We start from the raw sequence: 42,707 nt of genomic DNA, 5'->3' as shown, positions 1-42,707 counted from the left end.
CCTACATAAATCGAACTTATCTCTTCATATAGGTGCTTGTTGCCCTCAAGACGATCTACCTTTTTAATCTTGTGTTTTAATGAACTGTTTCCAGTTAATCCTTTGCCTATTGCTGTCAGCGATAGGTTTTGCTTCTTTTGTAGTGAACATGCTACATCCATTAATGCTTGTAAACGTTTGCCATGGATAAAAGGACATTCCTCCATGAGATGGTCATGTAGTAAATCGATAGGTTCCATCATTTTCCCCAAACAAATTTGTTGGGGAAAATTAGATCACGACTTCAACTTTACTGCAATTATTTTTAGCAAATTTGAGGGGATATATCAGTTCGCGGAGGGTGACAAGGATTAAGTGTTAAACATATTATAGCGACATAATTTCCTAAGCCCTGAGAGCACTACCCTCATGGTCCACTAAGTCACCCTCCGTGCGCTTGTTACGCTCCGTGCTCTTGTTACGCTCCGTGCTCTTGTTACGCTCCGTGCTCTTGTTACGCTCCGTGCTCTTGTTACGCTCCGCGCGCTTGTCACGCTCCGTGCGCTGGTTACGCTCCGTGCGCTGGTTACGCTCCGTGCGCTGGTTACGCTCCGTGCGCTGGTCACGCTCCGTGCGCTCGTCACCCTCCGCGAAGGCGGAGGGTCCATTGATTTTCAGGTATGAACTGAACGGTCTCTATCCTGTAAACACTGCAGAACCTCATAAAAACTCAATTCGCAGGATTTTAACAGAACAAGTAAATGAAAGATCAGATCTGCGGTTTCATTAATCAGTTCTTCTCTGTTGCGGTTTACCGCTGCGATTACCGTTTCAACTGCTTCTTCTCCGACTTTTTGGGCGCATTTGTTCAGACCTTCATTAAGAAGCTGAGCAGTATAACTGTGACTGCTGTTCTGTCTGGCTCGTTCATTGATTAATTTGATTAACCCATCGAGAAAACTCAGAGTGGTATTTAAAGGAGGTTGAAAACAACTGGTATAGCCAAGGTGGCATGCCGGTCCCTTCGGTCTCACATGGATTAAAAGGCTGTCCTTATCACAATCAGTGCTAATGTGGTCTATGAGCATGCTGTTTCCGGAAGTTTCGCCTTTACGCCATAATTTTTGTTTGCTACGACTGTATAAAGTCAATTCGCCACTGGAGAGCGTAGCACTTAAAGCCTCCTGATTCATATAACCCAACATTAATACGGTACCGTTTTCCGCATTTTGAATGATGGAGGGTATTAAACCGTTCATTTTTTTCCAATCCAGACTGTTTAGTTCCAGTTCATTCATAGTCGTACCTCTATAGTGTTTGCCTTAAGGCCTTGTTTGACTTCGGCAATTGTTACTTTGTTGTCATGAAAAATGCTCGCTGCTAAAGCGCCATTAATTGGAGTTTGAAGAAATAATTCGATAAAATCCTGTACTGATCCGGCTCCGCCCGAAGCAATTAAGGGAACATGACAGAGAGTCTGCATTTCCTGTAGCTGAACCAGGTCATAACCCGATCGAACACCATCTGATTGCATGCAATTAAAAACAATTTCACCTGCACCTCTGTCCTGGACTTCCTTAATCCATTCCCTGGTCTTGCGTCTGGAATTGATGCTTGTGTGTTCATTACCAGTGTACTGATACACGTAATAATCGTCGACAATCCATTGGCTATCAATCCCGATAACAACGCATTGAGTACCAAATTGCGCACTTAACTCGTTAATCAATGATGGATTTTCCAAGGCAGGGCTATTCACCGAGATCTTGTCGGCTCCAGCATGAAGCAATGATTTGGCTTGATGCACGGTTCGGATTCCTCCGGCAACGGTAAACGGTATATTAATCGCTGCTGCAACCTGATTGACCCAGTCAGGCGATACTGAACGTGCATCACTGCTGGCTGTAATATCATAAAATACCAGTTCGTCAGCACCTGAATCTGAGTAGTGGGCAGCCAAGGGAATAATATCGCCAATAATTCGGTGATTACGGAATTGTACTCCTTTGACCACTTTATTATCACGTACATCAAGGCACGGTATGATGCGTTTGGTTAGCATAATAGATACCTCATTTTCATTAAGCATACTCTTGCAAGCATTCAGTTAAATCAAAACTCCCTTGATATAGCGTTAATCCCAGAATTGCAGCGGCAACGCCAAGAGATTCAAGAGTAGCGATATCCTCTCTGTTTCGAATTCCTCCGGAAGCTTGCCAGGATATATTGGGAAAACGTTCTACCGCCTGTTGGTACAGGTTGAAATTGGGGCCAGACATCATTCCATCACAGGAGATGTCGGTACAAAGTATGTCATTGATGCCCAGCTGATGATAATAACCAACCACTTCCCACAGATTACTTTGGCTGCTCATTTGCCAACCATTTATCGCCGGAACCGGGATCTCGTGATCAATTCGTACATCAAGCGCGAGAATAATATGTTCTGGCTTGATTTCCTGAATGATGTTCGTAGTCACTTCTGGATTGGAAATGGCGATGCTGCCAATGACCAGATGAGAAATACCTGAATCAATGCAGCGTTTTGCCTGATCAAGGGTTCTAATTCCTCCTCCGGCTTGAACCGTGATCCCACAGTCCAGCATGGCGCAAATTAAAGGTAATTGTTGCATGGCTCCCATACGAGCCCCATCCAAATCCACAATATGCAAACGTTGCGCCCCTGATTGTTTGAAATATAAAGATCTCTCAACAGGCGCAACATCAAATTGGGTTACCTGATCAAATTGACCTTGTTTTAATCGGACACAACGACCTGCTTGTAAATCAATTGCTGGAACAACTAACATACCGCCTCCAGAGACAAGAAATTTTTGAGTAATGTCAGACCGACACCGGCTGATTTTTCGGGGTGGAACTGCATCCCATAGACGTTATTTTTGTTAACAATAGCCGTGAATGGTTCGCTGTAATTGCATCGAGCCACCGCATGATTATGATCTTTTAAGGCGTAACTATGGACAAAGTAGACGTAATCACTCTGATTTAATCCCTGTTGCAGAGGTGAATCAGTACACCATTGCAATTGATTCCATCCCATGTGCGGAACAGGACAGTCATTAGTTCTCGTCAATAATTCAGCCTGTCCTGGAATTAAACCCAAGCAGTCAATCATTCCTTCTTCACTGCATTCAACTAATAACTGCATACCCAGACAAATCCCCAATAGGGGTTGTTTCAGGTGAGTAATGACCTCGACAAGATTAGAGTCACGTAAGGCGTTCATCCCATAAGTTGCTGTGCCTACGCCGGGTAAAATCACATGAGAAGCCTGTTGTATTTCCTTGCTATCATGGGTTAATTGATAATTGACTCCCAAACGTTTTAACGCATTTACCAGAGACGTCAGGTTATTACCACAGACATCGATTACCGCAATCATAACAACCCCTTGGTTGAGGGGAGTGATTCACTGGTTCTGGCACAAGCCTGCCTCAATGCTCTTCCCAAAGATTTAAAACATGCCTCAATCATGTGGTGGTGGTTGGATCCGGTTACATTAAGGTGAATGGTTGCACCTAGAGCGCTGGATAAGGATTGAAAGAAATGAGGGATCATCTCCGTTGCCATACCTCCAACAAACTCGCGGCTGAATTGACCATTGAATTGACAAAAGCTTCTGCCGCTAATATCGATAGCAATAGAGGCAAGGGATTCATCCATAGGCAGAGTAAAGCCGTAGCGATTTATACCCCATTTGTCTCCAAGCGCTGCTTTAATCGCCTCACCCAAAGCAATTGCAGTGTCCTCAATCAAATGATGATCATCGACCTCCAAATCTCCTGTAGCCTTGAGATCCAGAGCGAACTCACCGTGTTTTGCGACCTGCTCCAGCATGTGATTAAAAAATGGAATGGACGTATTAATGGAGCTGGGTTGGTCACTATCCAAGGTTAATTTCAGCTTAATTTCTGTTTCATTTGTTGTTCTGTTGATAATGGCACTACGGCGATTATTCATTAAAGCGACAACTACATCATCCCAGGAGTGCTCTTTTGATATGGGAAGAAATTTAACTCCTAAATTATCTGCTAATTCTCTATCCGTATCCCTATCCCCAATGACCCATGAGCTGGATACATCAATAGAGGTTTCTCGCATAAACCGATCCAGTAAACCGGTTTTGGGTTTTCGGCAGCAGCACAGATCTTCAGGCATGTGAGGACAAATGTAAATTTCATCAAAAAAGATACCTTGGGAAGAAAAAAGATCCAGGGTAAAGTCATGGCAAATGGCAAAATCTTCTTCAGGAAAACTTGAGGTCCCCACACCGTTTTGATTGGACACCATGATGAGCTTGAATCCTGCCTTTTTGAGTCGGAGCAGGGCAGGGATTACTCCCTGCGTTAACTTGATTTTTTCTAATGAATCGACCTGGTTGTCAAAGGGCTCTTCAATTAAGGTACCATCACGGTCAATAAATAAGATCTTTTGCATAATTTAATCCTGAAACATTATTGATAAAACTGGATAAGGAGTCGATAAGTAATCGATTTTGCTCCGGGTCTCCCACTGTGATGCGTATATGATCGTGTAATAAGGAAGATGGGGGAAAATCTCTTACTGCGATGTTGTGTTCTGCAAACCAGGCAGTTAGCTCCTTGGCGAAGAGGGATTTTACGAGCACAAAATTGGTTTCAGAGGGGTATACTTTTTCAATTACCGGAGTGTTTTTTAATACGTCAATAAGTTTTTGCTTCGAACTGCGGATACGCTCAATAACTGTTGGAAACCAGTTCGTGTTCTCAAATGCCTGGGTGGCTAATTCAATAGTGCTGCCTGGAATAATATAAGGCGCAATAATTTTATTGAATGCTTCTATAACATGCGCTTGAGCGATAATGCTGCCTAGACGTAGTCCAGCCAAGCCACTTGCCTTGGATAACGTTCTTAATATCACCAGATTTTCATAGCGATTTAGCAAAGAAACGGCACTTTTTGTTCTCGCAAACTCTATATACGCTTCGTCTACGACAATGACCGATCGATTTGCAAAATACTCACAAGCGGCGGCAATCAAATCCAGGTCGATTAAATTTCCTGTCGGGTTGTTGGGGCTACACAACATGATGATTTTGCAGTTGGATTGCCAATTGTTTTTAATCTGCTCTAAAGCGAGACTAAACTCATCCTGATGATTGAGGGGGCATTGAATGAGTTCCGCCTGTTGTAAACGAACGTAAAAGGCATACATTGGAAAGGTCGGAGGAAATTGCATGAATGCATCCTGACCTGCTGTTAAAAATAAACGTGTAACCAAATCGATGCCATCATCACTGCCCCTGGTTAATACAATCTGATCGGGATCTACTTGATAGCGAGCAGCTAACCTGGCCTGTAATTGATTTTGCAAACGTGTATCAGGGTAATAGTTAAGCGATTTAGCGATACTTGAATTAACTGGACACCAGGGCAATTCATTAGCATGTAATCTTAATGTGCACTGCTCTCCACCAGGTACGTAATTCTGGCTGTTTAACAACTCGGGTCGTATTAAGTTAAGTATAGACATCTAATCCTCCAAGATATTGAGTCTGATTTGTATGGCATTTGCATGGGCATCCAAACCTTCGATTTGAGCCAAAGAAACAGCAGCCGGACCTAAGTTTTTGATACCTTCCTGGTTAATTGATTGCACATTAAAACGGGTTAAGAAATCAAGAGTACTCAAACCGTTGTGATTTTTTGCATAACCGTTCGTAGGCAGAACGTGGTTGCTGCCGCTGACATAGTCTCCCATTGTCTCTGCAGCCCATGAACCAAGGAACACGGTACCAGCAGAATTAATGTGACTCACCCATGAGTCTGCATCTTCCCTGTTGATGATTAAATGTTCGGGAGCATAGTCGTTGATTATGGCCAGTTGCTCCTTTCTGTCGGAACAGAGAATGATTCTGCTTTTTGCCAGTGATTGCTTCATAATAGAAGTACGCGATAAATGAGTTAATTGCCGTTTTATTTCTTCATTAACTGCGTTGGCAAAAGCCAAATCCTCGCAAATTAAAAAGACCTGAGAGTCCGCACCATGTTCTGCCTGGGCCAATAAATCTGCTGCAACGAAGGATGCATTGGCTTGGTTGTCGGCAATGATCATGACTTCAGAAGGCCCCGCCGGCATGTCTATTGCTGCACCGCAGGGATCAATGGAAACCAGATTTTTAGCCTCTGTAACGAAACGATTACCCGGTCCAAATAATTTGTCCACCTTGGTAATGCTTTCAGTACCATAGGCCATGGCTGCAATTGCCTGGGCGCCACCCAGAGTGTAGATGGTTTCTATTCCACACAATCGGGCAGCTACCAGTAAATGAGGGTTGATTTCACCGTTTGCGTCTGGTGGAGTGCACAGTACTTTGATTGGACATCCTGCGATTCGGGCTGGTATGGCTTGCATCAAAAGTGACGATACTAACGGAGTGTTATTCCCGCCAGGTACATATAAACCTATCTTTTGTATCGGTCTGTAGGTGGTCAGTACACGAACCCCCAAGGCGGTATAGATGTTCTGATCTTCGGGTACTAAAGATTGGTGGTAGTTGGTTATGGTCTGTATGGCCTGGTTCATGGCAGAAAGCAGGTGCGGATCGGTTGTTGCATCCTGGATTTGTTGCTGAGGAACTTTGAATTGTTTCAGACACGCTCCATCAAATTTTTGGGTTAATTCGAACAAAGCCTGGTCCCCCTTTGCTCGTACCTGTTGAATAATTTCCCGTACTTGATTGGAGACTGAATTTGTCTCTACAGGACGCAATAAGCACAGCGCTCGTTCGGAAGGTGATAATAATCGCCAGTTTTTAATGGATAACATCGCACTTACTCCAACATTTTTTCAATGGGTAACACTAAAATTGAACTTGCTCCTAAATCCTGGATCGTTTCCAGAGTTTTCCAGAAGACGCGCTCACTGGAAACAACATGCACTGCCACTTTATCCATATTATCGGGTAAGGGGAGAATGGTTGGTGCCTCTGCTCCGGGCAATTGTTCCGAAATACGCTCCAGTGCTGATTTTGGGGCATGAAAAACTATGTATTTTCGTTCCTGCGCCTGCTGAACTGCCTGAATACGTCGCGCAAGCATGCCAAACAGCTCTTGAGCTTCGGGGGAAAATTGCTTTTGAGTCTGGATGAATACTGCCTGGCTTTGCAGTACGGTATCTACTTCATATAGTTTATTTTCTTCCAATGTCTGTCCGCTGGATACCAGATCACAAATGGCATCTGCCATCCCCATTCGGGGCGCTACCTCTACGGAGCCTGATAAGATCAGACGTTCAGCACAAATGGAGCGTTCTTCCAGATATTGGTTAAGTAAATAGGGGTAACTGGTTGCAATGCGTTTACCATCCAGACTTCCAGGACCCTGGTAATCAAAGGATTCAGGAACTGCAATCGAGAGACGACAGGTGCAGCTGCCTAAAGCTAATAATTGTTTATATAATTTACCTGGTTTTGCCAGAGAGGCTTCCAATAAAACATTTTCACCAACAATTCCGCCATCGCATAAATTGTCAAACACTAAAGTGGGAATGTCATCATCGCGAACAAAAAGCAAATCGATAGGGAAGTTATCTACATGAGTGAGAAGGGCGTTGGGTTTAATGCGAAATTTTAAACCGCAGCGTTGTAATAGACTGATCGATTCATCAGATAATCGCCCCTTTTTTTGTATGGCCAGTCGTAAACGATTTTTCATAAATTCTCCATTCGTTCCGCAATCAGCTTATAACCACCCGTTCCAAAGCTTAAACAACGGGCTACACGTGTGATAGTAGTTACACTAACGGCAGTTTGGTCATGAATCGTGCGATAGGGGATGCCTTGACGGAGCAGAGGAACTACTTGCCAACGGTCAGCCATCGATTCCAATTCAGCCGGGGTGCATAAATCCGTAAAAAATTGAAGCGCTTCTTCTTTATTATTTAATAAACTGATTGCATGCATTAATTCAGGAAGCGCAGAATTTTTGGTATAAGTATGTATTTTCATATTAATGTATTAGCACGTTAAAACATGAATTAATGATAATGATTATCTTTAGCATTGTCAAGAACTTAGTGAAAATTAATTTTACTTAAGATATAGTATTAACGTTCCAAATCTGGATAACTGCTATGAAACCATTTACACGAGATATAACTTTAACGATCACGGTTAAAATGATATTGCTTTTTCTATTATGGTATGTCTGTGTCAGAGGAATGCATCCTGTCGTGCCAAGCGGCGAGGAGTGGATGTTAGGAAAAACAACACAACCCGCATCGTCCCAAATTAATAAGAGGTGATTTAATGATTCCTGTTAGTGAGGTAGTAGATCTTTCCCGGCTACAGTTCGCTTTGACCGCACTGTACCACTTTTTATTTGTTCCGCTGACCTTGGGTTTTTCGGTGATGCTTGCCATTATGGAAACGGTTTATGTTATGACCGGGCGGGAAATCTGGCGGCAAATGGTCAAATACTGGGGTGTCTTGTTTGGTATTAACTTCGTTTTGGGAGTCGCAACCGGTCTAACCATGGAGTTTCAGTTTGGAACTAACTGGGCCTATTATTCTCATTATGTTGGTGATGTGTTTGGAGCGCCACTGGCTATTGAAGGGATGATGGCATTCTTTTTAGAAGCTACTTTTGTTGGGTTATTCTTTTTTGGTTGGGATAAACTGTCGAAATTCCAGCACATGATTTGTACCTGGTTGTTAGCTTTAGGTACTAACCTGTCGGCATTATGGATTTTGATTGCTAATGGCTGGATGCAAAATCCCGTGGGCTCCTATTTTGATTATCAAACCATGCGTATGGAAGTCAGCAGCTTCTACGATATGTTATTTAATCCAGTTGCTCAAGCCAAGTTTGTGCATACCATAAGTGCTGGCTATGTTACTGGCGCCATGTTTGTTTTATCGATTAGCGCCTATTTTTTGTTGCGTGATCGAAATAAGGCCTTTGCCAAACGCTCCATGACGGTAGCTGTGTCTTTTGGACTGGCTTCAGCATTATCGGTAGTGGTATTGGGTGATGAGAGCGGATACGTTGCCAATTCAAACCAAAAAATGAAACTGGCTGCAATGGAAGCTATGTGGCATACCGAGAAAGCACCAGCCTCTTTAACTGTTTTTGGTATACCTGATGAAAAAACGCTGAGTACCAAGTACGCTATTGATATCCCCTTTGCATTAGGCATTATTGCCACTCGCTCATTAAATACCCCATTACAGGGAATTATTGAGTTGATCGATGAAGGAAAGTTAAAAATAAAAGACGGGATGATTGCTTATAACGCCTTGAAAACGTTACAAAAAGATCCTAATAATGAAGAGGCTAAAAAAGTATTTAGTGAACACAGCAATAGCCTTGGCTATGCATTACTGTTAAAAAAATACACTGAGAATGTGACTGATGCTACTGATGAACAGATTAATATGGCGGCTCAAGACTTAAAACCCAAGGTTATGCCCATGTTTTTCTCGTTCCGAATAATGGTTGCCTGTGGTCTTTATTTTATTCTCCTCTTTGCGATCGGTTTCTATTTATCAGTGCGCCATCGATTGGAAAAAACCCGATGGTATCATCGAATGGCATTTTATTCTTTACCTCTACCCTGGGTTGCTGCTGAATTAGGCTGGGTGGTTGCTGAATACGGTCGTCAACCCTGGGTTGTTCAGGGAATATTGCCTACGTTTATGGGCGCTTCCGCATTAACTCCAGGCCAAGTGATGACATCAATAGCCGGTTTCGTATTATTTTATACCGTTCTAGCCGTTGTAGAGCTTTATTTGATGGTGAAATACATTCGCCTTGGTCCAGATGGCATGCAGCACTAATTTTAGGAGATACCAATGCCTTTAGATTATGAAACATTACGAGTAATATGGTGGTTATTAATAGGTATTTTATTAATCGGCTTTGCTATTATGGATGGATTCGATCTGGGTGTGGCCATGTGGCTTCCCTGGCTTGGAAAAACCGATATTGAGCGACGTGTGCTCATTAACAGCATTGGGCCGACTTGGGAGGGTAATCAGGTCTGGTTTATTCTGGGGGGCGGCGCTATCTTTGCTGCCTGGCCTGCATTATACGCACTGTCATTTTCCGGATTTTACCTGGCCATGCTGGTTGTTCTTTTAGCATTAATTCTTCGGCCGGTTGGATTTAAATACCGTTCTAAATTGAAAAATCCTGCCTGGCGAACTACATGGGACTGGGCTTTATTTATTGGCGGATTCGTACCCTCGCTCATTTTTGGAGTCGCGTTGGGAAATGTGCTGCAAGGTGTTCCATTTTATTTTGATGACAGTTTAAGAGTTTTTTATACGGGTTCTTTCATTGAGTTGCTTAATCCTTATGCCCTGGCATGTGGTATTTTATCGGTATTAATGCTCGCAATGCATGGTGCTTTTTTTATTCAGGTAAAAACTGAAGGTGTTCTGCAGGAAAGAGCGCGTATCTGCGCCAAGTGGTGCGCTTTAAGTGTGATTTTACTGTTTAGTGTACTGGGCATTTGGACTTTTTATGCTATTGATGGCTATGTTATTAATGGCGTTATGCCTCATGATGGGCCATCAAATCCATTATATAAAGAAGCTTCAAGCCAAGCTGGAGCCTGGTTTAATAATTATCGTGCCCATCCTGCTACAATGCTGGTGCCTATAGTTAGTCTGGTTTTAGCATTGCTCGCGATGATATTGGCAAAACGAGCCGTATTAGCGTTTGTATTAAGCGGATTGAGTGTTGGTACTTTGATTGGAACTGTTGGCGTGAGTATGTTTCCTTTTATTCTTCCTTCGTCCACCTACCCACAACAAAGTTTATTGGTTTGGGATAGTTCTTCCAGTCAGTTGACGTTGTTTATCATGCTGGTTGTGACGGTAGTATTTTTACCCATCATTCTGGCTTACACAGCATGGGTTTATCGAGTATTGCGAGGCAAAGTAACTGAGAAGACTGTTCTGGATAATCAGGATTCAGCTTATTGAGGAGAGAAGTATGTGGTATTTTTCCTGGGTTTTAGGTACTGGTTTGGCTTGTTTTTTTGCAGTATTGAATGCAATGTGGCTCGAACTAAGAGAAGAAGACGCAAAAGATTAGCGCCAGTTTAGCCGGGTTATCGTGTTGTTGTAACCCGGCTCATCTTAATTTGTCAGGAGAAGCTGATTTTGAGTCTCTAATGTGTTCTCAACGTTCACAGCCATACAGTTCTTGATATGCTTCCAATTTTTTTACCTGAGCTAGTTCATTTTCATTGTGCAGATACTCAATTAAATCAAATAAGTCGATAATTGAATAAACAGCAATACCTTGAGCTTTGATTTCAGACAAAGTTGATTTTTCTGTCAGTCCCTTTTCACATCGATCCAATGCAATAATAACCCCGCTTAGAATTCCTCCATGATCTTTAATTAGTGATTGAGCCTCACGAAAAGCAGTTCCGGCAGTAATCACATCATCAACTATAATGGTTTTTCCAGTTAGTGGAGCGCCAATTAATTGCCCTCCTTCACCATGATCTTTTACTTCTTTTCGGTTAAAGGTGACAGTACAGTCTTTTCCTAATTCATCTAGCGCTACTGCTGTCGTAGTTGCAAGAGGAAGTCCTTTGTAGGCGGGTCCAAATAGATGTTCGAATTCAACCTGGTGTTCTATTAGAGTTTGGGCATAAAACTGGCCAAGCTTACGCAATGCGCTCCCTTGATAAAATAATCCAGCATTAAAAAAGTAGGGGCTGAGTCGTCCGGATTTTAAAGTAAACTCACCAAATTTTAAAACCTGGCAATCTAGAGCTAATTTTATAAAAGATGATTTGGTATGATTCATTATTCATTCCTAAAACAAAAAATTATTGAAAACAAATGTAATTTTTGAAAAAAATCCTTAACAATCAATAAAAAACTGTTATGCTAATCAGAGTGTGCGTGATTATTCGTGCATGAGAAACTGTTTATTATAGCGTAGATAACAACTTTATGAGTGACTTAAATTTAGACATTTATAAAAGACTATCTGAAATAAACATTAATATAATTAAATAACGAACACGATGTAAAAAGTTTAAGACAAAGGGGATAGCTAATGTCGCAAAGAGAGACAGGCCATGTTAAATGGTTTAATGAAAAAAAGGGATTTGGATTTATTATTAATCAGCAGGGCGATGATATTTTTGTACATTACAAAGACATTCAAGGTGTAGGTTTTAAAACCCTCCATGAAAACGATCCTGTAACTTTTGTGCTTGATAAAGGACCAAAAGGCCTTAAAGCTCAAGAGGTTGTTTTAGCTACCGAAGCAAGCGAATAAAGATAAGACATCCAAGCCAGATAATTTAGTCTGGCTTGATCCTCAAAAATTAATCCATCAGTACTTCATAAACTTCTTTTCAATATAAAATACTACGACATTGTTTGAACAACAGGGGCTATAGAGCAATTGAATAATCTAATTGCCAATACATTCCAGGCATATGCTGTTGATGCGTTATTGCTTCAACTTAATTAAAACCCGGTAGTATAACTCGGTAATGTATCTGTAGAAGACTCTGTAGCTGTCTCAGAATCAATTTGCTCCCGATGCAGATCCTCTCTTGGAGGCATTAACCTATGAACCGACAACATCCTGGATGGTTTTACTGCGCCTTGTATTTGTTGTTCTGTGTGAGGTAATCGGGATTCTGAATCAGAAATTTCATGGCTCTGTTCTTCAGATGAATATAATTGAAGAGGGGGCAATGATAAATCAAAATCAGCGCAGCTTTGCGGTACATAAGCAGGATCAGGAGCATCGTTATAAGGTGTATTTGAAGTTGAACTCGAGGCATAACTAAAGCCAGGCCTTGGATCTGAACTGCTACTCGTCATAGAAGCTGATCGTGGGGAGGAGGAACTGGTACCATAAGTGTCGGCTAATAAATTTCTACTGGAAAAGAATGATGATCCAAATCGAGCTAATCGACTTTTTTTAGGAGTAAAATATTCTGGCGGCTTATCGGGCAGCATACCAGGCTCATAGTAAGCAGCAACTTTAATTGTCGATGTATTAAAATGGTAGCGTTTTGCTTCTTCGTAGCTTGAGATAGACTTTCGAGAAAGGGTTGCGGTCAGAAAATAATCTTTAGCATTCATCTGTTCTATAGTTACTGCGGCCATTATTTTGACCGTATGCTTGTAGTCTGCATCAGCTTCGGCTCGGGTTCCTCTTAGAGGAGCATAGTCTTCCATGATGGGATCAATTGGATTATTGTCCTTATCGTAAGGCCCAGTATATTTTTTTAAATGCAAAGTGACATTATGGGGAATGAGTTCCGGATATTTTAGGAAATAGTTATGTAAGTTATCTAAAATATCCTCTCGATCATCAATGAAATTGAATTGAAGATCGTCAAGTGGATGGTCTTTTGCTATTTTGTGAATCTGGGCATAAAGCACTGTTAATTTGCTCTCATCATGCATCCAGTTTGGATGGTGCTCAGCCTTCTTTAATTTTCCTGGAATATAATCTTTTTTGTTTTTGTCTATGCATCTAAGTGCCATTTTAAACGAAGTACCATCAGCCAGGTCGTTATAGACATCACTCAGTAGCAACTCATCGAGAGTGGCAGGGGCTTCGTGAGTGTTCAATTCCCTGGTAATCAATTTTACTGCAGGAAAACAGGAGCCTCGTTTGTCAGGTAGGGCGTTGTTATAGTCATCCATTAACCCCTGTCGGTTTGAACCTACCAGAATAATTTTGGGATTTGGTGATGATTTGAGTGCATCAAGCAAGCCTTTATTGGCCAGAATAATGTTTTTATCCTCGCTGGATAAATAAAAAAGATTCGCCAGGCATCCATCAAAATCGAAGGAATATATCTCATAAATCAAAATTGCAACTCCAAAACGGTACAAAAAGGTATGTATGAATACATACTCATGGTTTTGTTGTACATTCAACCACATTGTTTAATGTTTTTAAAGCATGTTTTAATTTATATTTTGTGATGCTATGCGACTACTAATGCATCAAATTGCTGTTTTGAGTTAAAATCAAACATATTGCAGCATATATCTTATATTTGATCCTGATTCTTTCACAGGATGAGATCAAGGTCTATTCAAAGTAGTCTGTACTAGACGAAGTCGTAATACAGGGAGATTTCTCTATCTTACGGTAATGGAATAACCTCATGCCGGGTTGATTATAACGGAGATGTAATTATGTAGTTCACTGGTGAAATTAGACGGTGCTAATTCGCTAATTGACTAAAGAATAATTTTACAGCCAGAACAATCAAAATGGCTCCGGTTACTCGTTCAATCCAGTGGCTAATGCTCTGAAATTTGGCTCTTGTCTTCTTTCCTGAAAGGCTGAATGCTACGAATGAAAACCAGACTAATGTCTCTAAAAAGAGTACGATGGCTAGAACTATTTTATTGGGGTCTGAAATGTCTCTGGGCATGAGTACGGAAAATAGACTGATAAAAAATAACATCGCTTTGGGATTAAAAATATTGGTTATAAAACCTACTGAAAAAGCCTGCCAAGGGTTCAGATCCTCTATGTTGTCATATCCATCGATTCGATCTCCGGTTGCTTTGGCTCTCAAATTTCTATAACCAATATAAAAGAGATATGACGCACCAATGTATTGGATAATTTGCATCAAAACAGGAATTTCTGTAATTAACAGACCTAGGCCAAGCAAGGTATAACTAATATGGATTAAACTTCCTAAGGCAATACCCAGGGCTGTGAGCAAACCACTGCGTCTTGAATAGACCAGGCTGGTTTTTACGGTAATTGCAAAGTCCGGTCCGGGGCTTATTAAGGAGATAAAAACCAGTGCGATAAGGGGCATAAGGGGTGTTAATTGATTTAGATGCTCCATAGAGACTCCATACAGATTATTAAATAGTTTAATCGGAATGTATTGACCACTGTTCAAATGACCCGCTCTGTTTTTCAAGAGCTATTAATTTATAAAATTAATAAAAATTTGAAACTATAATATTGAAAATGAATTTGTATTGCAATATATATATATCTGTACATGACAAAAAAACTGTCTTAGCCTGCGCAGGCGCATTAGGGGCCGGGCAAAATAAGCGCGCTTTTGCGCGCAAGTATTTTACCCCCCTCACCCTAAACCCACTCCCCCACGCTACGCGCGGTGGAGAGGGGATTTGATCGAAAGAAGCTCATTTTCCCCGGACCCTAATGCGCTCGGGCAGGCAAAGCAAGATTTTTTGTCATGTACAGAGAATATATAATCATTTAATGTGTTTTATGCTGTCGGATTTATATTTTTTAAGTAAAATAAATATGAATTGAAACCATTTTTATAATGTAACGAGGATTCTGATGATGAATGATTCAATTGATACATTAAGACATCACTCCCGAAAATTGATTCGCGAGTTAGGGATGCTGCAATTAAACAAAATCGATGCCAAAGAACAACCTTCATATTGGCATGCTTTGATAGAGATTAATAAAGAACCCAATGTTACCAGTGCCAAATTGAGTCAATTACTGTTAATTTCGATGCCTACATTATCTCGAATAGTTACATCCTTGATTAAAGAGGGTTTGGTTTCTGCGACGGAAGGGATAGATAAGCGAGAACGTTTTCTCAGAATCACCGATAAGGGCAAAGAAAAAATTCATTATATTGACGAGTATTCTAACAGCAAAATCAAGCGGGCATTTCATTTTTTGACACAGGAAGATAAAGAGCAGGTGATTAGTGCCATTGGCAAATACGCTTTAGCTCTTGAACAAAGCCGTATTGCGCGAGATCAGGTCAAACTCTTAAGACTTTCAACTTCAAGAACCTTACGAAAACAAATAATGACCATGATTGAGCGAATTCAGGTTGAAGAATTTAATATCCCTGTAACCGCTGATATCAACATATCAATTCTTAAGGCGGAAGATAACTACTATTTTAATAATTCCTGTAATTTTTGGTATGCTGTTGATGCTCAAGGCACAATTATTGGGAGCATCGGGTTAAAGAAAATAAATAATGAACAGGGAGAACTGAAAAAATTTTTTCTAACTCCTGAATATCGAGGGTTGGGTATTGCATCTTTATTACTAAGAACGTTGATTAAGAATTCATTAAAGCATGGTTTTAAAGAATTGTTTCTTGGCACAGTAGAGCAATTGCAAGCGGCACAAAAGTTTTATGAGCGTCACGGATTTCAAGCAATCAAAAAAGAAAGCTTACCCGGTCAATTTGTTGTATGCCCCGTAGACACTCTGTTTTACCGGGGTGAAACCAAAAAAATAGAGCAATTGCTTGATGAGTTGGTCTAAGCGATTCACTAGAGCAATAGGTGGTGCTTGAACCCTATTTGTTTGTCAATTTTTTTCAATGCAAGGCAGTATATCAATAATTCGTTTTTTTATTTATAGCAATCAGATGAAGGTACGCTTTCAAAAGCGGCATGTGTTTTTGTTACGTTAAATTTGAGAGTGAATTTAATCAGTTAATTGAGATTTTTCATTTACTTTCTACCGGGACCCCAATATCCTTGCTGATATTCATTTATTACAGTATTGATGGGGATATTGTGAGTTCAGGGTATATTAATCTTCTAAAGCAGAGAAAATTTCTACCGATCTTTCTTACTCAGTTTTTCGGTGCCTTTAATGATAATGCTTATAAATTGGCAATGTTAACGATGATTAGCTACCATCTAAGCCATGTTCAATCTCAATCTGAATATTATCAAGCATTGGCTGGTGCATTGTATATCTCTCCATTCTTTATTTTTTCAGCCCTATCCGGGCAATTAGCTGATAAATTTGATAAAGCACTGTTAGCACGTTTGGTAAAAGTATTCGAAGTTATTTTGATGCTACTAGGCAGTTTCGCCTTGTACAGAGGAAATATCTTTTTGATGATGTTTACCCTGACTGGCTTGGGAATTCACTCGTCATTTTTTGGACCGATAAAGTACGCGATCTTGCCAGATCTCCTGCCAAAACAGGATTTACTGCGTGCCACGGGTTTAATAGAGGCCAGTACTTTTGTAGCCATCTTGTTAGGAACAACCCTGGGAACACTAGCAATTGGTTCAGATCGGGCAACACCTTCCTTTGCGATGCTCATGACGCTTGGCGCGGCATGTTCCGGACTAATTTCCAGTCTGTTTATTCCAAGTGCACCATCATCTCTCCAGACCTTGCATGTGGATTTCCATATCTGGCGTTCCACCTTAATGATGTTAAAACAAGCCAAAAAGGATAAAAAGATTTTATTATCCACATTAACGATTTCCTGGTTCTGGTTAATTGGCGCAGTATTGTTGACCAAGTTACCGGATTATTCTCATTATGTGTTAGGAGCAAATACTAACGTGTTTGCTGTGTTTTTAGCGATTTTTTCTATTGGCATCGCTTTAGGTTCATTAATGATTAATCGAATACTGCATGGGACTATTTCCCTGTCCATAGTTCCAATTGCCATGTTGGCACTAACCTGTTTTACTTTTGATCTTTATTGGGCTTCACCTTCAGAAAATCAAATGACGGAACAGTTGACACCATTGCTGGTCTTTTTTACTTATCTGAACCATTGGCGAATCGCTTTTGATTTATTGATGCTGGCATTCTGTGCCGGTTTATTTGTTGTGCCCTTATATACTTATTTACAGGTTGCCAGTCACCCTGAGGCACGCGCACGAACAATTGCAGCCAATAATATTTATAATGCACTATTCATGGTGTTTGGTACTATTTTAGTGATGGTCCTATTGCATTTTAATGTAGCAATACCTCAAGTATTTCTCTTACTTGCTGTGATGAATAGTATTGCAGCATTAGGGCTATGGGTCTGTTTGAGACAGCAGAACAAAAGCGATGTTGGGTTTGGTTGATTTAACTATGCGGGCTAATTGAATAACTGGTTAGCAGGTCGTATTTTATTCATTAAGATTCAACCGGTTGACCACAAATGCTCTAAGGATCAGCATTAATCCAATCTTTTGCCGGGAGGAAGTCGGTATACAAGATACTTTCCTTGCTGCCTTCTTCTGGATGCCAATTGTAATTCCAATGTACTTCTGGTGGAAGTGACATCAATATGGATTCCGTTCTGCCGCCAGATTGTAAACCAAATAGCGTACCTCGATCATAGACTAAATTAAACTCGACATATCGTCCACGTCTGTAATTTTGAAATGCTTTTTCTTCAGATCCATAAGGATGATCTTTTCGACGCGAAACTATTGGGCCGTACGCTGGAATAAAATGGTTTCCTATGCTTTGCATTAAAGCAAAACTGTGATCAAAACTGATTCTGTTGTAATCATCGAAAAATAATCCGCCGATCCCTCGAGCTTCGTTTCGATGTTTGATAAAGAAATATTCATCACACCATTTTTTAAACTCAGGATAGATTGAGCAGCCAAATGGTTGGCAGGCTTCATATGCTGTTTGATGCCAGTGTTTGCAATCTTCGACAAAACCGTAGTAGGGGGTTAGATCAAACCCACCACCAAACCACCACACGGGGTCCGCTCCGTCTTTTTCAGCAATAAAAAATCGTACATTTGCATGTGACGTAGGAACATAGGGATTTTCAGGATGAATGACCAGTGACACTCCTAATGCACTAAAATGCCTACCCGCCAGTTCGGGTCGGTGCGCAGTAGCTGAACCAGGTAATTGTTCTCCCGAAACATGGGAAAAATTGACTCCAGCCTTGGCAAATACTCCACCATTGGACAGTACTCGGGTGATCCCACCTCCACCACCAGGGCGTTCCCAGGACTCTTCTTTAAATTGAGCTGAACCGTCAAGTTCCTCAACAGTCGAGCAAATTGAATTTTGCAACTGCAGCAGATAAGATTTAATAAGTTGGATGGCGTTTGGAGGAATTGTCTTACAGTCTGACATATAGAGTACTCCAGACAAGTTAAATTGCCTTATTTTCTCACTCTTTCTGTATTGGCACAATGTTTGCTTTATTAATATCAATAATAAAAAGGAGTGAATATGCCTCTTAATCTTGATTCTTACTTTGGGATTCATGCCAAAGCGCTTCTTGTCCGAGATCAGCGAGCATCCCAATTAGCGAATAACCTGGCCAATGTGAATACTCCAAATTATAAGGCCAGAGATATGGACTTTAATGAGGTTCTCGCTGCTTCCATGGCAGGAAGTTCTCAGCAATTACAGACTACTTCAGCGAATCATATCAGCAGCAATGCGGATATTTCTGCACAAATGAAGTATCGCATCACGAATCATAAATCGATGGACGGGAACACGGTCGATAAAGACATTGAAACCGCAGAATTCACGAAGAATGCGCTCAATTATCAAGCAAGTCTTAGTTTTCTTGACGGTAAAATTAAATCCATGATCGTTGCGTTAAAAGGAGAATAATCATGTCATTAAATACCATTTTTGACATTGCCGGATCAGCTATGACGGCAGAAACTGCTCGATTGACTACAAGCGCTGGAAATATGAGTAATGCGAACGTTGAGGCCAGTAGTCCTGACGAAGTGTATCAAGCCAAATATCCAGTTTTTCAGGCTGTTCAGGAAAAAGCAAATCAATGGATGGGAGATAATATCAGGGCGGGCGTGCAATTGAAGGGCATTTATGAGAGTAATGCGGAGCCTTCAAGGCGCTATAATCCTAATAGTCCCCTGGCTGATGAGAATGGGTTTGTTTATACCCCAAATATCAATTACGTCGAGGAAATGGCTAATGTGATTTCTGCGTCCAGATCGTATCAAATGAACATAGAATTACTCAATACTACCAAGCAACTGATGCAAAGAACACTGCAATTGGGTGAATAAGGTGAATAAGGGGAACAGAATGACAAATTCAGTAAATGGAGCTAACGCAGCAAGCACTTTAGGACTGAGTCAGGCGGATTCTTCTGCCAGAACAAGTTTAGGGCAGCAGGATTTTTTAAGGCTTATGGTTGCTCAAGTACAAAATCAGGATCCCATGCAGCCACAACCTAATGGTGAATTCCTATCACAGTTAGCACAGTTTAGTACCAATGACGGTATTACCCGTATGCAAGATTCATTACAGCAAATGGCTACTTCTTTACAATCCAATCAGGCCCTTCAAGCTTCTGCGCTGGTGGGACGTAAAGTTTTGGTTCACAGCGACGGTCTGAGCCTGGGAACTGATGGTGATGCCAAGGCAGCCATAGACATGCCCGCAGGACTTGCCAATCCAACGGCATCTGTTTACTCAGCATCTGGAGAGCTTATTAAAACCTTTACTTTGGGGCAGCCTACACCTGGTTTCTTTCAATTTAACTGGGATGGAACCGATCAAAATAATCAACGCGTAGCGGCTGGAAATTATAAAATTAAAGTCAATGGAACTTATGGTGGACAGGAAGTTGCATTAAAAACCATGACTTCAGCAAATGTCGACAGCGTTAGTTTGGGTCAAAACGGAGAAGGTTTAAAACTCAATGTTTCGGGAATTGGTTCAATATCTCTAGACCAGGTAAGGCAAATAACAGTATAAAAGAGCTGCAATCTCTGCATGTATCTGGGTGAGTGCTAAAAATTATAAGCAGGAGGCTATTATGGTTTTTAATACAGCATTAAGTGGAATACAGGCATCGACCAAAGACCTGGATGTCATAGGTAATAATATCGCTAACTCAGCAACAGTTGGATTTAAGGGATCGCGCGCAGAGTTTGCTGACATCTATACCTATAGTGCCTATGGAACAGGTAGTACATCCGTTGGAAGCGGGGTTAAATTATCTCGAGTGCATCAATCATTTGCAACTGGAACATTAAGCCCAACAAATAATACATTGGATCTTGCCGTAAATGGATCCGGATTTTTTATTTTGAGTGACCAGGGGGCAAAAGTATACACCCGTGCAGGTCAGTTTAAACTGGATAATGAAAATCACATTGTTAATGCGAACAATCAACGCTTGACTGGGTTGCTTGCAGATAAAAGTGGTGCCATTACTGGTGCTTCAGGTGATTTACAAATTAATACTGCCAATATTAGTCCCAAGGCGAGTAGCTTGCTCACTGCGGGAGTCAATTTATATTCTCAGAGCAAAGCACCTGCGGTTGATTGGGTTGGTGGTTCAACTCCAGCTACTGATACCTATAATAACGTCAGCTCATCTACAATATATGACAGTTTGGGAAATTCTCATGTATTAAGCATGTATTTTATTCGGGCAGACTCAGCAGCTGTAGCGGGAGACCCTAATGCCGCGTCTCCTCCTGGAACAATGAATCAATGGTATGTTGCCTTTCAAATTGATAATCAAAACGTACCTGCCAACGTTGGACCTAATAATACAGACAATTTGTTCCGGGCAAACTTTAATACGGATGGAACCTTTGCAGGGGTAACCGATACAGCAAACGCCCCATTGCCTAATAATTACATTCCAATATCATATAATTTAAACAATGGCTCGAACCCTTTGAGTATCAATATTGACTTGTCTGACAGCACACAATTTGGTAGTCCCTTTGCGGTTCAGGCAACTCAAAATGATGGATACACAACAGGCAGCCTTGCTGGTTTGGATATTGATGATTCAGGAGTGATTCTCGGTCGTTATACTAACGGTCGCACACTGACTATGGGACAAGTATTGTTGGCCAACTTTTCTGATCCGGAAAGCTTGCAAAATTTAGGAAATACGAGTTGGGCTGAGACCTTTTCTTCAGGTCAACCATTAGTGAGTGGCGCAGGAACTGGTGGCTTGGGATTGATTAATTCAGGCCGCCTGGAAGAGTCTAATGTGGATTTAACCAGTGAGTTGGTCAAATTAATTGGCGCCCAGCGTAATTTCCAGGCAAATGCACAAACCATACGAACAGGGGATGCCATTACTCAAACCATCATTAATATAAGGTAGGAGATAAGCCATGGAGCCTATTCTGTATAATGCTGTAAATGGTGGGCGTTCTGATTTTAAAAGACAGGAGTTAATCGCCAATAATTTGGCGAATATAAACACCCCAGGTTTTAAAGCAGATCTCTATCAGGCGCAAACTATGTACATGAGTGACGCTAATGGAGTCAACGAGAAAAGTGGACAATCGTTTGTTGTTCAGGCACCCAATGGCATAGATTTGACACCTGGTGAGATTATTACTACTGGCCGCGATCTTGATGTTGCTATAGACGGTGATGGATGGATGGCAGTGAGGGACGGTCAGGGAAATGAAGCTTACACTCGTGGAGGAAGTCTACGATTGGATGTTAACAGACAATTAATTACAGCTTCGGGAAAAGTAGTCATGGGGGATGGTGGTCCAATTTCCATCCCACCTGCAAAATCTATAGAAATTGGCAATGACGGCACCATAACGATCATTCCATTAGAAGGAGATGTCAAAAGCCTTGCGATATTGGATAGAATTAAACTGGTCAAACTGGATAGAACCAATATTGTTAAAAACGATGAAGGATTAATGCAGCTTAAGCAAGGGGGTATAGCTAAAGCTGACTCGACTGTAAAAGTGATTAATGGTGCAATTGAGGGTTCAAATGTTAAGGCGATTGATCAAATGGTGGGAATGATCAGTGCTGGTCGCGAATTTGATGCCCAAATGAAAATACTTTCAACAGTAGATGATAATGGACAAAAATTGGCACAACTATTGCAGGATTAGTCTTAAAATAATAAGAATAAATGCGGGAGACAGTCATGGAACCAGCACTATGGGTCAGTAAATCTGGCTTGGAAGCCCAGGATAAAAATATTGCTACCATCGCGAATAACCTTGCAAACGTTAACACCACGGGATTTAAAAAGGGTAGAGCCTTATTTGAAGACTTAATTTATCAAAACCTGCGTCAGGCGGGAGCTCAATCAACTCAGAACTCTCAAATCCCGACTGGTATCAATATGGGAACCGGTGTTCACCTGGTTGCAACAGAAAAAATGTTTGCTCAGGGTGGTCTGCAAAATACTCAAAATCCTCTCGATGTCGCGATTGAGGGTCAGGGATTCTTAACGGTTCTGATGCCGGATGGTACTCAGGCTTATACACGAGATGGAAGCCTAAAGACAGACAATACAGGACAGATTGTTAACAGTAATGGATACCCCATTCAACCTGCCATAACCGTTCCTGCGCAAACAATAGGCATTACAATTGGAACAGATGGAACGGTAAGTGCCACCGTTGCTGGAAATAATACCCCGTCAGTAATTGGAACAATCCAGTTAACCAACTTTATTAATAATGCAGGTCTTCAACCCATAGGGCAAAATTTATTTACTGAAACAGCTGCCAGTGGAACCCCTCAAACCGATAATCCCGGTAACTCTGGACTGGGAACCTTGCTTCAAGGTTCTCTTGAGGCATCTAACGTGAATGTGGTTGAAGAGTTGGTGAATATGATTCAGGCTCAACGAAGTTATGAAATTACCGCAAAGAGCATTCAGACTGTCGACAGTATGTTGCAGTATTTAACACAAACTCTATAAGCGGATTAGTGTCATGAAAACTCTAAAATTAGCTGCAACTTGTTTTTCAGTGCTTCTGTTGAGCGGGTGTGAAGCAATTAATCCACCGACTCCTGGAACAAACCCTGAGTACGCTCCAACTTATCCCACTGGCCCGGATCCTAAAGAACTACGAAAAGCCAATGGAGCCATCTACAGTAGTGAAACAGCTTTACCCCTTTTTGAAACACCAAGAGCAAGGCATCCTGGTGATATATTGACTATTTTCCTGGTTGAACGTACTGATGCTCAAAAAAATGCATCGACAACGCAAAAGAAAAATGATCAGGAACAAGTGACCAATAACCTGTTTCTGGGTAGACCCATTTCATTGGGTAGTGGATACAGCATGGATTTTGATCTGAGCAACCAAAGGAAATTTACTGGTGATGCCAAGTCCATTCAGAATAATCGATTGGCGGGTAGCATTTCAGTTACCGTCGCTAAAGTCCTGGCTAATGGAAATATGGTAGTACAGGGTGAAAAATGGGTTAAAATTAACCAAGGCAATGAATACGTGCAACTTTCTGGTATAGTTCGACCTCAGGATATCAGAGCGGATAATTCGGTTACTTCAGATAGAGTAGCGAATGCCAGAATATCTTATGGGGGAACGGGACAAGTTAATAATACGAATGCTCAGGGTTGGTTTGCTCGATTCCTTTGGAGTCCGTTATTCCCAACTTAATTTTAAAAGGCAATTAACAAGGAACTGTAATGCGGCGACTGCTGGTTATTACATGGTTTATAGTAATGAATTTGATCTTTAGTTCAGCTTTTGCTGAACGGATCAAAGACATAGCAACTTTGTCTGGAGTCCGAACCAACCAGTTGGTTGGTTATGGATTGGTTGTGGGATTAAATGGTACTGGTGATAAATCAGGAACTAAATATACCGAAGATACTTTCGCCAATATGTTAACTCAGTTGGGTATCAACATTCCCCCTGGCATTAGACTAAATTCTAAAAACATTGCTGCAGTGATGGTTACAGCCAGTCTTTCTACGTTTATGAAAAAAGGGCAAACACTGGATGTGAATATCTCATCCATTGGTGATTCTAAAAGTCTGCTCGGGGGAACTTTATTACTTACCCCATTAAAAGGAGCGGATGGTCGTGTATATGCCATGTCACAGGGTAACGTTGTTGTTTCTGGTATCAGCGCAGCGGGTTCCGATGGTTCCAGTGTCACAGTCAACGTTCCTAGCGGAGGACGAATCCCGAATGGAGCTACCGTTGAAGCAGACATTCCTAATCCTTTTTATTTCTCAAAAACATTAACCTATAATTTGCATGCCCCTGATTTTACTACTGCAAAACGGATGAGCGATGCCATTAATGAAATGATGGGACCAGGTACAGCAAGGCCTCTCGATGCTACTTCGGTTACAGTAACTGCACCGAAAAAATTATCTCAACGGGTAGACTATGTTTCTGTCCTGGAGAATATAGAGTTCACGCCAGGAGAACCCGTTGCTAAAATTATCATTAACTCAAGGACTGGTACGGTTGTTATTTCCAGTAACGTGATTGTTAAATCAGCGGCTGTATCTCATGGAAATCTCGTGGTCAGTATCACCGAGACTCCGGTAATAAGCCAGCCCAATGCATTTGCCGGGGGACGAACGGTTTCAACACAGCAATCTCAGGTTAACATTCAGCAAAAGAGTAATCATGCCTTCGTGCTTCCCAAAGGAACTACTTTGAAGGATATCGTTCGAGGAATCAATGCTGTAGGAGCAACTCCGGCGGATGTTATCTCCATACTCGAAGCCTTACAGCAGGCTGGCGCTTTGAATGCTACATTAATCGTAATTTAAAGATGTATAGAACAGGTGATGGAAATGAAAATAGATCGAATAGCTGTCAGTGATTTTCAAAGCTTGAATGAATTGAAAGTCCAGGCTAATCAGGATGAAAAAAAGGCCTTACCTGAAGTTGCCAGGCAATTTGAAGGGATATTTTTGCAATCCATGCTGAAAAGTATGCGTATGGGACAACATTTTCTTGATGAGTCCAGTCCTTTCAGCGGCAAGAATGAAGCTACTTTTCAGGAAATGTTGGATGGGCAATATGCTAAAAATATAGCAGATTCAGGTGGAGTAGGTTTAGCCGCTATGCTGTCCAGACAATTAGAAGGTACGGTTGGCAGAAATCAAGCAGATAGCATGAAAACAGGAAGTACTGATTCGTTACGTCCACTGAGCGGATCGGTAGATTCTAAAGCACAAAAGGGCACAGAAACGCCAGTCATTGATGACTTTGTTAAATCGATTTGGCCAATGGCCAAGCAGGCAGCCTCGTTAATGGGACTTGATCCTAAAGTGCTTATCGCTCAAGCTGCTCTTGAAACCGGTTGGGGAAAATTTGTAGCCAAGGATGCAGATGGGTCTAGCAGTAATAATTTATTTAACGTAAAAACCGGATCCAGTAAGGGGTTTGAATCGGTTAAAATTAAAACAACTGAGTATATTGCCGATACACCTATTAATATGAGTGCGTCGTTTCGCAAATACCCGTCTGTTGAACACAGTTTTAATGATTATGTTTCATTAATTAAAGGCAGTGAGCGATACCAGAATGCACTGGCAAATGCGGGAGATCCAGAGGCCTATGTCCAGGAGCTTCATAAAGCCGGATATGCAACGGATCCAAATTATGGAAGTAAAATACTGTCTATTTATCATGGCGACGAATTGAATCAGGCAATACAACGATGTGGATTCGCAGATCAGGTATAACGCTTGGAACAATTGAATGCATTAGTCTAGGGAGTGAACGAAGATGTCCATACTGAATATTGCTTATACTGGCTTAAGTGCATTCCAACGTGCCTTCCAAGTCGCTGGAAATAATATTACCAATGCGACTACTAAAGGTTATACCCGGCAGACTATTCAATTTACTCCTGGGCCTTCTCAACGTTTTGCAGGTTCTTACATCGGTAGCGGGGTGTTTGTTGCCTCAATTGACCGAAATGTTGATCAATTTACAAATTCACAGGTCAGATCTACCTTAAGCCTTAAATCGCAATTTGATACCTTCTATAATCAAGCGATTCAAATAGATAAATTATTGTCTCAGGATGGAACGAGCATTTCTACTTCTTTACAGTCGTTTTTTGATGCTTTAGGCCAATTAAACAGTGCTCCTGACAGTATTTCCTCAAGAAGTGTGGCAATTAAACAAAGCCAATTATTAGTGCAACAATTTAATTCCATACAAAACAAACTGGATGAGTATCAACAGAATTCAACGGCTCAAATTTCAGGTGCAGTCCGACAAATTAATCAACTGACGACAGACATTGCTGCTATAAATAAACAGTTGATGAGCACCCCTGATACACCAGAATTACTTGATAGAAGGGATGAGTTGCTTAAAGAATTGTCTCAATACACTAGTTTGTCTATTTTTGATCAAGGCGATGGCACGATCAGTGTCGGAATTGCAACTGGTGATATGTTGGTGTCAGGGACAGAACAAAGGGATTTGGTTGTAGGTTCGGGAAATTCAACTGTTTCGGGAACAAAGGTTTATTTGGATAATGGAACCGGTCAAATTGATATTACCTCGAGATTAACTACAGGTATGCTTGGCGGATTAATGGATTATGAGAGTGAAGTGATTAGCCAGGCCAGTCAAATGATAGGACAAATGGCCATTGGTTTGGCGCAAACCTTTAATGCCCAACATAAATTGGGCGTGGATTTGAATAATCAAATCGGTAAAGATTTTTTTACTGATTATAATAGTTCTGCACAACAACTAAACCGGGTTGTCACTCCATCAACCAATACAGGCACAGGCATCTTATCAGTGGCCATATCGGATATTTCACAAACAAAACTGAGTGATTACGATTTGGTTGTCACCGATGCTTTGACGAATGAGGTACGAGTAACTCGTAAATCCGATGGAACTTCTACGCTCTTAAACTGGACAAATACACCACCTGCTCCACCAGCAGGGCAACTGGTTTTTGAGGGCATGACGATCACAGTTGATGATACGACACATCTTTCTGATAACGATCGCTTTACCTTAATTCCAACTCGTGGAGCTGGGCGAGATTTGGCTTTGCAAATTAATGATCCACGCGAAATAGCCCTGGCATCATCTGTAAGCACCCAAGCCTCACTGAATAATACAGGGCAGGGGCAAATTGCTTTAGGAACGGTATACAACACTACAGGAGTTAGTAAAGAGTACCGAATTGAATTTATCTCGGACACACAATACAACCTGGTCAATGTAACGGACAGTATCACAACAGGTCCAGTTGCTTTTGTACCCAATACCAATAATACGATTCAGATACCTGATAGTGTAAACCCATCTTATTCTGTAGTGGTATCGGGTATTCCTAAATCAGGTGATCAATTTACTGCTAATTATAATTCAGGCTCAGCGGGTGATAACCGTAATGGTTTAAGCTTATCCAATATCCAGCAGGACAAATTTTTATCCAATGGTACTGAAAGTCTTTTTGACCGATATGCCAATTTATTGGCAGAAGTTGGCGGACAAACCAAACAAGCTCAACTAAGTTCTGAATCTGCCGATGTATTACATAAACAAGCGCTGGATTTTTGGCAAAGTAAAAGCGGTGTGAACCAGGATGAGGAAGGAGTGAATCTCCTTAAATTTAAACAGGCCTATGAAGCAGCCGGGAAGCTTTTGGAAATATCCAATCAGATGATGAGCATGTTGTTCGATATGGTGAGGTGATAAATGAGAATTTCTACCAATCAAATGTATCAAACCGGGTTAAATAATTTATTGGATTTGCAATCAAGAGTAATGAAATTGCAAGGCCAGCAATCCAGTGGCCTAAAAGTTCAATCACCATCGGATGATCCGGTAGCTTCATCTCAAATTGAATTAATGAATCATCGTATAGGCGCTACAGAATTATTGCAAAAAAATAGGCAGTCTGCGGAAAGTGCTCTTAGCTTGGAAGAGGGAATATTAACTGATGCCATTCATTCCTTAAATCGTTTGAGAGAAATCCAAATTCAGGCAGGTAATGATGCAATGTCTGAAGAGGATAGAAAAGCATTATCAGTTGAAACTAAAAACCTTTTGGGTCAGCTCCAGGATTATGCCAATACAAAGGATTCTAACGGTAATTACATGTTCAGTGGAGGAAAGTCGTTTGTTCAGCCCATTTCTATAAACTCCTCAGGACAGTTTGTATATAATGGCGACAGTACTCAGCGATTTCAGGCTGTGACTCATAGCCTGCAAGTAGCCATGAACGACACTGGTGATAATGTGTTTATGCGTATACCCAATGGTAATGGTACGTTTACAGTAAAACAAACTGCTACTCCCAATACGGGCACGGGGGTAGTCAGCACGGGTTCAGTCGTTGATCCACTTGCTTACGTATCCGATACTTATACGATGAGTTTTGCTCTCAACACTCAAGGTAATTTAGTCGTTATGGTTAGTGGTGCGGCAAGCGGGAATGTTATTCCACCAACAGGATTACCTGATGATGCTCCTTTATATAATGAGGGATCTGTAATTTCCTTTAATGGTATGGATATGACGATAACGGGTGCGCCTCAGGCTGGTGATGCTTTCGAAATTGCTCCGGCCCAGAATGAATCGATGTTTTCCACCGTTCAACGGATGATAACGAATTTAAATCAACCTTATAAAACACCGGTTGAAAAAGCAGCGACAAAAACTGAAAACAATCAATTATTGGCTCAGTTAGATGCTGCGTTTTCTCATATTTCTGAAATTCAGGCCGACTTGGGTGCTCGTCTCAATCAATTAGACAGTGCTGATAATGCGAATAAAACTTTACTCGATACCAGTGAAGCAGCCTTAAAATTGCTTCGGGAAATCGATCCTATAGAAGTAGCAACACAATTTAACATTCAAGTCCTGAATTTACAGATTGCACAACAAAGTTTCGTCCGAATTCAAGGATTAACGCTGTTTAATTATATTTAATTTATATTCCTCTGAATCTGAGTGTATATTACAGTTTTATTCTTAGTACTTCAGTAGGATTGCTATCCAGAGCATTGTCACATATATGCTCCGCACCTTCAGAGGTGTATAAGCGATTTAAATTAGGTTTTAAGGTCTCCAGTAAAACAATACTAGCGTTCTCTTGTCCGGAAAGGCATTTAATTTCCTGGACAATTTGACGTCCAACACCTAAACCACGAGACATTGGATCGACATAGATGAACCATATTTCATTCGTTTTTAGCTTATCTTGCCACCCATTATTGGCTTGATCTTCTAGCAGTTCGTTTACAAATTCTTTATTCTCTATTCGAAATGCGCCAACAACAAGTTCGTCATAAAACGCCAAATGGATTCGATCCGCATTTTCTGTCAGGTATTGCATACGATCTTCAATGGCTTGTTCGAGTTCTTTATATGTGCCGCCAACTTTGTCATGAATGTAACCCCACTCCTGTGTAAACCATTTGGTGACCAATTCTAAACAAGGCCCAAATGAATCAGGATTTACCTGATTTAACGTTTTGAAGGTTACCCTTGGTTTTGCTGTACTGAATAAAAGCATTTTTAACTCGATAATTAGAATAATTAATTCATTATACCAATTGTCTGTATAAAATATAATCAGTTGTGCGGCTTTTTTTTAAAAAAAAGGCTATTGAGCCGTTTATTGGTACATACAAGCATCAATGACGGGCAAAATAATGAACAAATTAATGTCGATTTGAATTGATTTAGTACCTCGGTTAAAATAGAGCGCATTGTGCTCGTATATTGTATTGCGGAGTTGAACATTAAGAATTTGATACCTAATGAGTTCTATTATACTCAAACCCAGCAAAGTCCGGAGTATACACGAACACCTACTGGAAATTTGTCTGTTATGCGTTTGATTGAATGCCAGGACGCTTATTGGATAAAGCCAATCAAACAGGTTAAAAAACAGAAAAAACTCATTGTCCAGGATTGGACCATTTCATATTGGACTGAGAGAAAAACCCGGATCGTGAAAGAAGCATTCAATGAGCTCCTCGACCAAGGATTTACTTTATATTTTCGGCATAAAGATTCGTTACAAGTAGTAACTCAATCTAATCTTGGTCATTTTTTGGATGAACGACACAATACAAAGCAAAGCTTTACTCATGTAAATAAGATTCTTAATGAATCGAGCATCATGCTGGGGTGTTCTATCGATGAATTGTTTGTACTGGATGATCACTGGATTTCGTGTCTTATTGAGCAGGATGCGGTGCCGTCGATACGTCGTTTAGATATTAATTATTTTCGTCGTCTTCCTTTACACTTGCACGACCCCTTCTTTTCTTTTATCAGGATTACGCAACCTTCGTTACAACAATTGATTGTTTATAAGCAAAATGTGCAAAATAACCTGCTAGTTCAGGAGATTCTCAAGAGGTTTCCCGATCTCAGCATTAATATGAAGCCGATACATATTTGTTTTCATAATCCAGAATATCAACGTTTGGCACCTTCTATCACTTTCTTAGGCTGTGATGATAGAATAAAACCAATAACTGCTCCTCTTCCCGTAATGCCAGAATTAATGGTATTTGCAATAAGGAGAATAGCCAGTAGCGAGAGCATTCGTCATTTAATGGCGGCTGCTCCGAATTTGGAGAACGTTTCAATAGATAATCTAAATCAGGAGGAACTGTTTGAATCCTTTAATAAAAACCTGACTTCAATTGAGATCATAAATTCCAGAATCACTACCCAGCAATATAAACAAATCATTGTTTCTTTTCCAAAGCTAAAAATACTCCAGTTAAGTTCATCAGTAATAGAAGGGGGTACTCTTTTTGATGGTTCTACTCCAAAGAATTTGAGCATTAATCTGCTTAGTTTACGGGATGTTACTATGCCCAAGAGCATATTGAATGAGCTTGTTCTTTGCTGCCCTGAACTGAAAAGCTTTATCTACTCCAATCCTGCAGGTGGGAGTCATGATGAAATCAAGAAATGGAATCTATCAAACCTCAATGAGATACATCTGAGTAATATACGATTTAAAACAGATGAATTAAAACATTTGATTTTAACCAATCCCAACCTCAAGAGCATGTCTCTTCAGTCATTATCATTATCAGGCTGTACGGACGATCTTCCTGTTTTAAGCCAACTGGAAATGTTGCATTTGGGATATTGTGTTCTGAATGAGGATGAATTGAATAACGTTTTTGCTTGCGCTCCTAATATTCAATATTTAGTGCTTTATTCAATAACAGATGGTAAAAAAAATCATTTCTTTCAAAATCATTCCAAATTTAAAAACCTCTCTCGATTGCACTCACTCACGCTCATCGAAGCAACATCACGGACAATAGAGAAAAATCTTATTCATCTTGTTCCTTTTTTAAGCCAGTTAAAGACCATTACATTGGAAGAGGATCCTTACAGACCTCTGGTATACATAGAGCAAATGAACAGAATGGGGGTTTCTGTAAAATTTCTTACTTGTAACAGGAAGGCGTCCCAATCTTCTGAACCAGAACGGACTCTCTATCAACAGTCAATTTCTTTTCATAATTATCGGTCCTTTTTAAATCACACTCCAACAGCTAAAGACTATATTTTTCAATACACTAAACCGAACGGTTCATTAAGCCAGTCCATGATCGTTCAACAATTAGCGCAGTACCTTACATTAAAACAAAAGGATGTTGTTTTTATTCCTAAAATAATGGATGGAATATGTACGCCCTTAACCCAGTTATTTACTCAGTTACATTTTTCAGAATTTAAACAGTTTGAAGCGAGGATATTGCAATGGGATGGTACTTTATCCTCGTTGAATCAGGTTTTAATTGAACAATTTGAATTGCTTTGGGAGTTGGTAAAAAATCATCTGTCTGGGAGATCTTCTGCCATACCCTTAACCTTTATTGGAGCTAATTTAGAGCAAATAGAGAACCAAAGTGTACCCTCTGTTCCTATCCATGAACTGGATGGTGATAACTGGGTGGACTTTATCCTGGAGCCGCTTAGATCTGAAGATAAAGTGAGTCATTCGTTATTCAGCAACAAGAATCTGGAGCGAAAGCAAAAAATAGATTCTTTTAATTCATTTCTTAAATCAGGATGCAGGCTTTTTAATCCCTGGCATGCTATCGCTATAAAACGAATCGATAAAGATCAATGGCAATTTTATGATCCCAATTCAATCGAAGGTGCTCAAACAGTACCCCGTCATAATTTAGCAAAATACATTAAACGGTCATTGGGAACACAGGTGTCGATAGAAACCGTCAATGAACTATTAGTGCCCCAAATTGAAAATTCTGATGCTTTTATCCAAAAAGGTGGACTTCTGAGTTTATGTGAATCATCAAATTATCAAGATATTTTGCAACTGTTAGGCCCCGACCAAGCATACAGCCCTGAAGCTCTTCAGGGCATTTTACTGAGAACTATGAAGGGTGTTCCAGCCTGGTATGAAGGATTATTTTCACCAAGAGCTGCAACATTAACACATCAATTACTGGCACAATTCATCCAAAAGCATCCTGTTGATTACCGGCGATTATTAACCAAGAGTGTGAAATTATTGACCCCGCAACAAAAAAGCGAATGCATTCAGCTCCTGACAAGTCAATTGCCAAGCTACTCTGCCTTAAATGCTCCTATTGATTTTCCTCCTGTACTGGGTTGTCAGGTAAGAGGAATTGAACACAGCTTATACGATGTATTGCACGATGTTTTGAGGGGAGCCGGTAATAAACATTATTTTAAGAACGAACTGAAAACATGGTATAGGCCAGTTGTGCAAATGCTGTCAACACAGGATTATTGCGAGTACTTGATTCAAGGAGACAGAATTAAAAATACACTGATTGAATTTGGTTCAACTCAGTCGCTTAATGCGTTTCGTCTTGCCTTGGAACTAATCGTAAAAAACAGGAATTATTCGGTTTATTATGCTCATTCTCCACAGGATTTAATCTGCTCCGCTCCTTTTATTCAACGCAATGGACATCAAGGTACATTACAAAGAGGTCCTGGAGGCGCGTTTTACGACTTTTTGATCAAAAGTCATAACAACAGTCTTCCTTCAATTTTGATTGTGAACTACGACACGTTTTCAGTTGAAGATTTAGTCCGATTTAATGGTCTTTTGGATAAAAAACGATGTGCAGATGGAGTTGCGGTTCCTGAAACAACACTGATTTTTGGCCTTATAAATATCAATAAACCAGATTGTTATCAAGGCTCTGATTTTTATTCACGATTTAACCGAGTTGAAAAAAACCCATTGTCTGAGGTCAGTCTGGCTGAATCGATAAATCGAATTCATTTTGTTGAACAGCAAGCATCTGCCCATGTTATTAATTTATTCAATAGTAGTGACTGGAAACAGTTGCTACTGGGATCATGGGTTTTAGAGGGAACTCGTTTGCGCTTTAAAGAGGGCGCATTGGCTCATCTTGAGGGAACTATTATTGAATTGCGCAACGCCCCATGGAATCATGATGAATTTAAACTGTTTTGGCAAGCAGCCTGTTATCCTGGGGCAACTCACTTTCCAGGAAGTAATTTACCCATTCCTTATAATCTTCAGTTGATTGAAAGTAATGGATACGATTTATCCGGGTTCATGCACCGATGTTCCATTACAAACACGAGTTTATCTTCTCAAGTGAGTGATGATTCTTCAGTTGAACATTCAGACCTTACTATTTTGAACTCATATAGCCTCTATAAATATTTCAATCATTATCAGTTCAGTGATGAATACCAGAGTCTGGTTCTAAAACCTGGCTTGATTGAGACTAATCAGGGTGGGGCACTCTCTGTTTGTTTAACTCATACAATTTCTGTAGATGAATGGGCTCGATTATTGACTGAATGTGAATGCTATCAAGTCTATTTGTATGTCAGTATTTCTCCAGGAGTTGTTCTTCCTGATGAGTTTCACGTGTCTGTAGAGACGCTCAGTTCAGTAACTACTCCATGGGTTGAGCGTCAAGAAGTGCATACCGAGGTTATTGTCAGTAACGACCCTGATTATACTCAGGCACTGATATTGAGTTTTCAACCTGATTGCTTGGTACTTGATGTATCTGAATTAAGTTCTGCTGATTTATTGGAGAGATTAAGTGGTTCGCTCAACAAGGACACGCTTGAATTTCAATTCAGTCGTCAGCCCTCTTTTTTGAAAGATACACTAAAAAATAACAAGCGTATTCTGTTAAAAGGAACGTGTTCTCAAGAATTGGAACAACAACTCGCATCATTATTAATGCAGCGCCAATTATTGGAGTCTGCTCCTGGACAATTAATTCTGCTGACTCAAAATGAGAACTCTTTTCAATTTATGCCCAGAACAACTCACAAAGTCAGTGCAGACGATTTAAGAGCCTTCTTCGGTTCTCTGCCACATGATGGCATTTCAGATACATTCATCACTTTGCGTGCAAGAAGACGATATCGGCTTGCATTTCCAGAAATGGACAGCAAGCAAGCCTGGGCTGGTATTAATAATTTGGAACCACAGTCTTTAAAATTAAAGGAACTTAATCCTTTAACCTCAGCCAAAGAAGTTATGAATTATGATGATGATCGTCAACAAAGAATCAGAGCCTTGTTATGCCATTCTCCTTATGTTCTGTTAACAGGATTTTCTGGTGCAGGGAAAACAACATTTGTTCTGAATGAATTGGTTCGAAATGGTGAAAAACTGTATGTTGGCTTTGATCAAATAAAAAACTGGATAGATGATAATGAGACCGATGATTATAGGTATTTGTTTCTTGATGAAGTGAATCTTGAGGGAAGTCAATTGAGCGTGTTTGAGGGCTTGTTTAATGAACCGCCTGCATTGTTAATTGATGGCGAAATCAAGGTGCTTTCTTCCCGACATAAACTGATATGCGCCGCGAATCCTTTGAGCTATGGTGGTGAGCGGAGAGTGCCAGCATTTTTTATGCGTCACGGTAATGCACTGGTTTTTGATCCTCTTCCGACAGCCTTACTCTATGAAAAAATTATTAAACCTGTTTTTGCCGCTCATCATTATTCAATGCCTCAGATTGAACAATTGAGCAAACAATTTCTTGAGCTGTATCGATTTCTGGTTGAATGCTCCAGCACCGATATACTGATTTCTCCTCGGGAGCTGCAAATGATGGCGTTACTCACGCTTAATTATCTCAGGAATAACCCAGAGGTTGATCCGGAACAAGTCGCTGCACATTATGCTTATACCCTTGGAGAACCATTAGTTCCTGAACAGCATCAAGCAGAGTTTCACGAAAGGTTCAAGCCGATAACACCTTTAATAATTAAGGCATCACATCAACAATATGATGGAGGCTCGCGAAAGGTCAAGTTTCAAATAACCCCATCCAGATATCCTGCACATCAACTTTTGACTGATTTGTTGTCTTTACATGAATTCCGGAAAACTCAAGCAGTAAATGATGAGCAACGCTATGGGGGACTGGGTGGTATCATTTTTGAGGGTGATCCGGGTCTTGGTAAATCAGAACTGGTTTTTGAAACATTAATTGAGCAAGGATTTAGAGAAGCAGAGGCGGATATAGAATACCAAGAAGGAGAAGCTGTTTTTTACAAAATACCGGTCAGCATGGACGTTGCAGAAAAGGAATCTTTGCTTCTCAAAGCATTTAATCAAGGTGCGATTGTTGTAATTGATGAAATCAATAGTTCCACCATGCTGGAACGATTATTAAATTCATTATTGATGGGTAGTGATTTAAATGGGAATCGTCCAACACGTCCTGGTTTTATGCTTATTGGGACACAAAATCCAAATACTATGGCAGGACGAAGGACCCTTGGTAATGCTCTTTCACGACGAATGATCACGCTGACCTTATCTGATTATCCGGCTGAAGAAATTCAATTTATTCTGGAACAAAAAGGTTATGGCAATCAAACGGCATATGATTTAACTGCGGCATTTAAAAAAAATCAACACTTGGCAGCTGAAAAAGAATTGACCCCTCGTCCAACTTTTAGAGATCTGATGATGTTTGCAAAAAAATTCAAAAAAGCTAATCCAACACTACAGAATAATAGCAGTGCCAAGCGTTCTTATATTGACAACAGATTGAGTCAGGAATCAGTTAAAAGAATAAAGCACGATATACCAGCTAGTGCGCAAGGGACAGAAGCATCTTCCTCCTCATCATCGTCGTCTTCTGCTGTATCTTCCTATGGACTGTTTCAGCCAGCAAATAATTCTTTAAATTGCAAACGAACACGGACAATGGTAGCCGCCGTCAAAGAGCCTCGTTCGCTTTAGGTATCTAATGAATTATCATTACACTCGAATAGGCCTGGCTCATTTTATTAGTTCTTTTTTAATTTGGTGCGCTTTTCACCATGCAGTGTATTACACCATTATCCAATTGAACTTCATTACCTCCAGAATCAGTCATAAATTGTCCAATATAGGTTTTACTCTTTTTATCAAATTGTGCAGAAATAAATAGTCTTGGGCGAGAATAGTCATCTTGATCCACAGCAATAAGAAGCAAATTATTGGGTCTCAGGCTGAATTGAATGACTTTAATGGGGTAATCAAAATCAACGGAAGGGACTGTACTTTTTTTGTGGGGTATAACAAAAGAAATAGGATCGTTCATTTCTTCCATAGAACATGTCACGGTGTTGACTGAGGCATAAGAAAGAACCGTTCCATACATGGTGATTAAAATACAAAAAATGAATTGTTTCATAGGGTTTCCCTCTAGTTTTCGCGTTTATTTAAAATGTAGCTGATATTTGATGAATCCCCAAGTTCATTTTGGGGGCAGTATATTGAGTGGGTTCCTCATGAATAATGTATTAACAGAATATAAAGCAGAAGGTATAATCTGTCTGCCCATAGCCTGTCCACAAAGAACATGATGAAGGCGCGTTTAGGAGTGTTCCTGAACCTGGGGCGTTTAGTCTGAAACTGTTTTATCCTGAACAATAACTGTTGAAAGAATGCTGGTGATAGGGATGTTGCTTTCTAAAACTTAATATTAAGAATAGGAAGATCATAAATGCTAAGAACTATCGAACTAAAGCATACCCGTCATTATCCACTTCTTCGCTTAGAAAAAAATGAACATGGTTTATACCCGGTTCCAACCATGCGTTGCGGCATTTTACCTTACATACGCCAAGGGAATGATATTATTTGGGGATGCGTCAGATCAAACCGTGTAGGACCTGTTACTATTACATTACCTGCAGGAACTCAAGACATTCATGTAATCAAAGATGAACGACGTTTTTCTTTGGAGGTAGGAAAACCTTTCCCTGATTTGGAGTATGATTTTTTAGCAGAATTCGTTGGGAAACTGTTTAGAGACCAAATTTATCAAGACATTGTCACTCGCTTAATGGAGCATCAATTTGAAGTTTATGCTGAAAATCCCTTGGTCACTGCCCTTCATGAAACACGTGAGGAACACGGTGTGGATTTGCGCAAGGAAGAGGGACGAGATCATCATTTATTAAATCGGTTAATACAATTACCCGTTCAAAGTCTCTCAGGAAAACGAGGAGCGAACGCACAAAGTTTTTGGGTTGCTGCGTTAGACAATCTTGATGGTATCGTTTTAAGTGATACAGTAAAAGTTGAAAATAAAATCAGGCGAAATTTTGGTCGAGTATTTTATGAACAAGGTTGCTGGGGCACTTTGTCTGATTTTAAAAATCAACTAAAGGAAGCAAGGACCTATTCCTCACATCCTACTGCTTCGTCTCATCAATCTGATTTAATCAATGGAGTTTTGGAGGCTTATGAAGAAAATATCGAACTGCTGGAGCGAATTGAGTTATTAATCAGAGCCGATTTTTTAAAATCAGCATTTCCTCGAGGATTGCATCCCTTTTTCTCAAGCCCTCCAAAAAGACACAAGCAAGATATCCAGGAAGTTCAAACGATTAAATCGGCTTTAAGGACTATCAGCTATGATACCTGGTTTGTCCTTGACCTGGATAATACGGTTATGGAATCAACTCTGGAGTTAGGAAGTGATCAATGGTTTACTTACTTGGCTGATTATGCCCTTAAGACTCTTCCTGAACCACGAGAAGCTATGCGATTAACGCTCTTGATATATTCTGCTGTTCAAGCTCACACTGTCACCAGGGCAGTAGAACCTGGAATGATCAGTATCATTAAGGCTCTTCAAGATATAGGGATACCTGTATTGGCACTGACAGCACGCGACATCACGATAAAACAATCTACGGTTCTTCAACTGGCGGGTATTGGAATTGATTTCTCTAGAAACTGTATTGATGTGAGCGATGACTCTTATGAGCAAGGAATTATTTTTTGTAATGGGAAAAATAAAGGAACAGTGTGGCAAGAATTCATGAAAAAATGTCCAAAAAACCCTGCACATATTGTAATGTTAGATGATAAAAAAAGACATTTGGAGCGTATGTCCGATGCAGCAAAGGCACTTGGTGTTAATTTTACAGGGTTGCGGTATGGCTTCCTTGATGAAAAAATCAGTTCCTTTGATATGAAGCTAGCGAATCATCAATTAGCTTATCTAACAAAGGAACTGCCAGAGGAGGTACAGGATGCAATAGTAAGCCTGAAACTGGTGCCTCATCTCCACGAGACTTCATATTCTGATTCTTTGTTTTCATCCAGTTTTTTTAATCCAGATGAGCGAGTCGGGTTTTTATCCGAACCTCACGTCAGGCCTGATTCGAGCAGAGCTTGTTCTTCGGTTAAATAAATGAAAGGGGCACATGATTACTCCCAAAATGAATCAAGGCCTCTTTGAGAGGCTATAACAAGATTTTTTAATCTTATGATCAAATAGTTTAGATTGAACTGAGATGAAGCTGATGGATGTACTTTTTGAGGCAATCTGAATAGATCAAAAATTGTACTAACTATCAGTGGCTTGTGATTCCAATTTTACATATTGAATGTTTTTTGTTCTATTATTAAAGGAAGCACACCAGCCTATATAGGGATATGGCATGTTATCACAAGTCGCTATTGGTGTTGTAAGAGTCCTAAACGGCGTACTTGAAAAGGTCAACGCAGATGGAGACGCTCGTATCGTTAAATCTGGTGCCCCTCTTTATCACGGTGATGTTCTTACCTTATTAAGCGGTGAGGCATACATACAAATCACCCATGATCCACCCAAAGAATTGGCTTTAAACAAACCATTCTCGCTAGATGGAATTTCGCTTGCTTTAAAACCCGGTATATTAAATTCGAATCAAGCAGTTATTCAAGGTTTATTCGGTGAATACAACCATATCTCTGTTTTTGTAAATAAACTGATTGCTTCTGGAGCATACTTTGACAAAACAGAGTCGGTCAAAGAACCTTTTTATTTGGATGTGCTCTTCAGTAACCGATTAATATCTTCTGGATTCATCCCGCCACCTTTGTTATTTGAGGATTTTGATGATTTCAAATCAACAATAAATCCACAGGCCACAGTATTCAAGCCAGTATCAGAGATAAACGATTCAAATCAGGCTTTGGTTATACCCAACATTTCTATACCTAATTCGATAATTAGTGGAATTTTTAAAGGTGATGTAACGGAGTTGGGTGGTGTAAATAATTCCCTTCCTGGAACACTAAAGTTTGAAGCCCAAATTTCTAGTATCAATGGTTTTATTCCTGGAAATCTTTCAGGGGCACTGGGTACATTTACCCTGGATACTTCTGGTAAATGGACTTATGAATTGAATCATAACAGTCTCTTAGTTGATTCGCTTAAAGCAGGTGAAGTGCGCGTTGTGACCTTTGACGCTGTAGCGAAAGATGGCACTATACAACAGCTAACGGTAAATATTCATGGCACAAATGACTCTCCTTACGTACTACCTGATAATGGCGTAGCGCTTGAAGACAGCGTCCTTATGGGCAATGTGTTAGTTAATGATAAGGACCCAGAAGGGGATGTTGTATACGTTACCAAGTTTAGAATTGATGGTGATCCCACATTATATCAAGCAGGACAGACAGCAAGTATTCTTGGCAGAGATCAGTTAACCATTCTTGCTAATGGAAACTACATATTTAATCCCCTGCATAACTACAGTGGTTCAATTCCAAATACGACCTATACCATTTCAGATGGAACTACAGAAAACAATAGTACTTTATCTTTATATGTCGGCTTGGTTAATGATGCCCCTGAGGGCACAAACAAAAACATATCCACTCTTGAAGATACTCCAATTGTTATTAATGCAACTGATTTTGGTTTTACTGATCCGGATGATTCCTCTGCTAACACTTTGCTTGCGGTTAAAATTAATTCGCTTCCAGTTGAAGGTGCACTTTATTTGAATGGAGTGATGGTCACTCCCGGGCAAATTATCAGTGGTGCAGCAATAAATGCCAATACCCTTGTTTATGTTCCTCTAGCAAATAGCAATGGCAGCGTTCAATTTACATTTCAGGTTCAGGATAACGGCGGAACTTTAAATGGAGGTATTGATCTCGACCCAACCTCTAATACATTGCGTATAGACATCACTCCTGTTGATGATGCCTTTAGTGATGCTAATGAAATATTGAGTACCGCTGAAGATATCAATTTAAACGGCAATGTGCTGACGGGTACTAGCAGTGTGGATGGTGCAGTGAGTGTTACTCATTTTAGTGTGGCAGGTGATCTGACTGTCTATAATGCCGGAGATATGGCTACTATTGCTGGAGTAGGTACTTTACGTATTGATGCAAATGGTCATTTCAGTTTTATACCTGCCCCTGATTACAATGGTCCCGTTCCTTTAGTTACCTACATGCTGAGCGACGGAAGCAGCAGCGATACCTCAACCTTGAGCATAGGTGTCACTCCAGTGGCTGATCCCTTTAGCGACGCAGATGAAGTATTGAGTACCGCTGAAGACACTATTTTGAATGGTAATGTATTGATAGGTACGAGCAGTGATGGCGGCACAGTGACTGTTACTGAGTTTACTATTTTGGGTGATTTAGCAACCTACGCTACTGGAGACACGGCTACTATTGCTGGAATTGGTAGTTTGCGTATTGATACCAATGGCGATTTTAATTTTATTCCGGCAGCCAATTACAACGGCTCGGTTCCTTTAGTGACTTATACCTTAAGTGACGGCAGCAGCGGCAATGTCTCCACTTTGAGTATAAATATCACGCCAGTGGATGATGCGTTTAGCGATGCCAATGAGGTAGTGAGTACTGCTGAAGACACTACTTTAAATGGCAATGTACTTACCGGAACGAGCAGTGTAGATGGTGCGGTCAACGTCACGCAATTTAGCGTGGCAGGGGATCCTGCAATCTACACTGCTGGAGATGCAGCCACCATAACCGGAATAGGCAGTTTGCGCATTGATGCCAATGGTGCTTTTAGCTTTATTCCGGCAGCCAATTACAACGGCGCGGTTCCAGTCGTTACCTACACTTTAAGCGATGGCAGCAGTACTGATACTTCAACCTTGAGCATAGACGTTACTCCAGTCGATGATGCCTTTAGCGATGCGAATGAAGTACTGAGTACGGCGGAAGACACCACTTTAAATGGCAACGTGCTGACCGGAACGAGCAGTGTGGATGGACTGGTTAGCGTGACGCAATTTAGTGTGACCGGAGATCCGACAACTTACATTGCTGGAGATACGGCCATCCTCGCCGGAGTAGGTACTTTACGCATTGATGCCAATGGTGCTTTTAGTTTTATCCCGGTAGCGAATTACAATGGCGCGGTTCCTGTGGTGACCTACACCATGAGTGACGGCAGCAGCAATGATACTTCGACTTTGAGTATCGAGGTTACGCCTGTTGATGATGCCTTTAGTGATGCGAATGAAGTACTGAGTACGGCGGAAGACACGACTTTAAACGGTAATGTGCTGACCGGAACGAGCAGCGTGGACGGTACGGTGAGTGTCACTCAATTTAGCCTGGCCGGCGATCCGTCTACCTATAATGCAGGCGATACGGCGACTATTGCCGGTGTAGGCGCTTTAAGTATCGATGCCAATGGTGCTTTTAGTTTTATCCCGGAAGCCAATTACAACGGGGCGGTTCCTGTGGTGACCTACACCATGAGTGATGGCAGCAGCAATGATACCTCGACTTTGAGTATCGAGGTTACGCCTGTTGATGATGCCTTTAGTGATGCGAATGAAGTGTTGAGTACGGCGGAAGACACCACTTTAAACGGTAATGTGCTGACGGGTACCAGCAGCGTGGACGGTGTGGTGAGTGTGACTCAGTTTAGCGTGGCCGGCGATGTG

The 42,707-nt window shown here is 40.7% G+C and carries 36 protein-coding genes and 1 pseudogene; 21 read left to right on the top strand and 16 right to left on the bottom strand.

What is annotated here, in order from left to right; all coding sequences use genetic code 11:
• The 10 genes and pseudogenes from G543_RS19340 to G543_RS0108425 all read right to left on the bottom strand — a co-directional run.
• A pseudogene (locus tag G543_RS19340) lies at positions 1 to 125 on the bottom strand (IS4-like element ISEc60 family transposase); the annotation flags it as partial.
• 528 nt (positions 126 to 653) lie between these two features.
• Positions 654 to 1,277, bottom strand: a complete 624-nt coding sequence (hisIE, locus tag G543_RS0108465; RefSeq protein WP_028384144.1) for a bifunctional phosphoribosyl-AMP cyclohydrolase/phosphoribosyl-ATP diphosphatase HisIE — start codon at positions 1,275 to 1,277, stop codon at positions 654 to 656.
• A complete protein-coding gene (gene hisF, locus G543_RS0108460; RefSeq protein ID WP_028384143.1) occupies positions 1,274 to 2,041 on the bottom strand; it encodes an imidazole glycerol phosphate synthase subunit HisF in 768 nt (255 codons plus the stop codon). The genes hisIE and hisF overlap by 4 nt, the downstream gene beginning before the upstream one ends.
• A gap of 19 nt (positions 2,042 to 2,060) precedes the next feature.
• On the bottom strand, positions 2,061 to 2,789 hold the full coding sequence (locus G543_RS0108455) for a 1-(5-phosphoribosyl)-5-[(5-phosphoribosylamino)methylideneamino]imidazole-4-carboxamide isomerase (protein WP_028384142.1): 729 nt from the start codon (positions 2,787 to 2,789) through the stop codon (positions 2,061 to 2,063).
• A complete protein-coding gene (gene hisH, locus G543_RS0108450; protein ID WP_028384141.1) occupies positions 2,783 to 3,382 on the bottom strand; it encodes an imidazole glycerol phosphate synthase subunit HisH in 600 nt (199 codons plus the stop codon). The genes G543_RS0108455 and hisH overlap by 7 nt, the downstream gene beginning before the upstream one ends.
• On the bottom strand, positions 3,379 to 4,437 hold the full coding sequence (gene hisB / locus G543_RS0108445; RefSeq protein WP_028384140.1) for a bifunctional histidinol-phosphatase/imidazoleglycerol-phosphate dehydratase HisB: 1,059 nt from the start codon (positions 4,435 to 4,437) through the stop codon (positions 3,379 to 3,381). Before hisB ends, hisH begins: the two co-directional genes overlap by 4 nt.
• Positions 4,415 to 5,512 carry a histidinol-phosphate transaminase gene (gene hisC / locus G543_RS0108440; RefSeq protein WP_028384139.1) on the bottom strand — a complete coding sequence of 366 codons (1,098 nt, stop codon included), beginning with the start codon at positions 5,510 to 5,512 and terminating at the stop codon, positions 4,415 to 4,417. The genes hisB and hisC overlap by 23 nt, the downstream gene beginning before the upstream one ends.
• Complete coding sequence (gene hisD / locus G543_RS0108435) at positions 5,513 to 6,808, bottom strand: histidinol dehydrogenase (RefSeq protein WP_028384138.1); 1,296 nt, start codon at positions 6,806 to 6,808, stop codon at positions 5,513 to 5,515.
• Between the two features lie 5 nt (positions 6,809 to 6,813).
• Positions 6,814 to 7,695, bottom strand: a complete 882-nt coding sequence (gene hisG / locus G543_RS0108430; RefSeq protein WP_028384137.1) for an ATP phosphoribosyltransferase — start codon at positions 7,693 to 7,695, stop codon at positions 6,814 to 6,816.
• Positions 7,692 to 7,988, bottom strand: a complete 297-nt coding sequence (locus tag G543_RS0108425; RefSeq protein ID WP_028384136.1) for a YerC/YecD family TrpR-related protein — start codon at positions 7,986 to 7,988, stop codon at positions 7,692 to 7,694. The genes hisG and G543_RS0108425 overlap by 4 nt, the downstream gene beginning before the upstream one ends.
• Positions 7,989 to 8,113: 125 nt before the next feature.
• On the opposite strand from G543_RS0108425, the gene cydP reads away from it, so the two are divergent.
• From cydP to cydX, 4 genes are read left to right on the top strand one after another with little or no spacing between them, the layout of a single operon-like run.
• Positions 8,114 to 8,284 (top strand): cytochrome oxidase putative small subunit CydP, encoded by a 171-nt coding sequence (cydP, locus tag G543_RS19490; protein ID WP_165482383.1) that lies wholly within the window; start codon positions 8,114 to 8,116, stop codon positions 8,282 to 8,284.
• A 4-nt stretch (positions 8,285 to 8,288) separates the two neighbouring features.
• Positions 8,289 to 9,818 carry a cytochrome ubiquinol oxidase subunit I gene (locus tag G543_RS0108415; protein ID WP_028384135.1) on the top strand — a complete coding sequence of 510 codons (1,530 nt, stop codon included), beginning with the start codon at positions 8,289 to 8,291 and terminating at the stop codon, positions 9,816 to 9,818.
• A 15-nt stretch (positions 9,819 to 9,833) separates the two neighbouring features.
• On the top strand, positions 9,834 to 10,970 hold the full coding sequence (cydB, locus tag G543_RS0108410) for a cytochrome d ubiquinol oxidase subunit II (RefSeq protein ID WP_028384134.1): 1,137 nt from the start codon (positions 9,834 to 9,836) through the stop codon (positions 10,968 to 10,970).
• A gap of 10 nt (positions 10,971 to 10,980) precedes the next feature.
• Positions 10,981 to 11,082, top strand: coding sequence for a cytochrome bd-I oxidase subunit CydX (gene cydX / locus G543_RS18700; RefSeq protein ID WP_028384133.1), 102 nt, complete (start codon positions 10,981 to 10,983; stop codon positions 11,080 to 11,082).
• A gap of 87 nt (positions 11,083 to 11,169) precedes the next feature.
• On the opposite strand, the gene pyrE is transcribed toward cydX, so the two are convergent.
• Positions 11,170 to 11,808 carry an orotate phosphoribosyltransferase gene (gene pyrE / locus G543_RS0108400; protein WP_028384132.1) on the bottom strand — a complete coding sequence of 213 codons (639 nt, stop codon included), beginning with the start codon at positions 11,806 to 11,808 and terminating at the stop codon, positions 11,170 to 11,172.
• A gap of 255 nt (positions 11,809 to 12,063) precedes the next feature.
• Here pyrE and G543_RS0108395 point away from each other — a divergent pair, with 255 nt between their 5' ends.
• The gene (locus G543_RS0108395) at positions 12,064 to 12,288 is read left to right on the top strand and encodes a cold-shock protein (RefSeq protein WP_028384131.1); all 225 of its coding nucleotides are present in this window, start codon (positions 12,064 to 12,066) and stop codon (positions 12,286 to 12,288) included.
• A gap of 194 nt (positions 12,289 to 12,482) precedes the next feature.
• Here G543_RS0108395 and G543_RS0108390 read toward each other — a convergent pair whose 3' ends face one another.
• Together G543_RS0108390 and G543_RS0108385 are read right to left on the bottom strand one after the other, a co-directional pair.
• On the bottom strand, positions 12,483 to 13,922 hold the full coding sequence (locus G543_RS0108390) for a hypothetical protein (protein ID WP_028384130.1): 1,440 nt from the start codon (positions 13,920 to 13,922) through the stop codon (positions 12,483 to 12,485).
• Between the two features lie 287 nt (positions 13,923 to 14,209).
• Positions 14,210 to 14,851, bottom strand: coding sequence for a LysE family translocator (locus tag G543_RS0108385; protein WP_028384129.1), 642 nt, complete (start codon positions 14,849 to 14,851; stop codon positions 14,210 to 14,212).
• A gap of 473 nt (positions 14,852 to 15,324) precedes the next feature.
• On the opposite strand from G543_RS0108385, the gene G543_RS0108380 reads away from it, so the two are divergent.
• Together G543_RS0108380 and G543_RS0108375 are read left to right on the top strand one after the other, a co-directional pair.
• Positions 15,325 to 16,284: a bifunctional helix-turn-helix transcriptional regulator/GNAT family N-acetyltransferase gene (locus G543_RS0108380; RefSeq protein ID WP_028384128.1), complete on the top strand. Its 960-nt coding sequence runs from the start codon at positions 15,325 to 15,327 to the stop codon at positions 16,282 to 16,284.
• A 257-nt stretch (positions 16,285 to 16,541) separates the two neighbouring features.
• On the top strand, positions 16,542 to 17,849 hold the full coding sequence (locus tag G543_RS0108375; RefSeq protein WP_028384127.1) for an MFS transporter: 1,308 nt from the start codon (positions 16,542 to 16,544) through the stop codon (positions 17,847 to 17,849).
• An 82-nt stretch (positions 17,850 to 17,931) separates the two neighbouring features.
• Here G543_RS0108375 and hemF read toward each other — a convergent pair whose 3' ends face one another.
• A complete protein-coding gene (gene hemF / locus G543_RS0108370; RefSeq protein ID WP_028384126.1) occupies positions 17,932 to 18,870 on the bottom strand; it encodes an oxygen-dependent coproporphyrinogen oxidase in 939 nt (312 codons plus the stop codon).
• Positions 18,871 to 18,969: 99 nt separating this feature from the next.
• Between hemF and flgB the strand changes: the two genes are divergently transcribed.
• The 11 genes from flgB (at position 18,970) to flgL (ending at position 29,426) form a co-directional block, all read left to right on the top strand.
• On the top strand, positions 18,970 to 19,362 hold the full coding sequence (flgB, locus tag G543_RS0108365) for a flagellar basal body rod protein FlgB (protein ID WP_028384125.1): 393 nt from the start codon (positions 18,970 to 18,972) through the stop codon (positions 19,360 to 19,362).
• Positions 19,363 to 19,364: 2 nt separating this feature from the next.
• Entirely contained in the window at positions 19,365 to 19,787 is a 423-nt protein-coding gene (flgC, locus tag G543_RS0108360; RefSeq protein ID WP_028384124.1) for a flagellar basal body rod protein FlgC, read from the top strand.
• Positions 19,788 to 19,806: 19 nt separating this feature from the next.
• The gene (locus G543_RS0108355) at positions 19,807 to 20,481 is read left to right on the top strand and encodes a flagellar hook assembly protein FlgD (protein ID WP_028384123.1); all 675 of its coding nucleotides are present in this window, start codon (positions 19,807 to 19,809) and stop codon (positions 20,479 to 20,481) included.
• A gap of 61 nt (positions 20,482 to 20,542) precedes the next feature.
• Complete coding sequence (flgE, locus tag G543_RS0108350) at positions 20,543 to 21,856, top strand: flagellar hook protein FlgE (protein WP_028384122.1); 1,314 nt, start codon at positions 20,543 to 20,545, stop codon at positions 21,854 to 21,856.
• Between the two features lie 10 nt (positions 21,857 to 21,866).
• A complete protein-coding gene (gene flgF, locus G543_RS0108345; RefSeq protein ID WP_028384121.1) occupies positions 21,867 to 22,616 on the top strand; it encodes a flagellar basal-body rod protein FlgF in 750 nt (249 codons plus the stop codon).
• Positions 22,617 to 22,651: 35 nt separating this feature from the next.
• Entirely contained in the window at positions 22,652 to 23,437 is a 786-nt protein-coding gene (gene flgG / locus G543_RS0108340; protein WP_028384120.1) for a flagellar basal-body rod protein FlgG, read from the top strand.
• Positions 23,438 to 23,450: 13 nt separating this feature from the next.
• Positions 23,451 to 24,143, top strand: a complete 693-nt coding sequence (locus G543_RS0108335) for a flagellar basal body L-ring protein FlgH (protein WP_028384119.1) — start codon at positions 23,451 to 23,453, stop codon at positions 24,141 to 24,143.
• A gap of 29 nt (positions 24,144 to 24,172) precedes the next feature.
• The gene (locus tag G543_RS0108330) at positions 24,173 to 25,276 is read left to right on the top strand and encodes a flagellar basal body P-ring protein FlgI (protein WP_035921811.1); all 1,104 of its coding nucleotides are present in this window, start codon (positions 24,173 to 24,175) and stop codon (positions 25,274 to 25,276) included.
• Between the two features lie 24 nt (positions 25,277 to 25,300).
• Positions 25,301 to 26,197 carry a flagellar assembly peptidoglycan hydrolase FlgJ gene (gene flgJ, locus G543_RS0108325; RefSeq protein WP_028384117.1) on the top strand — a complete coding sequence of 299 codons (897 nt, stop codon included), beginning with the start codon at positions 25,301 to 25,303 and terminating at the stop codon, positions 26,195 to 26,197.
• Positions 26,198 to 26,240: 43 nt separating this feature from the next.
• Positions 26,241 to 28,187, top strand: coding sequence for a flagellar hook-associated protein FlgK (gene flgK / locus G543_RS0108320; RefSeq protein ID WP_028384116.1), 1,947 nt, complete (start codon positions 26,241 to 26,243; stop codon positions 28,185 to 28,187).
• A 3-nt stretch (positions 28,188 to 28,190) separates the two neighbouring features.
• The gene (flgL, locus tag G543_RS0108315) at positions 28,191 to 29,426 is read left to right on the top strand and encodes a flagellar hook-associated protein FlgL (RefSeq protein WP_028384115.1); all 1,236 of its coding nucleotides are present in this window, start codon (positions 28,191 to 28,193) and stop codon (positions 29,424 to 29,426) included.
• 28 nt (positions 29,427 to 29,454) lie between these two features.
• On the opposite strand, the gene G543_RS18400 is transcribed toward flgL, so the two are convergent.
• Positions 29,455 to 30,012, bottom strand: coding sequence for a GNAT family N-acetyltransferase (locus tag G543_RS18400; protein ID WP_051190653.1), 558 nt, complete (start codon positions 30,010 to 30,012; stop codon positions 29,455 to 29,457).
• A 198-nt stretch (positions 30,013 to 30,210) separates the two neighbouring features.
• Here G543_RS18400 and G543_RS0108305 point away from each other — a divergent pair, with 198 nt between their 5' ends.
• Positions 30,211 to 36,735, top strand: a complete 6,525-nt coding sequence (locus tag G543_RS0108305) for an AAA family ATPase (protein WP_133141371.1) — start codon at positions 30,211 to 30,213, stop codon at positions 36,733 to 36,735.
• Positions 36,736 to 36,793: 58 nt separating this feature from the next.
• Here the strand turns inward: G543_RS0108305 and G543_RS0108300 are convergent, their stop codons facing one another.
• Positions 36,794 to 37,171, bottom strand: coding sequence for a hypothetical protein (locus G543_RS0108300; protein ID WP_028384113.1), 378 nt, complete (start codon positions 37,169 to 37,171; stop codon positions 36,794 to 36,796).
• Between the two features lie 312 nt (positions 37,172 to 37,483).
• On the opposite strand from G543_RS0108300, the gene G543_RS18395 reads away from it, so the two are divergent.
• The gene (locus G543_RS18395) at positions 37,484 to 39,184 is read left to right on the top strand and encodes a DUF2608 domain-containing protein (RefSeq protein WP_051190652.1); all 1,701 of its coding nucleotides are present in this window, start codon (positions 37,484 to 37,486) and stop codon (positions 39,182 to 39,184) included.
• Between the two features lie 250 nt (positions 39,185 to 39,434).
• Positions 39,435 to 42,707 (top strand): tandem-95 repeat protein (locus G543_RS0108290; protein WP_028384112.1); only part of this gene is annotated, 3,273 nt, incomplete at its 3' end.

The sequence above is a fragment of the Legionella moravica DSM 19234 genome (genome assembly GCF_000423305.1).
GTDB lineage: Bacteria > Pseudomonadota > Gammaproteobacteria > Legionellales > Legionellaceae > Legionella > Legionella moravica.
Note: the sequence above shows the minus strand (reverse complement) of the source record. Positions and strands in the feature narration are given on the sequence as shown.

What these genes read in the sequence shown, in the direction of transcription:
- flgG (WP_028384120.1), top strand. Translation starts at nt 22,652, where the DNA reads ATGGAACCAGCACTATGGGTCAGTAAATCTGGCTTGGAAGCCCAGGAT.
- hisB (WP_028384140.1), bottom strand. Translation starts at nt 4,437, where the DNA reads ATGCAAAAGATCTTATTTATTGACCGTGATGGTACCTTAATTGAAGAG.
- G543_RS0108335 (WP_028384119.1), top strand. Translation starts at nt 23,451, where the DNA reads ATGAAAACTCTAAAATTAGCTGCAACTTGTTTTTCAGTGCTTCTGTTG.
- flgL (WP_028384115.1), top strand. Translation starts at nt 28,191, where the DNA reads ATGAGAATTTCTACCAATCAAATGTATCAAACCGGGTTAAATAATTTA.
- G543_RS0108380 (WP_028384128.1), top strand. Translation starts at nt 15,325, where the DNA reads ATGATGAATGATTCAATTGATACATTAAGACATCACTCCCGAAAATTG.
- pyrE (WP_028384132.1), bottom strand. Translation starts at nt 11,808, where the DNA reads ATGAATCATACCAAATCATCTTTTATAAAATTAGCTCTAGATTGCCAG.
- cydP (WP_165482383.1), top strand. Translation starts at nt 8,114, where the DNA reads ATGAAACCATTTACACGAGATATAACTTTAACGATCACGGTTAAAATG.
- G543_RS0108390 (WP_028384130.1), bottom strand. Translation starts at nt 13,922, where the DNA reads ATGTGGTTGAATGTACAACAAAACCATGAGTATGTATTCATACATACC.
- hisG (WP_028384137.1), bottom strand. Translation starts at nt 7,695, where the DNA reads ATGAAAAATCGTTTACGACTGGCCATACAAAAAAAGGGGCGATTATCT.
- G543_RS0108330 (WP_035921811.1), top strand. Translation starts at nt 24,173, where the DNA reads ATGCGGCGACTGCTGGTTATTACATGGTTTATAGTAATGAATTTGATC.
- hisC (WP_028384139.1), bottom strand. Translation starts at nt 5,512, where the DNA reads ATGTCTATACTTAACTTAATACGACCCGAGTTGTTAAACAGCCAGAAT.
- flgE (WP_028384122.1), top strand. Translation starts at nt 20,543, where the DNA reads ATGGTTTTTAATACAGCATTAAGTGGAATACAGGCATCGACCAAAGAC.
- flgJ (WP_028384117.1), top strand. Translation starts at nt 25,301, where the DNA reads ATGAAAATAGATCGAATAGCTGTCAGTGATTTTCAAAGCTTGAATGAA.
- flgK (WP_028384116.1), top strand. Translation starts at nt 26,241, where the DNA reads ATGTCCATACTGAATATTGCTTATACTGGCTTAAGTGCATTCCAACGT.
- flgF (WP_028384121.1), top strand. Translation starts at nt 21,867, where the DNA reads ATGGAGCCTATTCTGTATAATGCTGTAAATGGTGGGCGTTCTGATTTT.
- G543_RS0108385 (WP_028384129.1), bottom strand. Translation starts at nt 14,851, where the DNA reads ATGGAGCATCTAAATCAATTAACACCCCTTATGCCCCTTATCGCACTG.
- G543_RS0108455 (WP_028384142.1), bottom strand. Translation starts at nt 2,789, where the DNA reads ATGTTAGTTGTTCCAGCAATTGATTTACAAGCAGGTCGTTGTGTCCGA.
- hemF (WP_028384126.1), bottom strand. Translation starts at nt 18,870, where the DNA reads ATGTCAGACTGTAAGACAATTCCTCCAAACGCCATCCAACTTATTAAA.
- hisIE (WP_028384144.1), bottom strand. Translation starts at nt 1,277, where the DNA reads ATGAATGAACTGGAACTAAACAGTCTGGATTGGAAAAAAATGAACGGT.
- G543_RS18400 (WP_051190653.1), bottom strand. Translation starts at nt 30,012, where the DNA reads ATGCTTTTATTCAGTACAGCAAAACCAAGGGTAACCTTCAAAACGTTA.
- cydB (WP_028384134.1), top strand. Translation starts at nt 9,834, where the DNA reads ATGCCTTTAGATTATGAAACATTACGAGTAATATGGTGGTTATTAATA.
- flgC (WP_028384124.1), top strand. Translation starts at nt 19,365, where the DNA reads ATGTCATTAAATACCATTTTTGACATTGCCGGATCAGCTATGACGGCA.
- G543_RS18395 (WP_051190652.1), top strand. Translation starts at nt 37,484, where the DNA reads ATGCTAAGAACTATCGAACTAAAGCATACCCGTCATTATCCACTTCTT.
- hisD (WP_028384138.1), bottom strand. Translation starts at nt 6,808, where the DNA reads ATGTTATCCATTAAAAACTGGCGATTATTATCACCTTCCGAACGAGCG.
- flgB (WP_028384125.1), top strand. Translation starts at nt 18,970, where the DNA reads ATGCCTCTTAATCTTGATTCTTACTTTGGGATTCATGCCAAAGCGCTT.
- hisH (WP_028384141.1), bottom strand. Translation starts at nt 3,382, where the DNA reads ATGATTGCGGTAATCGATGTCTGTGGTAATAACCTGACGTCTCTGGTA.
- cydX (WP_028384133.1), top strand. Translation starts at nt 10,981, where the DNA reads ATGTGGTATTTTTCCTGGGTTTTAGGTACTGGTTTGGCTTGTTTTTTT.
- G543_RS0108425 (WP_028384136.1), bottom strand. Translation starts at nt 7,988, where the DNA reads ATGAAAATACATACTTATACCAAAAATTCTGCGCTTCCTGAATTAATG.
- G543_RS0108395 (WP_028384131.1), top strand. Translation starts at nt 12,064, where the DNA reads ATGTCGCAAAGAGAGACAGGCCATGTTAAATGGTTTAATGAAAAAAAG.
- G543_RS0108300 (WP_028384113.1), bottom strand. Translation starts at nt 37,171, where the DNA reads ATGAAACAATTCATTTTTTGTATTTTAATCACCATGTATGGAACGGTT.
- hisF (WP_028384143.1), bottom strand. Translation starts at nt 2,041, where the DNA reads ATGCTAACCAAACGCATCATACCGTGCCTTGATGTACGTGATAATAAA.
- G543_RS0108415 (WP_028384135.1), top strand. Translation starts at nt 8,289, where the DNA reads ATGATTCCTGTTAGTGAGGTAGTAGATCTTTCCCGGCTACAGTTCGCT.
- G543_RS0108355 (WP_028384123.1), top strand. Translation starts at nt 19,807, where the DNA reads ATGACAAATTCAGTAAATGGAGCTAACGCAGCAAGCACTTTAGGACTG.